This window comes from Streptomyces sp. NPDC091280 (assembly GCF_044768565.1).
In the GTDB taxonomy this organism is placed as follows: Bacteria; Actinomycetota; Actinomycetes; order Streptomycetales; family Streptomycetaceae; genus Streptomyces.
On record NZ_JBIVUZ010000001.1, the window covers coordinates 280,716 to 337,282 of the forward strand.

48 protein-coding genes (2 of these 48 cut by a window edge) are annotated in these 56,567 nt (G+C 71.5%); 17 read left to right on the forward strand and 31 right to left on the reverse strand.

What is annotated here, in order from left to right; translation table 11 throughout:
• The 5 genes from ACIQPR_RS01325 to ACIQPR_RS01345 form a co-directional block, all read right to left on the reverse strand.
• Nucleotides 1-144 carry the 5' portion of a hypothetical protein gene (locus tag ACIQPR_RS01325; RefSeq protein ID WP_403640134.1) on the reverse strand. 69 nt of this gene lie to the left of the window's left edge, so only the first 144 of its 213 coding nucleotides appear in the window; its start codon is at nucleotides 142-144; its stop codon lies off the left edge, out of view.
• 133 nt (nucleotides 145-277) lie between these two features.
• A complete protein-coding gene (locus ACIQPR_RS01330) occupies nucleotides 278-607 on the reverse strand; it encodes a hypothetical protein (protein WP_403640135.1) in 330 nt (109 codons plus the stop codon).
• Nucleotides 604-972 (reverse strand): WhiB family transcriptional regulator, encoded by a 369-nt coding sequence (locus ACIQPR_RS01335; protein WP_010984500.1) that lies wholly within the window; start codon nucleotides 970-972, stop codon nucleotides 604-606. The genes ACIQPR_RS01330 and ACIQPR_RS01335 overlap by 4 nt, the downstream gene beginning before the upstream one ends.
• Nucleotides 973-1,145: 173 nt before the next feature.
• Nucleotides 1,146-1,463, reverse strand: a complete 318-nt coding sequence (locus ACIQPR_RS01340; RefSeq protein WP_403640137.1) for a hypothetical protein — start codon at nucleotides 1,461-1,463, stop codon at nucleotides 1,146-1,148.
• Nucleotides 1,464-1,631: 168 nt separating this feature from the next.
• A complete protein-coding gene (locus tag ACIQPR_RS01345; protein ID WP_403640140.1) occupies nucleotides 1,632-3,887 on the reverse strand; it encodes an ATP-dependent DNA helicase UvrD2 in 2,256 nt (751 codons plus the stop codon).
• A gap of 128 nt (nucleotides 3,888-4,015) precedes the next feature.
• Between ACIQPR_RS01345 and ACIQPR_RS01350 the strand changes: the two genes are divergently transcribed.
• Nucleotides 4,016-4,258 carry a mycoredoxin gene (locus ACIQPR_RS01350; protein ID WP_019072117.1) on the forward strand — a complete coding sequence of 81 codons (243 nt, stop codon included), beginning with the start codon at nucleotides 4,016-4,018 and terminating at the stop codon, nucleotides 4,256-4,258.
• 115 nt (nucleotides 4,259-4,373) lie between these two features.
• Here ACIQPR_RS01350 and nudC read toward each other — a convergent pair whose 3' ends face one another.
• The 5 genes from nudC to ACIQPR_RS01375 all read right to left on the reverse strand — a co-directional run bounded on the left by nudC (nucleotide 4,374) and on the right by ACIQPR_RS01375 (nucleotide 14,626).
• Nucleotides 4,374-5,318 (reverse strand): NAD(+) diphosphatase, encoded by a 945-nt coding sequence (gene nudC / locus ACIQPR_RS01355; protein WP_403640144.1) that lies wholly within the window; start codon nucleotides 5,316-5,318, stop codon nucleotides 4,374-4,376.
• 154 nt (nucleotides 5,319-5,472) lie between these two features.
• Nucleotides 5,473-6,885, reverse strand: a complete 1,413-nt coding sequence (locus ACIQPR_RS01360; RefSeq protein WP_403640147.1) for a dipeptidase — start codon at nucleotides 6,883-6,885, stop codon at nucleotides 5,473-5,475.
• A 70-nt stretch (nucleotides 6,886-6,955) separates the two neighbouring features.
• The gene (locus ACIQPR_RS01365; RefSeq protein ID WP_403640150.1) at nucleotides 6,956-10,474 is read right to left on the reverse strand and encodes a UvrD-helicase domain-containing protein; all 3,519 of its coding nucleotides are present in this window, start codon (nucleotides 10,472-10,474) and stop codon (nucleotides 6,956-6,958) included.
• A 100-nt stretch (nucleotides 10,475-10,574) separates the two neighbouring features.
• The gene (locus ACIQPR_RS01370; protein ID WP_403640153.1) at nucleotides 10,575-13,982 is read right to left on the reverse strand and encodes an ATP-dependent helicase; all 3,408 of its coding nucleotides are present in this window, start codon (nucleotides 13,980-13,982) and stop codon (nucleotides 10,575-10,577) included.
• A 257-nt stretch (nucleotides 13,983-14,239) separates the two neighbouring features.
• Nucleotides 14,240-14,626, reverse strand: a complete 387-nt coding sequence (locus ACIQPR_RS01375) for an MGMT family protein (RefSeq protein WP_403640156.1) — start codon at nucleotides 14,624-14,626, stop codon at nucleotides 14,240-14,242.
• Nucleotides 14,627-14,812: 186 nt separating this feature from the next.
• Here ACIQPR_RS01375 and ACIQPR_RS01380 point away from each other — a divergent pair, with 186 nt between their 5' ends.
• The 3 genes from ACIQPR_RS01380 (at nucleotide 14,813) to ACIQPR_RS01390 (ending at nucleotide 20,932) form a co-directional block, all read left to right on the forward strand.
• A complete protein-coding gene (locus tag ACIQPR_RS01380; protein WP_403640159.1) occupies nucleotides 14,813-17,608 on the forward strand; it encodes a lysylphosphatidylglycerol synthase domain-containing protein in 2,796 nt (931 codons plus the stop codon).
• 96 nt (nucleotides 17,609-17,704) lie between these two features.
• Entirely contained in the window at nucleotides 17,705-19,249 is a 1,545-nt protein-coding gene (locus ACIQPR_RS01385) for an alpha/beta hydrolase (protein ID WP_403640162.1), read from the forward strand.
• A 138-nt stretch (nucleotides 19,250-19,387) separates the two neighbouring features.
• The gene (locus ACIQPR_RS01390) at nucleotides 19,388-20,932 is read left to right on the forward strand and encodes an alpha/beta hydrolase (RefSeq protein WP_403640165.1); all 1,545 of its coding nucleotides are present in this window, start codon (nucleotides 19,388-19,390) and stop codon (nucleotides 20,930-20,932) included.
• A gap of 86 nt (nucleotides 20,933-21,018) precedes the next feature.
• Here ACIQPR_RS01390 and moeZ read toward each other — a convergent pair whose 3' ends face one another.
• The 12 genes from moeZ to ACIQPR_RS01450 form a co-directional block, all read right to left on the reverse strand.
• Complete coding sequence (gene moeZ / locus ACIQPR_RS01395) at nucleotides 21,019-22,197, reverse strand: adenylyltransferase/sulfurtransferase MoeZ (RefSeq protein ID WP_019072108.1); 1,179 nt, start codon at nucleotides 22,195-22,197, stop codon at nucleotides 21,019-21,021.
• A gap of 63 nt (nucleotides 22,198-22,260) precedes the next feature.
• The gene (locus tag ACIQPR_RS01400) at nucleotides 22,261-23,010 is read right to left on the reverse strand and encodes a spherulation-specific family 4 protein (RefSeq protein WP_403640168.1); all 750 of its coding nucleotides are present in this window, start codon (nucleotides 23,008-23,010) and stop codon (nucleotides 22,261-22,263) included.
• A complete protein-coding gene (locus tag ACIQPR_RS01405) occupies nucleotides 22,998-23,957 on the reverse strand; it encodes an NAD-dependent epimerase/dehydratase family protein (protein WP_403640171.1) in 960 nt (319 codons plus the stop codon). Before ACIQPR_RS01405 ends, ACIQPR_RS01400 begins: the two co-directional genes overlap by 13 nt.
• A gap of 149 nt (nucleotides 23,958-24,106) precedes the next feature.
• On the reverse strand, nucleotides 24,107-25,552 hold the full coding sequence (locus ACIQPR_RS01410) for a hypothetical protein (RefSeq protein WP_403640174.1): 1,446 nt from the start codon (nucleotides 25,550-25,552) through the stop codon (nucleotides 24,107-24,109).
• The gene (locus ACIQPR_RS01415) at nucleotides 25,549-27,480 is read right to left on the reverse strand and encodes a DUF3492 domain-containing protein (protein WP_403640177.1); all 1,932 of its coding nucleotides are present in this window, start codon (nucleotides 27,478-27,480) and stop codon (nucleotides 25,549-25,551) included. The genes ACIQPR_RS01410 and ACIQPR_RS01415 overlap by 4 nt, the downstream gene beginning before the upstream one ends.
• A gap of 201 nt (nucleotides 27,481-27,681) precedes the next feature.
• Nucleotides 27,682-29,331, reverse strand: a complete 1,650-nt coding sequence (locus tag ACIQPR_RS01420) for a dipeptide ABC transporter ATP-binding protein (RefSeq protein ID WP_403640180.1) — start codon at nucleotides 29,329-29,331, stop codon at nucleotides 27,682-27,684.
• Nucleotides 29,328-30,326, reverse strand: coding sequence for an ABC transporter permease (locus ACIQPR_RS01425; protein ID WP_403640183.1), 999 nt, complete (start codon nucleotides 30,324-30,326; stop codon nucleotides 29,328-29,330). The genes ACIQPR_RS01420 and ACIQPR_RS01425 overlap by 4 nt, the downstream gene beginning before the upstream one ends.
• Nucleotides 30,323-31,438: an ABC transporter permease gene (locus ACIQPR_RS01430; RefSeq protein ID WP_403640186.1), complete on the reverse strand. Its 1,116-nt coding sequence runs from the start codon at nucleotides 31,436-31,438 to the stop codon at nucleotides 30,323-30,325. The genes ACIQPR_RS01425 and ACIQPR_RS01430 overlap by 4 nt, the downstream gene beginning before the upstream one ends.
• Nucleotides 31,439-31,442: 4 nt before the next feature.
• A complete protein-coding gene (locus ACIQPR_RS01435; RefSeq protein WP_403640189.1) occupies nucleotides 31,443-33,161 on the reverse strand; it encodes an ABC transporter substrate-binding protein in 1,719 nt (572 codons plus the stop codon).
• A 194-nt stretch (nucleotides 33,162-33,355) separates the two neighbouring features.
• Entirely contained in the window at nucleotides 33,356-33,448 is a 93-nt protein-coding gene (locus tag ACIQPR_RS01440) for an Ms4533A family Cys-rich leader peptide (protein WP_317886218.1), read from the reverse strand.
• A gap of 56 nt (nucleotides 33,449-33,504) precedes the next feature.
• The gene (locus ACIQPR_RS01445) at nucleotides 33,505-35,196 is read right to left on the reverse strand and encodes a DUF3152 domain-containing protein (RefSeq protein WP_403640192.1); all 1,692 of its coding nucleotides are present in this window, start codon (nucleotides 35,194-35,196) and stop codon (nucleotides 33,505-33,507) included.
• A gap of 9 nt (nucleotides 35,197-35,205) precedes the next feature.
• Entirely contained in the window at nucleotides 35,206-36,384 is a 1,179-nt protein-coding gene (locus ACIQPR_RS01450; RefSeq protein ID WP_403640195.1) for an alpha/beta hydrolase, read from the reverse strand.
• 210 nt (nucleotides 36,385-36,594) lie between these two features.
• Here ACIQPR_RS01450 and ACIQPR_RS01455 point away from each other — a divergent pair, with 210 nt between their 5' ends.
• From ACIQPR_RS01455 to ACIQPR_RS01470, 4 genes are all read left to right on the forward strand, one after another.
• A complete protein-coding gene (locus ACIQPR_RS01455; protein ID WP_403640198.1) occupies nucleotides 36,595-36,813 on the forward strand; it encodes a hypothetical protein in 219 nt (72 codons plus the stop codon).
• Nucleotides 36,814-37,038: 225 nt separating this feature from the next.
• A complete protein-coding gene (locus tag ACIQPR_RS01460) occupies nucleotides 37,039-37,683 on the forward strand; it encodes a TetR/AcrR family transcriptional regulator (RefSeq protein WP_403640201.1) in 645 nt (214 codons plus the stop codon).
• Between the two features lie 143 nt (nucleotides 37,684-37,826).
• Nucleotides 37,827-38,054 (forward strand): DUF3107 domain-containing protein, encoded by a 228-nt coding sequence (locus ACIQPR_RS01465; RefSeq protein ID WP_019072095.1) that lies wholly within the window; start codon nucleotides 37,827-37,829, stop codon nucleotides 38,052-38,054.
• A gap of 191 nt (nucleotides 38,055-38,245) precedes the next feature.
• Complete coding sequence (locus ACIQPR_RS01470) at nucleotides 38,246-38,515, forward strand: hypothetical protein (protein WP_403642812.1); 270 nt, start codon at nucleotides 38,246-38,248, stop codon at nucleotides 38,513-38,515.
• Nucleotides 38,516-38,584: 69 nt separating this feature from the next.
• Here the strand turns inward: ACIQPR_RS01470 and ACIQPR_RS01475 are convergent, their stop codons facing one another.
• Complete coding sequence (locus ACIQPR_RS01475) at nucleotides 38,585-39,322, reverse strand: ferritin-like fold-containing protein (protein WP_403640204.1); 738 nt, start codon at nucleotides 39,320-39,322, stop codon at nucleotides 38,585-38,587.
• A 480-nt stretch (nucleotides 39,323-39,802) separates the two neighbouring features.
• On the opposite strand from ACIQPR_RS01475, the gene ACIQPR_RS01480 reads away from it, so the two are divergent.
• Nucleotides 39,803-42,412, forward strand: coding sequence for a DEAD/DEAH box helicase (locus ACIQPR_RS01480; RefSeq protein WP_403640207.1), 2,610 nt, complete (start codon nucleotides 39,803-39,805; stop codon nucleotides 42,410-42,412).
• Nucleotides 42,413-42,595: 183 nt separating this feature from the next.
• Nucleotides 42,596-43,480 (forward strand): alpha/beta fold hydrolase, encoded by an 885-nt coding sequence (locus ACIQPR_RS01485; RefSeq protein ID WP_403640210.1) that lies wholly within the window; start codon nucleotides 42,596-42,598, stop codon nucleotides 43,478-43,480.
• Nucleotides 43,481-43,568: 88 nt separating this feature from the next.
• Here the strand turns inward: ACIQPR_RS01485 and ACIQPR_RS01490 are convergent, their stop codons facing one another.
• Nucleotides 43,569-44,462, reverse strand: coding sequence for an NYN domain-containing protein (locus tag ACIQPR_RS01490; RefSeq protein WP_403640213.1), 894 nt, complete (start codon nucleotides 44,460-44,462; stop codon nucleotides 43,569-43,571).
• A gap of 196 nt (nucleotides 44,463-44,658) precedes the next feature.
• Between ACIQPR_RS01490 and ACIQPR_RS01495 the strand changes: the two genes are divergently transcribed.
• Nucleotides 44,659-44,811, forward strand: a complete 153-nt coding sequence (locus ACIQPR_RS01495; RefSeq protein WP_403640216.1) for a hypothetical protein — start codon at nucleotides 44,659-44,661, stop codon at nucleotides 44,809-44,811.
• 87 nt (nucleotides 44,812-44,898) lie between these two features.
• Here ACIQPR_RS01495 and ACIQPR_RS01500 read toward each other — a convergent pair whose 3' ends face one another.
• The 3 genes from ACIQPR_RS01500 to ACIQPR_RS01510 form a co-directional block, all read right to left on the reverse strand.
• On the reverse strand, nucleotides 44,899-45,504 hold the full coding sequence (locus tag ACIQPR_RS01500; protein WP_403640218.1) for a MarC family protein: 606 nt from the start codon (nucleotides 45,502-45,504) through the stop codon (nucleotides 44,899-44,901).
• Nucleotides 45,505-45,620: 116 nt separating this feature from the next.
• Nucleotides 45,621-46,478 (reverse strand): PHP domain-containing protein, encoded by an 858-nt coding sequence (locus tag ACIQPR_RS01505; RefSeq protein ID WP_403640221.1) that lies wholly within the window; start codon nucleotides 46,476-46,478, stop codon nucleotides 45,621-45,623.
• A 157-nt stretch (nucleotides 46,479-46,635) separates the two neighbouring features.
• Nucleotides 46,636-47,277 carry a DUF6758 family protein gene (locus ACIQPR_RS01510; RefSeq protein ID WP_026179063.1) on the reverse strand — a complete coding sequence of 214 codons (642 nt, stop codon included), beginning with the start codon at nucleotides 47,275-47,277 and terminating at the stop codon, nucleotides 46,636-46,638.
• A 147-nt stretch (nucleotides 47,278-47,424) separates the two neighbouring features.
• On the opposite strand from ACIQPR_RS01510, the gene ACIQPR_RS01515 reads away from it, so the two are divergent.
• Nucleotides 47,425-48,681 carry an MFS transporter gene (locus tag ACIQPR_RS01515; protein WP_403640224.1) on the forward strand — a complete coding sequence of 419 codons (1,257 nt, stop codon included), beginning with the start codon at nucleotides 47,425-47,427 and terminating at the stop codon, nucleotides 48,679-48,681.
• A gap of 41 nt (nucleotides 48,682-48,722) precedes the next feature.
• Here the strand turns inward: ACIQPR_RS01515 and ACIQPR_RS01520 are convergent, their stop codons facing one another.
• Complete coding sequence (locus ACIQPR_RS01520; protein WP_403640227.1) at nucleotides 48,723-49,319, reverse strand: suppressor of fused domain protein; 597 nt, start codon at nucleotides 49,317-49,319, stop codon at nucleotides 48,723-48,725.
• 493 nt (nucleotides 49,320-49,812) lie between these two features.
• Here ACIQPR_RS01520 and ACIQPR_RS01525 point away from each other — a divergent pair, with 493 nt between their 5' ends.
• Complete coding sequence (locus ACIQPR_RS01525) at nucleotides 49,813-50,931, forward strand: magnesium and cobalt transport protein CorA (protein ID WP_403640230.1); 1,119 nt, start codon at nucleotides 49,813-49,815, stop codon at nucleotides 50,929-50,931.
• 23 nt (nucleotides 50,932-50,954) lie between these two features.
• Entirely contained in the window at nucleotides 50,955-51,470 is a 516-nt protein-coding gene (locus ACIQPR_RS01530) for a hypothetical protein (RefSeq protein WP_403640233.1), read from the forward strand.
• Nucleotides 51,471-51,476: 6 nt separating this feature from the next.
• On the opposite strand, the gene ACIQPR_RS01535 is transcribed toward ACIQPR_RS01530, so the two are convergent.
• Complete coding sequence (locus tag ACIQPR_RS01535; RefSeq protein WP_403640236.1) at nucleotides 51,477-52,208, reverse strand: hypothetical protein; 732 nt, start codon at nucleotides 52,206-52,208, stop codon at nucleotides 51,477-51,479.
• Between the two features lie 221 nt (nucleotides 52,209-52,429).
• Between ACIQPR_RS01535 and ACIQPR_RS01540 the strand changes: the two genes are divergently transcribed.
• The 3 genes from ACIQPR_RS01540 to ACIQPR_RS01550 are packed head-to-tail and all read left to right on the forward strand — an operon-like array spanning nucleotide 52,430 to nucleotide 55,481.
• Complete coding sequence (locus ACIQPR_RS01540) at nucleotides 52,430-53,731, forward strand: magnesium transporter MgtE N-terminal domain-containing protein (RefSeq protein ID WP_403640239.1); 1,302 nt, start codon at nucleotides 52,430-52,432, stop codon at nucleotides 53,729-53,731.
• On the forward strand, nucleotides 53,721-54,305 hold the full coding sequence (locus tag ACIQPR_RS01545) for a DUF1003 domain-containing protein (protein ID WP_403640242.1): 585 nt from the start codon (nucleotides 53,721-53,723) through the stop codon (nucleotides 54,303-54,305). The genes ACIQPR_RS01540 and ACIQPR_RS01545 overlap by 11 nt, the downstream gene beginning before the upstream one ends.
• 42 nt (nucleotides 54,306-54,347) lie before the next feature.
• Nucleotides 54,348-55,481, forward strand: coding sequence for an Mrp/NBP35 family ATP-binding protein (locus ACIQPR_RS01550; protein ID WP_403640245.1), 1,134 nt, complete (start codon nucleotides 54,348-54,350; stop codon nucleotides 55,479-55,481).
• Between the two features lie 81 nt (nucleotides 55,482-55,562).
• Here the strand turns inward: ACIQPR_RS01550 and ACIQPR_RS01555 are convergent, their stop codons facing one another.
• Together ACIQPR_RS01555 and ACIQPR_RS01560 are read right to left on the reverse strand one after the other, a co-directional pair.
• A complete protein-coding gene (locus ACIQPR_RS01555; RefSeq protein ID WP_403640248.1) occupies nucleotides 55,563-56,222 on the reverse strand; it encodes a hypothetical protein in 660 nt (219 codons plus the stop codon).
• Between the two features lie 222 nt (nucleotides 56,223-56,444).
• Nucleotides 56,445-56,567, reverse strand: the 3' end of a protein-coding gene (locus tag ACIQPR_RS01560; protein ID WP_403640251.1) for a sec-independent translocase. The gene runs 324 nt beyond the window's last position; 123 of the gene's 447 nt are visible here — the last part of the coding sequence; its start codon lies beyond the right edge, outside the window; its stop codon occupies nucleotides 56,445-56,447.

Below are 56,567 nucleotides of genomic sequence, written 5' to 3' on the forward strand. Positions count from 1 at the left end.
GTAGGTCCGGGTCCCGTTCTCCACCGAGCAGGTCCAGGTGGGTCGCGGGCCTTCGGACCGGGTGCCGCAGCGGGCGCACACGAGGGACCGGGGCTCCTCCGTGCTGGAGGCTCCGGTGTCACCGCCTCCGGGAGGACTCGTCACCCGGCGACGATATCGCCGCGGCCGGGCATCGGGGGCGGAACGCACCGCGGGGGCCGGTCCGTTCGGACGGACCGGCCCCCGCGGGAAGCATTCGCCTCCCGGACCGGGAGGCCACCGCTTCAGGTGTGATCGATTACTGCATGACGGCCATGGCGAGCGCACGGCGGGCGCGCAGCGAGGCACGCTCCGCCCTACGCTGCATCCGGCGAGCGGTCAGCAGGCGCGTGACCTGCCGTTCCCGCTCGGCCTCCTGCAGACGCTCGTGCATATGCGCACGGGCCAGGGCTTCTGGAATGAGTTGCATCTCTCGGGTCCTGTTCTGGCGCGACTCGGTCGCACCGGAGGTGGTGAAGTCTGGGATCGCGGAGCCCGCGGGCTCGCTGGGGGTGGACGGCTTCATCGGGGCCTGCTTCTTGGGGTCGTGCGTGAGGGGGCGGTCGATCGTTCCGAGGATGGTGTTCATGCCGTGACCGGGTTCTTGCGCGGACGGCCACGGGGCCGCTTGCGGGCCACGACGACACCCTGGACGAAGAGCTCGCCACCCCATACGCCCCAGGGCTCACGCCGCTCCTTGGCGCCGGCGAGGCAGGCCTCGATCAGCGGGCAGGTGCGGCAGAGGGACTTGGCGTACTCGACATCGGCCGGCGACTCGGCGAAGAAGACCTCCGGGTCGTAGGAACGGCAGGGGACGGGTACGCCGAGGTTCTCGATGGCGTCGTCGAGCGCGGTGAGCGCGGTGAGCGGGATCAAGGTGGAGTCCTCCGTGAGGCCGGGCGGGGGGATCGTTTCGGAAGGCGGTACGGACGGGGCGTGCGCTTCGAGTTGCACGGTTGTTCTTCCTCGTCTGGTCGGTCCGGCCCTGTTGGGCCGGGTGTCGGCTTGGTACCGGGTTCTTTTCTTGTCCCGAGGCCCCTTCGCTCCGTCGTCCCCGTTCGGGGAAAACAGAAGGGCCGCGGATCCCGGATGGGGTTCCGCGGCCCTGAAGGCGCCGGCCTGATCGATCAGGCTGGATCACTCCAGGGTTCTGGCCCACGGAAGGCCCACATCTGGTGGTGCTGCGTCGTCTTCTTCCGGCTTCCGGCACCGGGGGCAAAGGCATAGGCCTGCGCCTGTGCCCCTACTGCTTCCAGTGCCTTGGTCGGTCGCTCATTGCGCTCACGGACGGGAAGAACCGCGAGAGACAGGGCGGACGCCGGACGGGCGGCAGAAATGCCGGACAGACCGGTGCCCAGGTTCGAAACGCCGAGCATGCACAGGGAGACGACCGAGGGATCGGTCATTTTCACGGTGCTGACGGAGCTGGTGTCGATGCTGATCACTTCAATCGCCTCCTCTCGGCGTCTCGGGGGACCGGGGGTGAGCCCGATCCTTCGGATATGCAAGTACAGCACGGATTCAGGGCCTTCGAGAAGGCCTTCTGTCCCCGTGGCTAAGAACCTATGGGGATTGCTGGGGCATGCGCAAACTATTTTTCCGACGAGTTTCCTTCAGCCCCCCGCGGCACCCTCCACGGGCTCCTGACCGCCGCAGATGGCCAGGACATCGGCCCCGTAGCGGTTGAGCTTGCGCACTCCGACGCCGGGGATCCGCACGAGTTCGGCGTCGTCGTCGGGGACGGTCTCGGCGATGGCCATCAAGGTCTTGTCGGTGAAGACGCAGAAGGCCGGCTGGCCGCTGCGCCGCGCCTGGATCTCCCGCCACTCGCGCAGCCGCTCGTAGAGGCCCTCGTCCATGTCGGAGGGACAGTCCTCGCAGCGCATCAGTTTCATCTCGCCGGCGTCGGTGAGCGTGCGACCGCAGACCCGGCAGCGGGCCACGGTGCGTTGCGCCCGCCGGGGGACGGCCTGGGGGCCGGTGCCCGTGTAGCCGCGCTCGATGCCGCCGGAGGCGACCAGGCCGGGTCTGCCGACGCCACCGGTCGAACCGGGGCGCAGGCCGTCCAGGAAGCGGCTGGGGCGGCGGTTGGGGCGGCTGCCGGGTGAGCGGGCGAGGGCCCAGGAGACATGGAGCCGCTCTCTGGCGCGGGTGACCCCGACGTACAAAAGGCGGCGCTCCTCCTCGATCTGCTCGTCGGTCTTCGCGTAGGTGATCGGCATCATGCCCTCGGCGACGCCGACCAGGAAGACGGCATCCCACTCCAGACCCTTGGCGGAGTGCAGGGAGGCGAGGGTGACGCCCTGGACGGTCGGGGCGTGCTGGGCGTTGGCCCGCTCGTCGAGTTCGGCGACCAGGTCGGCGAGGGTGGCTCCGGGGCGGGCCGCGGCGAAGTCCTGGGCGAGGTTGACCAGGGCCGCCAGGGACTCCCAGCGCTCTCTGACGGCTCCGGAGCCGGCCGGTGGCTCGGTGGTCCAGCCCTCGCCGGAGAGGACGGCACGGACCTGGGAGGGCAGGTCGACGACGTCGTCGAGGAGGGAGTCGTTGCCGCCGAAGCGGGCCGCGCCGCGCAGGGCGACGCCTGCCTTGCGGACCTCGGGGCGGTCGAAGAACCGCTCGGCTCCGCGCAGTTGGTAGGGGACTCCGGCGTCGGCGAGGGCCTGTTCGTACGTCTCGGACTGGGAGTTCGTGCGGAACAGGATCGCGATCTCGCTGGCCGGCACGCCCGCCGCCATCAGGTCACGGATGCGGCGCGCGGCGCCTTCGGCCTCGGCGGGCTCGTCGGCGTAGTCGGCGTAGACGGGTTCGGGACCTGCGGCTCGCTGGGAGATCAGCTCCAGTCGGTGGTCGGCGGCCCGGCCACGGGCCTGGGAGAGCAGGCCGTTGGCGAGATGGACGACCTGGGGCGTGGAGCGGTAGTCGCGGACCAGCTTGACGACGGTGGCCCCGGGGTGGCGGGTGCGGAAGTCGAGGAGGTGGTCGGGGGTCGCCCCGGTGAAGGAGTAGATCGTCTGGCTGGCGTCGCCGACGACGCACAGGTTGTCGCGGTCACCGAGCCACAGCTCCAGGAGGCGCTGCTGGAGCGGGCTGACGTCCTGGTACTCGTCGACCACGAAGTGCTGGTACTGGGAGCGGACCTGTTCGGCGATGTCGTGTCGGTCCTGGAGCACGGCGACGGTCAGCAGCAGGACGTCCTCGAAGTCGATGACCGCGCGGTCGCGTTTGACGTCCTCGTAGGTGGCGTAGAGCTGGGCGATCTCGGCGGCGGCGCGGGGGGTGTCGCGGCCCGCCTTGGCCGCCGCGGCGGCGTAGTCGGAGGGGACGGTCTGGGTGACCTTGGACCACTCGATCTCGGCGGTGACGTCCCGCAGTTCGCCGCGGTCGAGCCGGATGCGGCAGGCCGCCGCCGCGTCGGCGACGAGCTGGATCTTGCGGTCGACGAGCCGGGGCATGCTGCCGCCGATCGCTTTCGGCCAGAAGTACTGGAGCTGTCGCAGGGCGGCCGAGTGGAACGTGCGGGCCTGTACTCCCGTAGCGCCGAGCTGGCGCAGCCGGCCGCGCATCTCGCCGGCGGCGCGGTTGGTGAAGGTGACGGCCAGCACGCTGGAGGACTGCAGGACCCCGGCGCGTACCCCGTAGGCGATGCGGTGGGTGATCGCCCGGGTCTTGCCCGTGCCGGCGCCCGCCAGCACGCACACCGGACCGCGCAGGGCGGTCGCCACCTCGCGCTGCTCGGGGTCGAGCCCTTCGAGCACCGCGTCGGCCGAGTCCGGCACCTGCGGGAAGAGGGGGGAGTGCGTTGCTGCTGTCACACGGCCATGCTGCCAGGTCGCCGGAGACGGGTGAGCCGGTTGTCCACAGGGAGGCACCCGCAGTCGTACTAATGCGGCAGGCGTCACCCCTCGTGGGACTCCCCCGGCGGGAATGGCCGGTGCGTCGCGTACGTTTCATCCACTGCGTGGACCTATTTCCCTGAGCTGTTGAGGAGCGCGAGAGAATGTCGGGCACCGTGACGATGTACAGCACCACCTGGTGCGGTTACTGCCGTCGGCTGAAGAGCCAGATGGACCGCGAGGGCATCGCGTACAACGAGGTCAACATCGAGCTGGACCCGGATTCCGCGGCCTTCGTCGAGAAGGCGAATGGCGGGAATCAGACGGTCCCGACCTTGCTCTTCGCGGACGGTTCGACGCTCACGAACCCTTCGCTGGCCCAGGTCAAGCAGAAGGTCGGCGCCTGACCGGCGGTCGGCGCGCGCGGCTCCGCGGAAGGCGGCTCCTGATACGTCAGGGGCCGCCTTCGCGCTGTCTGCTTGTTTCTCTTCGTGTCTCTCCGCCTGCTTCTTGCTGTCCGCCTCAGACGAAGGTGCGGGTCGGCAGCGGCTTGCCGTACCAGAGTTCGATCAGGCGGGCCGCGATCGAGATGCCGTAGGGCGGCAGCACCTCTTCGGACTCGAAGGCGGCGCGCAGTTCCTCGCGGGAGAACCAGCGGGCCTCGTGGATCTCGTCGCCGTCGACGTTGATCTCCGTCGAGGTGGCGCGGGCCATGAAGCCCAGCATGAGGCTGGACGGGAAGGGCCAGGGCTGGCTGGCGACGTACTCGACCGGGCCGACGGTGATGCCGGCCTCCTCGAAGACCTCGCGGCGCACCGACTGCTCGATGGACTCGCCGGGCTCCACGAAGCCGGCCAGTGTCGAGAAGCGGCCCTCGGGCCAGTGGACCTGGCGGCCGAGCAGGATGCGGTCCTCGTCGTCGGTGACCGCCATGATCACGGCGGGGTCGGTGCGCGGGTAGTGTTCCGCGCCGCAGGCCGGGCAGCGGCGGATGTGGCCGGCCGCGGCGATCACCGTGCGCTCGCCGCAGCGGGAGCAGAAGCGGTGCAGGCGCTGCCAGTTCTCCAGGGCGACCGCGTGCACCATCAGGCCCACGTCCCGGGGCGACAGCAGCAGGCCCGCCTCGCGCAGGCCCGCCGCCCGAGCGGACTGGTCGATACGGCCGGGCAGCGCGTCCTTCTGGAGCGCGAAGTAGCTGACGCCGTCGTCGTCGGTGCCCAGGAAGTAGCGGTGTGCCTCGGTGAGGGGGGCCTCGAAGGACGGGGTCATGACCAGTTCGGTGCTGCCCTCGGGCGTCTCGTCGATGAGGACCTGGCCGCCGGAGACCACGAAGCATCGGGTGGTGGGGTGGCTCCACGCCGCGGCGAGCCAGGCCTCGTCGAGCCGGTGGTGGGCGGCTCGGTCGATGCCGCTCGGGGCGGTGAGCGAGATGGGTCGGTCGGCTGTGTGGTCGGTCCAGGTGGTCACGGGTGCTTCCAACTCCCCCGGCAATGCGGATTGTTTCGGCGGGCGGTTCAGCGGGACGTACGGCAGGAGGCGACCGGGTCCGGCGGGGACGGGCGTGCGGGGCGGTTCTTCCAGTGTGCCTCGCGCGTGTCGCCGTTCCGGATCGCGCGGGTTCTCAGGGTGCGTGGCGCCAGGTGTCGGCGAGGTCTCCCCACAGGTGGGCGGTGGTTTCGACGCCCTTGAGGAGGAGGTCGAGTTCGACCTTCTCGTTCGGGGCGTGCCAGCCGTCCGAGGGGACGGAGATGCCCAGGAAGAGGACGGGTGCTCCGAGGACTTCCTGGAGGTCGGCGGCCGGTCCTGAGCCGCCCTCGCGGGTGAAGAGGACCGGTTTCTCGAAGGCCCGGGCCATCGCGCGGACGACGGACTGAAGGGCCGGGTGGTCCAGCGGGGTCAGGCACGGGCGCGTGGCGGCGCTGAACTCCATCTCCAGGCGGATGCCGTCGGGCACCTGCCGGACGGCCCACTCGCGGACGGCCTTCTCGATGTGGTCGGGGTCCTGGCCCGCGACCAGCCGGAAGGAGAGCTTCACCATGGCCGAGGACGGGATGATCGTCTTGCTGCCCGGGCCCTGGTAGCCGCCGCCGATGCCGTTGACCTCGGCGGTGGGGCGGGCCCAGACGCGCTCCAGGGTGGTGTGTCCGGCCTCGCCGTGGGTGGCGTGCGACTTGGCGGCGCGCAGCCACTCCCGCTCGTCGAAGGGCAGTTCGGCGAAGAGCTCGCGCTCCTGCTCGGTGAGTTCGACGATGCCGTCGTAGAAGCCGGGGACCGTCACGCGCGCGTGCTCGTCGTGCAGCGCGGCGACGAGGCGGGCGGCGGCGGTCGCCGGGTTGGGCACCGCGCCGCCGAAGGAGCCGGAGTGGATGTCCTGGTCGGGGCCGTGGAGCCGGATCTCGCACTCGGCGAGGCCGCGCATCCCGGTGCACACCGTGGGGGTGTCCTCGGACCACATGCCGGTGTCGGAGACGATCACGGCGTCGGCGGCGAGCCGGTCGGCACGCTCCTCGACGAGTGCCCGGAAGTGCGGGGAGCCGGACTCCTCCTCGCCCTCGACGAGCAGCTTCAGGTTGACGGCCGGTGTGGTGCGGCCGGTGGCGGCGAGGTGGGCGCGGACGCCGAGTGTGTGGAAGAACACCTGGCCCTTGTCGTCGGCCGCCCCGCGCGCGTGGAGGCGGTTTCCGCGGACGACGGGCTCGAAGGGCTCGCTGTCCCAGCCGTCCTCGCGGGCGGCGGGCTGTACGTCGTGATGGCCGTAGACGAGGACCGTGGATGCTTCGGGGTCGTCGGAGGGCCACTCGGCGAAGACGGCCGGTGCGCCGGAGGTCGGCCAGACCTCGGCGGTGGGGAAGCCGGTCTCCCGGAGTGCGGCGACGAGCCAGTCCGCGCTGCGCCGGACGTCGGGCGCGTGGTCGGGCCGCGCCGACACGGACGGGATGCGCAGCCACTCGGCGAGGTCGTCGAGGAAGGCTGCGCGGTGCTGCTCGATGTACGTGCGGACCGCGCTGACGGCACTGTCAACGGTGTGGCTCATGGTCACGAGCCTATCGGCCCGCACTGACATCCTCGGTGGGCGGTTCCTCACAGTTTGCTTGCGCGGTCGGCTACTCGTCTCGCGCGTCCGCTGATTCGTTCGGCTCCTCCAGCAGCAGGCGCTCCAGTGCGGCCCGGTCCGGGAGGCGCTGCGGCCGGACGACCTCGCCGCCGCGCACGTACAGGAACGCGGCCGTGACCGCTTCCAGGGGCACGCCCTGCCGCTCGGCCCAGGCGAGCCGGTAGATCGCGAGCTGGAGCGGGTCGGCGGTGCGGGTACGGCTGGTCTTCCAGTCGAGGATCTCGTACGTCGCCCCGTCGCCGTCGCCCTGCTTGTAGACGGCGTCGATACGGCCCCGTACGACGCGGCCGGCGATGGAGAGCTGGAAGGGGGTCTCGACGCGGTAGGGCGTGCGCCGGGCGTACTCGGTGCGTTCGAAGGCGTCCTTGAGTGCTTCGAGATCCTGTTCGTCGGCGATCTCCGCTTCGCTGCCGGGCAGTTCCTCCGGTTCCAGCATGGGCAGGGTCAGTTCTTCGAAGCGGGCTTCCACCCAGGCGTGGAACCGGGTGCCTCGACGTGCGGCGGGTTGTGGAGGGCGCGGCATGGGGCGTGCGAGTTCCCGCGCGAGCCCGTCCGGGTCGGCTGCCAGGTGCAGCAGCTGGGTGGCGGTCAGGGAAGCCGGCAGGGGGACGTCGGTGACGCCTCGGCGGGCCCGCAGCAGTTCGCCGGTGAGCGCGTCGAGGTCACGGTCCCAGGAGTCGACGGCTCGGGCTTCCTCGGGGGTGAGGCGGGTACCGGGCGGTTCCGTGGGGTGCGGGCGGGCCTCCTCCTGCGTGCTGACGTGTTCGGCGGGGTCCGGGGACGTCGCCTGGTGCGGGACGCTCGGGCGGTCCGTGGTCCAGGCGTCCCAGTCCGCGGGGTCGTCCTCCGGGAGGCCGTCTTCGGCGTCGAGCGGGGTGTCCTCGTGGAGGGGCTCGTCGTAGGGAGGCTCGTCGTCCTCCGGTGGCGGGGGCCAGTCCGGGTCGTCGTGCGTGCCCGGGTCGTGAGCGACCGCGGGGTGGCTCTCGTCGTGGGAGGCGAGGTGCTCCAGGTGGTCCATGACCAGCTTGGCGGCCCTGTGGCGGTGGGCCATCGCCGCGTCGTCCAGGGGCAGCGGCCAGGCCTGGTCGACGGTGGCCGTCTGCAAGGCGGGGTTCTCTGCGCCCTCTTCGGGCGCGTCCGCCCAGGCCTCGATCTCGCCGTACCCGGCCGCGGAGTGGTCGTGGAGGGCCTGGAGGAAGTCGGAGGGGCCGCGAGGCTTCTTCTGCGTGGGGCCCCACCAGTGGCCGGAACCGAGCAGCAGGGAGCGGGGGCGGGTGAAGGTGACGTAGCCGAGGCGGAGTTCCTCGGTGTGCTGGTGGTCCTTCATGGCCTCGTGGAAGGCCTTCATGCCCTTGGCGTCCCAGGAGACGACGTCGGGCAGGGTGGCGGTGTCGCCGCGCAGCGCGTGCGGGAGGACCTTGCCCTGGGCGGTCCACTTCTCGCGGCCCTGGCTGCTGGGGAAGGTCCCGGTGACCAGGCCGGGGACCGCTACGACGTCCCACTCCAGGCCCTTGGACTTGTGCGCGGTGAGGACCTTGACGGTGTTCTCGCCGCCGGGGAGGGCGTTGTCGAGGCCCTTCTCGTACTGGGCGGCGGTGCGCAGGAAGCCGAGGAAGGCGAGCAGCGTCGCCTCTCCGTCGCCCGCGGCGAAGGAGGCGGCGACGTCCAGGAAGTTCGACAGGGTCTCGCGGCGGCGGGCGGCCAACGCGTGCGGGGACGCCGCGAGTTCGACCTCCAGGCCGGTGACGGCCAGGACGCGGTGCAGGACGTCCATCAGGGGGTCGGACAGGGAGCGGCGCAGGTCGCGCAGTTCGGTGGCCAGCCGGGCGAAGCGCACGCGCGCGTCCGACGAGAACGGCAGCCCGTCGTCGTCCCCGGTGCCGTCGACACCGTAGAGGGGGGTCTCCAGGAACGTGTCGAGGGCGTCGGCCAGCGATATCACCTCGGAGGGGTCGACCCCCTCGACGGCCGCGGCGAGCCTGCGGTCCGGGTCGTCGTCGGCCCCCACGCGCGCGTGGGCGACGAGAAGTCGGGCGCGCCGTCCCAGGAGGGCGAGGTCGCGGGGGCCGATGCGCCACCGCGGGCCGGTCAGCAGCCGGACCAGGGAGGCGTTGGCGCCGGGGTCCTGGAGGACTTCGCAGACGGCGACGAGGTCGGCGACCTCGGGCAGGTGCAGCAGCCCGGAGAGTCCGACGACCTCGACCGGGATGTCGCGGGCGACCAGGGCCCCCTGGATCTCGGCGAAGTCGGTGGCCGTGCGGCACAGGACGGCGATCTCGCCGGGCGCCTTCCCGGTGCGTACGAGGTGGGCGATGGAGTCGGCGAGCCAGTCGAGTTCCTCGGCGTGGGTGGCCAGCAGCGCGCAGCGCACCATGCCGTCGCGCTCGGCGCCGGGGGCCGGGCGGAGGGCCTCCACGCCCGCGTGCATGGCGCGCAGGGGCTGCGCGAGGCCGTTGGCGAGGTCGAGGAGGCGGCCACCGCTGCGGCGGTTCTCGCTGAGCGCCTGGCGGGCGGCGGGGCGGCCGTCGGCGTGCGCGAAGTGCTCCGGGAAGTCGTCGAGGTTGGCGACGGACGCGCCGCGCCAGCCGTAGATCGCCTGGCAGGGGTCGCCGACCGCGGTCACCGGGTGGCCCGTACCGGCGCCGAACAAGCCCGCCAGGAGGATGCGTTGGGCCACCGAGGTGTCCTGGTACTCGTCGAGGAGTACGACCCGGAACTCGTCGCGCATGATCTCGCCGACCTCGGGGCGGGTGCGCGCCAGGGTCGCGGACAGGGCGATCTGGTCGCCGAAGTCGAGCAGGTCGCGCTCACGCTTGGCGGTCCGGTAGCGGCTCACGAGTTCGGTGAGTTCACGACGGGCGGCGGCTGCCTCGGGGACCTTGCGGAGCTCGGGGTTGCTGAGTCTGCGGCCCTCCAGGGCACGCAGCAGTTCGGCGTCGTACGAGCGCAACTCCTCGGGCCGTACGAGGTGTTCGGCCAGCTCGCCATCGAGCGTGAGGAGGTCGCTCACGAGGTCGGGGAAGGAGCGGGTGAGCGCCGGATAGGGCCCCGGGGCCTCGCGCAGCACCCGCGCGGCGAGCTGGAAGCGGGTGGCGTCGGCGAGCAGGCGGGCCGTCGGTTCGAGGCCGATGCGCAGGCCGTGGTCGGTCAGGAGGCGGCCCGCGAAGGCGTGGTAGGTCGAGATCACGGGCTCGCCCGGAGGGTTGTCCGGGTCGATGACGTCGGGGTCGGTGACGCCCGCCCTGACCAGTGCCTTGCGGACGCGCTCGGCGAGTTCGCCGGCGGCCTTGTTGGTGAAGGTCAGGCCGAGAACCTGCTCGGGGGCGACCTGCCCGGTGCCGACCAGCCACACCACGCGGGCCGCCATCACCGTCGTCTTGCCCGATCCGGCTCCGGCCACGATCACCTGCGGGGCGGGCGGCGCGATGATGCAGGCCGTCTGCTCCAGGGTGAAGGGGATGCCGAGGAGCTCCTTGAGCTGATCGGGATCGGTGATACGGGCGGGCATGTCGGAGAGGCTAGCGGCGGCCACTGACAGTCGAGGACCAATCACCCTCAGGGGAAGAAGAAGAGCAGGTCAGCACATGTGGTGCGATGTGTCACGCGCGCTACTCGACCACATGCCGTCCCTCGGGGCGCGCACTGCACGAGGCCCGGAACGCGCAGTGCGCGCAGTGCTGTCCGGCCTTGGGCGTGAACCGTTCGTCGAGGACCTTGCCCGCGGCCGTGGCCAGGAGTTCACCGGCCCACTCCCCCTCCAGCGGCTCCTGGGCCTGCACCTTGGGCAGGGTCTCGCCGCCGTCCCGTACGGCGGCGCCCTGGCGCAGCTGGACGAGTTCGGCGCCGCCCGGCTCGGGGCGCACTCCCTCGAAGGCCTCGTCCACAGCGCCTTCCTGGACGGCGAGCTGGTAGACGGCGAGCTGGGGGTGGCGCTCCACCTCGCGGGCGGTCGGTGTCTGCTTGCCGGTCTTGAAGTCGACCACGTAGGCGCGTCCCTCGCCGTCCGTCTCGACACGGTCCATGGAGCCTCGGATGCGCACTTCGTAGTCACCCGCTTCGAGGGTGACGTCGAAGTCGTGCTCGCTGGCGACCGGTGTGCGGCCGGCGCGGAGGCTGTTGGAGTCGACGTGCCACTTCAGGAAGCGTTCGAGCGCCACGCGCGCGTTGTCCTTCTCCTGCGCCGACTTCCAGGGCGCGTCGAAGGCGAGCGCGTTCCACACGGTGTCGAGGCGTTCCATGAGGACGGCCAGGTCGGCGGGGGTGCGTCCGGAGGCGACCTCGTCGGCGAGGACGTGCACCACGTTCCCGAAGCCCTGGGCGGCGGTCGAGGGCGCGTCGGCCTTCACCTCGCGGCCCAGGAACCATTGCAGGGCGCAGGTGTTGGCGAGTTGGTCGAGGGCGCTCCCGGAGAGCACGACCGGCTGGTCGCGGTCGCGCAGCGGCACCTTGCTCCGGGTCGGCTCGAACATGCCCCACCAGCGGTACGGATGCGCGGACGGGACCAGCGGGCGGCCGTCCTCGTCGGTGAGCGCGGCCAGCCGGGCCAGCCTCCGCGCGGCGGCCTCCCTCAGGGCGTCGGACACGCGCGGGTCGACGGTCGTGGCACGCAGTTCGGCGACCAGCGCGGCGACGGACAACGGGCGGCGCGGGCGGCCCGTGACGTCCTTGGGCTCCACTCCGAGTTCGGTCAGGAAGCGGGAGGGCTGGTCGCCGTCGTCGGCGGGGGCCTTCACCGCGGTGACGACGAGGCGTTCACGCGCGCGCGTGGCGGCGACGTAGAAGAGGCGGCGTTCCTCGGCGAGCAGGGCTCCCGGGGTGAGTGGTTCGGCGAGTCCGTCGCGGCCGATGCGGTCGGCCTCCAGGAGCGAGCCGCGGCGGCGCAGGTCCGGCCACAGGCCCTCCTGGACACCGGCCACGACGACCACGCGCCACTCAAGTCCCTTGGAGCGGTGCGCCGTCATCAGACGTACGGCGTCGGGGCGTACGGCACGCCCTGTGAGGGTGTCGGCGGCGATGTCCTCGGCGTCGATCTCCTCCAGGAAGTTGAGGGCGCCCCGGCCCCCGGTGCGCGCCTCCGCGCGGGCGGCGGTCGCGAACAGCGCGCAGACGGCGTCCAGGTCCCGGTCCGCGTTGCGCCCGGCCGCGCCGCCGCGCAGCGTGGCCCGCTCCAGGCGCCCCGGCCAGGGCGTGCCCTGCCAGAGGTCCCACAGCGCCTCCTCGGCCGTACCGCCGTCCGCCAGGCGCTCGCGTGCCGTGCGCAGCAGCGCGCCCAGGCGCTGGGCTCCCCGGGCGTATGTGGGGTCGTGCGCGACCAGTCGCTCCGGCTCGGCGAGCGCCCGCGTGAGCAGCTCGTCCGAGGGCGGCGGCACAGGGTTGCCTCCGGCCCGCTCCTCCTCGCGCAGCGCCCGGCCCAGACGGCGCAGGTCGGCGGCGTCCATGGCGGCGAGGGGCGAGGCGAGCAGGGTGAGGGCGGTCTCGGTGTCGAGCCAGGAGGTGTTCGGGACGGGCTCCGGCTCGGAAACGGTGTCTCCGGGAGCTTCCCCGGACGCGCCGGAGTCGTCCGCGCCGTCCGAGTCGTCGGTCTCGTCCGTGTCGTCGGCTGTGGCCGGGGCACCCGTGGAGGACTCCGCCGTCGCCACCGCCCGCAGAGCCGTCAGCAGCGGGGCCACGGCGGGTTCGTGGCGCAGGGGAAGGTCGTCACCGTCGATGTCCAGGGGGACGCCGGCGGCTGTGAGGGCGCGGCGGACCGTGGGGATCGTCCGGGAGCCGGCCCGCACCAGGACGGCCATGTCGCTCCAGGGGACGCCGTCCTCCAGGTGTGCCCTGCGGAGGATGTCGGCGATGTTGTCCAGCTCCGTGCCGGGGGTCGGGTACGTGTACACCTCGACGCGCCCTCCGTCGCGCACCGGGGACAGCTCCCGGTGGGCGCGCACCTTCTGGGCGGGCAGCCGGGTCAGGGGCATGCGCTGGGTCAGCAGACGGGTGGCGGTCAGCAGTACGGCGCCGGAGCGGCGGGAGGTCCGGAGCACCTCTACGGGGGCGGGGCTGCCGTCCGCGCGCGGGAAGGCACTCGGGAAGTCCAGGATGCCGTTCACGTCGGCGCCCCGGAACGTGTAGATCGACTGGTCCGGGTCGCCGAAGGCGACGAGGGTACGGCCACCGCCGGCGAGGGCGTGCAGCAGTCGTACCTGCGCCGGGTCGGTGTCCTGGTACTCGTCCACGAACACGGCGTCGTACTGGGCGGCGAGCCGTTCGGCGACCTCGGGACGGTGGGCGAGGAGCACCGCGCGGTGGACCAGTTCCGCGTAGTCGAGCACTCCTTGGAGGTCGAGTACGTCCAGGTATTCGGCGAGGAAGGCGGCGGCGGCCCGCCAGTCGGGACGGCCGATGCGGCGCGCGAAGTCGTCCAGGGCGCCCGGGCCCAGGCCCAGTTCACGGCTGCGGGCGAGGACCGCGCGGACCTCGTCGGCGAAGCCGCGGGTGGTCAGGCAGGCCCGCAGTTCGTCCGGCCAGCGCACATGGGCCAGGCCGAGCCGCTCCAGGTCGGGCTGGCCGGCGAGCAGTTCGCGTACGGCCACGTCCTGTTCGGGGCCGGACAGCAGCCGTAGCGGCTCGACGAACAGGTCGCTGTCCTGGTGGGCGCGGATCAGGGCGTAGCAGAACGAGTGGAAGGTGGTGGCCCGGGGCGCGCGGGCGGCGCCGATGCGCAGGGCCATACGGTCGCGCAGTTCCACGGCGGCCTTGCGGCTGAACGTCAGCACGAGGATCCGCGCGGGGTCACCTCCCCGGGCGACGCGGGCCGCGACGGACTCCACGAGCGTGGTGGTCTTGCCGGTGCCGGGACCTGCGAGGACGAGCAGCGGACCGGTCCCGTGGTCAACCACCGAGCGCTGTGGCGCGTCCAAGTGAGGGGGAGCCGACCGGGTCGGCGGGGTACGCACCAGTCGGTAAGCGCCACGGTTCCCCTGTCGCACCTGGGGGTGCGACAGGCGCCTGGTGGAGGAAGAGGAGCTCACGTGGTTCGCCGGTCCTGGTGGGTGTGCTGGTTGGCAGGCTGCCGCGCGTCGGGGTCGGTGGCAGCGGGGTGAGGGGGACGCGTGCAGCCGACGCTACGCCGACGGGTCGTACGGGAGCGGGACTTCCGCCTCTTCCCGCAGGGCTCTCACGACCCGTGTGTCCCTCGCCCCTCGAACGTACGGCATGCCACGGACGTGCCCTGTTTCCCCCGTACGGATCACAGACCGCACCCGGGCGGGTCCGATGGCGGAAGCTGTCAGGTGTGACCGTCCGCGCGTTCGCCGCCGTCCCACCGCGCCCGTTTCATGTCGACGCGCGGCAGGTGCCCCTCGGCGGCCCTGCTCGCCTCCTTCAGGGGGGTGCCCTCCTCCCGGTAGCGGGCGAGGGCCTCCAGTTCGTGGCCGGGGAGCAATGTGCCGTCCGCGCGGACGACCCTCCACCATTCGACGGCTCCCCCGTAGAGGGCCATCACCCGGCCGACCTGGCGCGGCCCGCCCTCCTCCAGCCATTCGGCGACATCGCCGTATGTCATGACGCGCCCGGGCGGAATGCGTTCGGTCACATCGAGGACCCGCTCCGCGTACTCGGGCAACGCGTCCGCGTGCTGCGGGCCGGTGTCGTCCGGAAGCCTGTGCTCGCTCATCCGCCCCATCCTGCCGCACACCACCGACAACGCGACGCGCTGGCGACTGTGCGTATCCCTCGCCCCGGAGCGGCGCTTGGGGCAGACTGTGCGCCCCCGCATTTGCACCCTGATGCCCCCGTGTGTCGGTGGGGCATGCCACCATCGTGCGGGCGGTGACTGGTGATACGAGATCAAGAAGAGACGATGAAGCAGCAGGGTGTGCACCCCGAAGACGCGGAGGGCACCTCTGACGCCGCGTCGCGCCCGGACACCGCCGAAGCGCCCGAACAGGACCCCTCGGAGAGTCCCGCCGGGACGCCCGCTCCCGACCCCGCGTCCGACGACCCCACGGCCGACCCTGTATCCGGCCCCACGACCGGCCTCGACGACTGCGACGACGACACGCACGCCGAGGAGGTCGAGGGCGACGAACCGCTGCTCCCCGCGCGCGTGCACCGTCCTTCCGATCTCATGCGGCTCCTGGTGGGCTTTCTCGCGGTCGTCATCCTGCTCGCGATCGCCGCGTTCGCGCACGGCACGACCTCGGGGCTCGAACAGGACATCAACAAGGGCACCGGCCAGGCGCCCGACCTGCTGATCAAGATCGCGGGGCTGGCGTCGAGCATCGCCATCCTGCTGGTGCCGGTCGCCTTCGCGATCGAACGGCTGATCAAGCGCGACGGACTGCGCATCGCGGACGGCGTGCTCGCGGCGGTCCTCGCCCATGGAGTGACACTCGCCACGGATCTGTGGGTCGCCAAGGCCGCCCCGGGCTCGATCCAGGAGGCGCTCACCCAGCCCTCCCCCGGTGACATCCACGCGCTCACCGACCCGGTGCACGGCTATCTGGCGCCCGTCATCGCCTACATGACGGCCGTAGGCATGTCCCGACGGCCGCGCTGGCGCTCCGTGCTGTGGATCGTGCTGCTGCTGGACGCCTTCTCGATGCTGGTCACCGGGTACACGACCCCGTTCTCGATCATCCTGACGGTGCTGATCGGCTGGACCGTGGCCTACGGGACGCTGTACGCGGTGGGCTCCCCGAACGTCCGTCCCACCGGCCAGACGCTGATGGCCGGTCTGCGGACGGTCGGCTTCCACCCCGTGGGCGCGGCCCGCGAGGAGGCCGTGGACACCGAGAACGGCGATCGCGGCCGACGCTATTTCGTCACCCTGGAGGACGGTCCGCCGCTGGACGTCACCGTGGTCGACCGGGAGCAGCAGGCCCAGGGGTTCTTCTACCGCGCGTGGCGCAATCTGACGCTGCGCGGCTTCGCGACCCGCAGCAGCCTCCAGTCGCTGCGCCAGGCACTGGAACAGGAGGCCCTGCTCGCCTACGCGGCGATCGCTGCCGGGGCCAACGCCCCGAAACTGATCGCGACCTCGGAACTCGGCCCCGACGCCGTCATGCTGGTCTACGAGCACACCGGTGGACGCACCCTGGACTCGCTCGCGGACGAGGAGATCACCGACGATCTGCTGCGGCTGACCTGGCACCAGGTGCAGGCATTGCAGTCGCGGCGCATCGCCCACCGCAGGCTCGCCGGTGACGCGATTCTGGTGGATCGTTCCGGCAAGGTGATCCTGACGGACCTGCGCGGCGGCGAGATCGCGGCCGGTGAACTGCTGCTGCGCATGGACGTCGCCCAGTTGGTGACGACGCTCGGGCTGCGGGTGGGGGCGGAGCGCGCGGTGGCGTCGGCGGTCGGTGTCCTGGGCCCGGACGCCGTGGCCGACTGCCTGCCGATGCTCCAGCCCATCGCGCTGTCGCGCTCCACGCGCGCGACACTTCGCCGGCTGTCCCGGGAGCGGGCCCAGCGGGAGCGCGAGGCGATCCTTGAGGCGTCCCGGCAGACCCGCCTGGCCCGCGCCGAGGAGACCTCGGAGAGCGGCTCCGCGCCCGTCCTCGAAAAGCCCGACAAGAAGACCGTACGGGCCGAGCAACGGGCCCAGAAGCGGGCCATCGACGAGGCATTGGACGAGGCGCGCGAGGAGGACCTGCTCACCCAGATCCGCCACCAGGTGCTGCTGATCAGGCCGCAGGCGCCGGTCGAACCGGCCCGCCTGGAGCGGGTGCGGCCTCGGACGCTGATCAGTTTCATCGCGGGCGCCATCGGCGCGTACTTCCTGCTGACGCAGCTCACGCACATCGAGTTCGGGCCGCTGGTCGCCAACGCCCAGTGGGGCTGGGTGGCCGCGGCCGTAATGTTCTCGGCGCTGAGCTACTTCGCGGCGGCGATGGCCCTCCTGGGGTTCGTGCCGGAGCGGGTGCCGTTCCTGCGGGCGGTGGCGGCGCAGGTCGCCGGGTCGTTCGTGAAGATCGTGGCCCCGGCCGCGGTCGGCGGTGTCGCCCTGAACACCCGCTTCTTGCAGCGTGCCGGGGTGCGGCCCGGGCTCGCGGTGGCCAGTGTCGGCGCGTCGCAGCTGTTCGGCCTGGGCTGCCACATCCTGATGCTGCTGTCGTTCGGCTATCTGACCGGCACGGAGAAGACGCCGTCGCTGTCACCCTCCAGGACGGTCATCGCCGGGCTGCTGACGGTGGCGGTCCTCGTGCTCGTGGTGACGTCGGTGCCGTTCCTGCGGAAGTTCCTCGTCACGCGCGTGCGGTCGCTGTTCGCGGGTGTCGTCCCGCGCATGCTCGACGTGCTGCAACGACCGCAGAAGCTGGTCACCGGCATCGGCGGCATGCTGCTGCTGACGGCCTGCTTCGTGATGTGCCTGGACGCGTCGATCCGGGCGTTCGGCGACCAGTCGACGTCGCTCAGCCTGGCCAGCGTCGCGGTCGTCTTCCTCGCGGGCAACGCGCTCGGTTCCGCGGCCCCCACGCCGGGCGGTGTGGGCGCGGTCGAGGCGAGCCTGACGCTCGGTCTGATCGCCGTGGGCCTGCCCAAGGAAGTCGCGGCTCCGGCGGTGCTGCTGTACCGGCTGCTGACGCTGTGGATCCCGGTGCTGCCGGGCTGGCTGTTCTTCAACCACCTGTCCCGCAAGGGCTCCCTGTAGGTCACGCGCACGGCCGGACGTGGGGCACGCGCGCGTGCGTACCTCGTACGGCCCGTGCCCCGAGCGCCCCGCCGGGTACGACCCCAGGATGGGACCATGCCGAACCCCTCCCGGCTGCGTGCCGCTGCCCTGACCGCCACCGTCGTCCTGCTGTCCGCCACCCTGGCGAGCTGCGGCGGCGACTCCAAGGACGAGGATCCGACGGCCCAGAAGCTGAGCTGGAAGGACTGCCCGGCCCCGTCCGAGTCGGAGGGCGGCGGCACCGCGCCGTCGCCGCTGCCGAACGGCGACAAGTGGCAGTGCGCCACCATGAAGACGCCGCTCGACTGGAGCAAGCCCAAGGGCGACACCATCGGGCTCGCGCTCGTCCGGGCGAAGGCCAGCGGTCCCGGGAACAAGCGGATCGGCTCGCTCGTCTTCAATTTCGGCGGCCCCGGCGGCTCGGGCGTCACCACACTGCCCGCGTTCGGCGAGGACTACGCGGCCCTGCGCACCCGCTACGACCTGGTGAGCTTCGACCCGCGCGGCGTCGGCCGCAGCGCGGGCGTCACATGCGAGAGCGACTCCCAGCTCGACCAGTACTTCCAGCAGGACGCGACACCGGACAACGCGGCCGAGCGGACGAAGCTCCTGGCCAACACCAAGCAGTTCAACGCGGCCTGCGAAAAGAACTCCAAGAAGATGCTCCCCCGGGTGCGCACCACCGACGCGGCCCGCGACATAGACCTGATGCGCCAGGTCCTCGGCGACGACAAGCTGCACTACTTCGGCATCTCCTACGGCACCGAACTCGGCGGTGTCTACGCCCACTTGTTCCCCGGACACGTGGGCCGTGCCGTGTTCGACGCGGTGGTCGACCCCACACAGAACGCCGAACAGGGCTCCCTGGGACAGGCCAAGGGCTTCCAACTCGCGCTCGACAACTTCGCCGACGACTGCACGTCGAAGACCACGGACTGCCCGGTCGGCGACACCGCGCAGGACGTCAAGGACCGCATCGCGAAGCTGCTCAAGAGTCTCGACAGCAAGCCGATCCCGGGCATCTTCCCCCGCCAGCTGACCCAGACCGCCGCGACCAACGGCATCGCCCAGGCGCTGTACTCCAAGGACTTCTGGGAGTACCTGACCGAAGGCCTCGAACAGGCCTACGCCGGTGACGGCAAGGTCCTGATGGCGCTGTCCGACTCGATGAACGGGCGCAGCGAGAACGGCGAGTACAGCAACATCACCGCGGCGAACATCGCCATCAACTGCGCCGACGAGAAGCCGCGGTACACCGCCGACTACGTGGAGCGGAAGCTGCCCGAGTTCCGGGCCGCGTCGCCCCTGTTCGGGGACTTCCTGGCCTGGGGCATGGTCAGCTGCACCGACTGGGCGGTGGCGGGCGCCGCCGACCATCCCGACGTGAGCGCGGCCGGTTCGGCGCCGATCCTCGTCGTGGGCAACACCGGTGACCCGGCCACGCCGTACGAAGGCGCGCGGAAGATGGTGGACGCGCTGGGCAAGGGCGTCGCGGTCGAGCTGACGTACAAGGGTCAGGGGCACGGGGCGTACGACAGCAAGAACAAGTGCGTGCAAAGCGCGGTGAACGGCTATCTGCTGAACGGGAAAGTACCGGCGGCCGGCACCGTCTGCTCCTGACCCAACCTCCCGAAATTCGAGCAAAAGCGCAGGTCAAACGGTTATCCACAGGCTGTCACGGGCTCGGCTCGGGCCGCCTACTATGGCCTGACCGCCATCCGCGGCGTGACGCGGACGGCCTGCGAGGGGGGAATGCACATGGCGCGATTCGTACGGTGGACGGCCCTGGTGGCCGCCGCCGCACTGCTGACGGCGGGTTGCAGCGGCGGCTCGTCGGACGACGGCAAGGACGGCGCGGGGGACGCCCAGTCGTCCGCGGCCGGCACGTCCGGTACGGCCGCGCTGCCCGCGTCGCTGACCGCGCAGAAGCTCGACTGGGGGCGCTGCAAGGCCACCGCCGACTCGGCCGCGCCCAGCAGCGACTGGCAGTGCGCGACGCTCAAGGCGCCGCTGGACTGGGCGAAGCCGGGCGGCTCCACCATCGGGCTGGCCCTGATCCGCTCGAAGGCGACCGGCGGCGACCGCATCGGCTCGCTCCTGTTCAACTTCGGCGGCCCCGGCGCCTCGGGCGTGGACTACATGCCGGCGTACTCCGCCACCGTGTCCGCGCTGCACGAGCACTACGACCTGGTGAGCTGGGACCCGCGCGGGGTCGCCGCCAGCGAGGGCGTCCGCTGCCGCAGCGACAAGGCGATCCAGGCCGCCGAGGACGTGGACGCCACCCCGGACACACCGGCCGAGGAGAAGGCGTATTTCCAGGACGCGGCCGACTTCGGCAAGGGCTGTGAGAAGGCCGCCGGAAAGCTGATGGCGCACGTGTCGACGACGGACACGGCCCGCGACATGGACCTGATGCGCGAAGTCCTCGGCGACTCGAAGATGCACTACTTCGGCATCTCCTACGGCACCGAACTCGGCGGTGTCTACGCCCACTTGTTCCCGAAGAAGGTGGGGCGGCTGATCCTGGACGCGGTCGTCGACCCGACCGCCGACTCGGTGGGCCACGCGCTGAACCAGACCCGGGGCTTCCAGCGCGCCCTGGACGACTACCTCAAGTCCACGGGACAGGACCCCGCGCAGGGCTCGAAGAAGATCGCGGCCCTGCTGAAGCGGATCGACGCCAAACCGCTGGCGACCTCGACGGGACGCGAGCTGACCGAGACGCTCGCCGTGACCGGCATCGTCCTTCCGCTGTACAGCAAGCAGAGCTGGCCCACGCTGACCAGCGCCCTGGACTCCGCGAAGGAGGGTGACGGCTCGGAGCTGCTGGCGCTCGCCGACGGCTACAACGACCGTGACAGCTCGGGGCACTACGGCACCACGACGCAATCACAACGGGTCATATCGTGCTTGGACGACAAGCAACGGCCGACGCCCGAGCAGACGCGGAAGCTGCTGCCCGAGTTCGAGAAGATCTCCCCGGTCTTCGGCGACTTCCTGGGCTGGGACACGGCCGGGTGGTGTCACGACTGGCCGGTGGCCGGGCAGTACGACACCCCGGAGGTCAGCGCGCCCGGCGCGGCGCCGATCCTGGTGGTCGGCAACACCGGGGACCCGGCGACGCCGTACGAGGGTGCCCGGAAGATGGTCGACGAGTTGGGCAAGGGCGTCGGTGTGGAGCTGACCTGGAAGGGCGAGGGCCATGGCGCGTACGGCAGTGGGAGCGACTGTGTCGACTCGACGGTGGACGCGTATCTGCTGAAGGGGACGGTGCCGCAGGACGGCAAGGTCTGCGCCTCCTAGCGTCCTCGTCCGCGTCCTCGTCCGCCCGGGCAGCGGAAAGGGGCCCGGCACTCGCGGTGCCGAGCCCCTCCCGGGAAGGCATGTGCCTAGTAGACGGGCTTGTCGGGCTCGATCTGGTTGACCCAGCCGATCACGCCGCCGCCGACGTGGACCGCGTCCGCGAAGCCCGCCGACTTCAGGACGGCGAGGACCTCCGCGCTGCGGACACCCGTCTTGCAGTGCAGGACGATCTTCTTGTCCTGCGGGAGGGTCTCCAGGGCGGTGCCCATGAGGAACTCGTTCTTGGGGATCAGCTTGGCGCCGGGGATCGAGACGATCTCGTACTCGTTGACCTCGCGGACATCGATGATCTCGATGTTCTCGCCGTCGTCGATCCACTCCTTGAGCTGCTTGGGAGTGATCGTCGAGCCGGCGGCGGCCTGCTGGGCCTCCTCGGAGACGACGCCGCAGAAGGCCTCGTAGTCGATGAGCTCGGTGACCGTCGGGTTCTCGCCGCAGACCGCGCAGTTGGGGTCCTTGCGGACCTTGACCTGGCGGTACTGCATCTCCAGGGCGTCGTAGATCATCAGCCGGCCGACGAGCGGGTCACCGACGCCGGTGAGGACCTTGATCGCCTCGGTGACCTGGATGGAGCCGATGGACGCGCACAGCACGCCCAGGACGCCGCCCTCGGCGCAGGAGGGGACCATGCCGGGGGGCGGGGGCTCCGGGTAGAGGCAGCGGTAGCAGGGGCCGTGCTCGGACCAGAAGACGGAGGCCTGGCCGTCGAAGCGGTAGATCGAGCCCCACACGTACGGCTTGTTCAGCAGGACGGCTGCGTCGTTGACCAGGTAGCGGGTCGCGAAGTTGTCCGTGCCGTCGACGATCAGGTCGTACTGGCTGAAGATGTCCATCACGTTCTCGGCCTCAAGCCGCTCTTCGTGCAGGACCACGTTCACGTAGGGGTTGATGCCCAGCACCGAGTCGCGCGCCGACTCCGCCTTCGAGCGGCCGATGTCGGCCTGGCTGTGGATGATCTGGCGCTGCAGGTTCGACTCGTCGACCTCGTCGAACTCCACGATGCCGAGCGTGCCCACGCCCGCCGCGGCCAGGTACATCAGCGCCGGCGAGCCCAGACCGCCGGCGCCCACACAGAGCACCTTGGCGTTCTTCAGCCGCTTCTGCCCGTCCATGCCCACGTCGGGGATGATCAGGTGGCGGGAGTACCTGCGGACCTCGTCTACGGTGAGCTCGGCAGCCGGCTCGACCAGGGGTGGCAGCGACACGGGGACTCCGTTGGTCGGTCAATCACTACAGTTGTTCTCCCTGTAACAGTGCCACGCCCTTCTTCATTCCGAGACACCTGTTCCGATCCGCGAGACGATCTCGTCCCAGTAGCCGGGCATCGTCTCCCAGGGGTCGGTGCGGCCCCCTCGATCGGTGCGGTCGGTGAAGTAGATGGTCGAGGCGCCCTGCCAGCGCGCGATGCGCAGCGCCTCGTCGAGATGGCCGCGCGGGACGCCGTGCACGAAGTGGCAGAAGCGTTCGGGCGGATGGTCGGCGGTCCACTCCGCGACCTGCGACCAGCGGTAGTCGCTCCACGGGCCGGAGAAGGTCACCAACTGGTCGGCGAAGTCGGCGTATCCGGGGTGCGGGTGGATGCCGTGGCCCAGGACGACATGGGCGCCGGCGCGGATCTCGCGGAGCGCGGTGACCGTGCGGCGGACCTCCGGGAGCGCGGTGCGTCCGGAGGGGCAGCGGTCCAGGAGGAAGCCGTCGGTCCGGTACCAGTCGAGGTAGCGGTGCGCCTCGGAAACCAGGTCGCCGAAGGCACGGGCGCCATAGGCGGCGTCCAGGTGGCCGAGCACGCGGATGCCCATGTTGCGCAGGCGGCCGGCCGCCTCGAGACAGTGCGGGTCGGGTCGTGTCCCCGGGCCGGAGGAGACGTTGAGGACGACCCAGTGCAAGGGAGTGCCGGGGCGGGTGAGTTCGCCCCACTCGGCCGGTGCGACCAGGGGGTGCGCGTAGCCGGGGACGCCGAAGCCCGTGCGGACATCGGTGCTCGCGGTGCCCGGGGTCGTCCTGGTCAGATGCGGCACGCCGCCTCCATCCAGATGTCGGCGAGGGACTCCTCCAGATTGATCCGGGGCCGCCAGCCGAGCCGGTCGCGCGCGGTGCGCACGTCCGCCTGCTGCCAGCTGCCGCAGCCGTCCGGGTACGGGTACGCGACCGGGGCCGCGTGGTCGGGGTCGGACCGGGGGTGCCCGATGGCGGACCGCAGCGGACCGGGCGGGCCGTCGAGTTCGTGCAGCGCTCCGCCGTATCCGGCGACGCGGGCGAGGACGGAGGCGGCGTCGCGCAGCCGGACCGCGCGGCCCGAGCCGATGTTGATGACGCCCTGCGCGGCGGAGAGCGAGGCGGCGTGCACGGCACGGGCCACGTCCCGTACGTCGACGAAGTCGCGCTGCGCGCCGAGACCGCCGAGCTTGAGCTCACCGTCGCCGGACTGCATGGCCCGGCGCATGGCCTCGGCGAGCCGGCCGAGCGGGGAGCCCGCAGGGGTCCCCGGTCCGGCGGGCGAGAAGACGCGCAGGACCACGGCGTCGAGGCCGGAGCCCAGGACCAGTTCGGTGGCGGCGAGTTTGCTGACCCCGTACGGGCCCCCGGGGCGGGGGACGGCGTCCTCGGCCGTGGAGGAACCGGGCTGGCTGGGCCCGTACTCCGCGCCGCAACCGATCTGCACGAGCCGGGCGCCGCAGCCGCTGCGGCGCAGCGCCTCGCAGACGGTGGCGACGGCGACGGTGTTGTGCCGGGTGAGTTCGCGGGCGCCGCCTCTGGTGGCACCGGCGCAGTTGACGACGACTCCGGGATGGACGGCGTCCAGGAAGCGGGTGAGTGCTCCGGGACTGCCGGACGCGAGGTCGAAGCGGACGTCGGCGTCGTCGCCGCGGCCGAGCGCGGTGAGCTGGACGGCCGGGTCGGCGAGCAGACGGTCGGCGACGAACCGGCCGAGATAGCCGTTGGCTCCGATCAGCAGGACCCTCATCGGACGGCTCCCGTGGCCGACTCTCCGGATCGGGAGGTGATCATCTGGCGTTCTCCTTCACAAGGTGATGCGGTTGCCTCCGGCGCGGCGGTGGGGCCGGGCGCCTGCGGCTGGGTGATGGGGCCGGTCGGTCCGAGGTCATGGCGGCGTCACCGCGGCTCGTCCGCCGGCGCGTGCGCGGAGGCTCTGGTCAGCGTGCGGGTGGTGTGGAGCAGAAGGATCAGGGCGGCTGCTCCGCAGGCCAGAGCGGGGACGCTGCCCGGGCCCCAGGAGCCCAGGAGGGTTTCGACGGGGGTGGCCAGCAAGCCGCAGTCGGGCAGTCGGCCGATGAGGTCCAGGGCCAGGGCCATGGCCTCCGTCGCGGCTGCCGTGCCCAGGGCGAGAGCCGGGGCGCGGGTGAAGCCGTGCACGAAGAGGAGACGGGCGAGCAGCAGGAGCGCGCCCAGGGTGATGCCCTGCGCGTATGCGGCGGGCTCGCCCAGGACCGCCCCGCAGACGGCGAGAAGCGCGGAGAGGGCACAAAGGAAGAGGGCGAACATGCCTAGGAGCAGCGGTTGCACGGAGTCCGCGAAGTCCTCCAGACCACGGCTGGTGGCGAGCTTGCGGCGGGCACGTTCGGCGAAGTGGTGGGCGCACCAGGCCGCCGGGACGCAGGCCAGAGTGAGGGCCAGCACGGGTGCGGTGGTCGTGGGCCAGGGTCCGCCGGCCGCGCCGGTCGGCAGGCTGTCGGGGCCGCCGCCGTCCGCGGCGCGGAGCAGACCGTCGCCGAGGAGGGCGTAGGCAAGCAGCCAGTACGTCCACAGGCGCGTGCCGGGCGGGGTGCGCCACGCCGGGGTGCCGGGCGGGGTGCTCAACGGGCCGCGCCGCAACGCCATGCGCACGCCGAACGCCACGGCGAGGACACCGCCGACCGCCACCGCCGACCGCACCCGACCGTCCGTGAGCCGCAGACCGGTCACGGCCGCGACACCGAGAACTCCAGGAAGAAGAGCGAGCAGAGCCCAGACGGCGCGGGGCGCGGGCGCGGTGACGACGGCCGCGCCGGAGTCCGGGGCGGCCGTGTCGGCGCGGGGCACGCGCGCGTACATCTCCTCGGCGAGCGAGAAGACGTCACGATGCCGGAAGCGGGTGGCGGTCCGGTCGGTGACACCGTGCGCCTCAAGGCCCGCGGCGATCTCCAACGGGTCGACGGCCCGCTCGCACAGTTCGCGATGCCGGTGCATCAACGCTTTTACGGGGTCGGCGGCGCCGCGCCTCGCTGGGGTGGGGGCCGAGGCAGCCGAGGCGGGGACGGGGGTGGGCTTGCGGCCGGTCGCCGGACCGGCGGCGGCCACGGCACGGACCTCCGGGGCGGCCGAGTCGCCCGACGTTCGCCCCGTCTCCGTAGGCGTCCCGGCATGCCTCTCCGTGCGCGCCTCGGTGTGCGTCCCCGCATCCGTCTCCGTGCGCGTCGCCATGGGATTCGCCCTGCGCGTCTCCGTGGGCGTCTCCGGCTGTGACTCCCCCTGCCCCGCGAGCCACTCCTCCGAGCGCGCGTCCCAGGCCTCCGCGCCGCCGGGTGTTCCGGGGCGGTCGAGTTCGCCGAGGCCGCTCATCGGGCGGCCTCCGTCGTCGGCAGCGGGTTCGTGGCGCGTACCGGTGCGCCCGCCGCCCAGCGCGGGCCGCCGCGCGCCACGACACGGGCTGCCGCGGGGGCGGTCGCCGGGCCTGCCGCGCAGCCCGTCGCCGGGGCGCCTGCCATGGGTCCTGTCGCCGTTCCGCCCGCCGTGGGGCCTGTCGCGCGCCCTGCCTCGGGACGTCCCGTCCAGCGGCCGGGGACGTGGGACTCCGCTGGGGCGGCGAACGGGAGGGGTTCGCCCGTGTCGTCGAGAACGACGCGGTGGACCGGGGAGTGCGAAACGACCTCCAGGTAAATGCCGTGAAATGCCGCGATGTTCTGCTCGACGGTGAACAGTTCGAGTGCGCGGGCGCGCGCGGCGGCGCCCAGGCGCCCGCGGCGCTCGGGGTCGCGCAGCAGGGTCACGCACGCCTCGGCGAGCGCCCGTGGATTGCGCGGGGGCACGACGAGTCCGGTGCCGCCGATGACCTCGACGACCGCGCCGACGTCCGTGGACACGGTCGCCCGGCCGCAGAACATGGCCTCGACCAGGCCGACGGGGAAGCCTTCGACCACGCTCGACAGGACGACGACCGCGCCGGTCGCGTACGCCTCGGGGAGCGTGGGGGCCTCCGGGCCGCCGATCTCCTCGAAGGACACCGGGTTGTCGCCGACCGCGTGCACGCCCTCGGCCTCGTCGGGGAAGAGCTGGGCGGCCAGCGCCCGGCAGTGGCCCAGGTAAGCGACACCCTCGGCACCGGCGGGCGCGCCGACGATCCGCAGCCGCGCCTTGGGCTCCTCCTTGCGGATCTCCGCGAAGGCGTGGAGCAGGGAGATCAGGTCCTTGGCGGGTTCGACCCGGCCGACCCACACCAGGGTGTCCGGGTCGGCGCGGTCGGGCGCCTCGCCCACCTCGGCGAAACGTGACGCCTCCATGCCGGGGTGGACCGTGCGCAGCTTCGTACGGTCGGCACCGCAGCGTTCCTGCCAGCGGCGGGTGTGGGTGTTGCCGGGGGTGATCAGCGCGGCCCGCCGGTACACCTCGGTGGCCAGCCGGCCGTGGAAGGCGGCGAACAGGGCCCGTACGGCGGGCGGGGCGTCCGCGGAGGCCAAGTAGTGCGTGCGCAGCTGCACGCCGTACTCGGTCACCAGCAGGGGTACGCCGGCGAAGTGGTGGGCCAGCAGTCCGGGCAGGGCGGCGGTGCCGCCGGCGGTGGCGTGGCAGAGGTCCACGGAGCCGAGGGCGTCGTCCTCGTACCAGTCGAGCGAGAGGGGGCGCAGGGCGCGTTCGATGTGCGCGGCGACAGTGAGGAGGTCGGGTACGCGGGCCTCGCGTGCGGTGCGGAGTGCGCCGCGCGCACGACAGGCGCGTTCGAGGGCGCGCACGGCGCTCTCGGCGCGCGGCGCGCCGCCGAGTCCGCCCTCGTCGCGGGCGAGTTCCGCGAGTCCGTACAACGCGTTGGCGAAACGGTCCGCCATAACGGCGGAAGCCTCTCCGGAGGGCGTGGAAGGCCCGGTGGAAGCAGTCTCCGAGGGCTCCGCGGGCCGCGTGGAACCGTCCGGGTCCGGCCCGGCGGGCTCGGGTGCGGAGGACGCAGACTCCGTGGGCGCGCTCGGTCCCTGCACCGGCGCGTCCCCGGCGCACAGCACGGCCGCCAGCTCCTCGTAGTGCTCGCGGAAGCGCCGGCGTGCGCGGCGGCCGAGCGCCGGTCCGTCGTCCTCGGTGCTCCACAACGGTGCGGTGCGCACCCGCTGGACCTGGGGCGGCAGTTCGAGCCAGCCCTCGTCCTCCTGGCGTTCGCTGCGGCTGAGCGCGTAGACGTCGAACTCGTGCTGTCCGAGCCCGCGCACGAGCCGGTCGCACCAGAGTCTGGCGTCACCGTTCACATACGGATAGCCACCCTCCGTAACCAGTCCTATGCGCACGACCACACCCCCGATCTCCCTTGTGGGGAGCCACCGTTGACCCGGCGGCTCACAGCGGGACGAACGTATGCGGACATGACGGTGGCGCGATGGACGGTTGTCCATCGCGCCACCAAAAGGGGTGAACGGTCGTAACTTTCCCGTGCGGTTGGCGTTCGCTCGCGCTAAGGGATCATCCGGAGAGGGATCGTTCTACGATCCTCATGTCGTCGCCAACTCTCGTCGGACCGCCCTCCGCCGCGCCGCCACCGCCGGATCGAGGGCAGGTACGGCGGCCAGCAGTTGCTTCGTGTACGGGTCCTGCGGGGAGTCGTAGACCTCGTCGGCGGGGCCTTGTTCAACGATCCTCCCGCGTCGCATCACCGCGACCCGGTCGCTGACCTGGCGCACCACGGCGAGGTCGTGGGCCACGAACACGAGCGCGAGGCCCAGTTCGCGCTGGAGTTCGCCGAGCAGGGCGACGACCTGGGCCTGTGTGGTGACGTCGAGCGCGGAGACGGGCTCGTCGCACACGATCACGCGCGGGTCGGCCGCGAGCGCCCGCGCGATGCCCACGCGCTGGCGCTGGCCACCGCTGAACTCGTGCGGGTAGCGGTCGTAGTGCGCCCCTTCGAGCCCCACGCGCTCCAGGAGTTCGCGTACACGCCCCCGGATGCGCCCCTCGTCCCGCTCGCCACGCGCGCGTAGCGGGTCGGCTATCGACTCCCCCACGCTGCGGCGGGGGTTGAGGGAGGAGACGGGGTCCTGGAAGACCATCTGGACGTCGGGGCGTACCCCGCCGCCGGGCCTGATCTCTCCGGTCGTCGGCTTCAGCAGTCCGACCAGCATCCGGCCCAATGTCGTCTTGCCGCTGCCGCTCTCGCCCACGATGCCGAGGGTCTCGCCCCGGTGGACGGTCAGCGACACGTCGTCCACGGCCGCGAACGCCCGCTTCCCGCGCCCGAATTCGCGCCGCAGGCCGGTCGCCTCCAGGACGACCTCCCGGGCCTCCGAGGACCCCTCTGAGGCCGCGCGCGGAGCGTCCACGCGCGGGACCGCGCCCAGCAGATCCCGGGTGTACGGCTCGGTCGGCGCCCCGAGGACGGTGCCCACCGGGCCGTGCTCGATAGCCCGTCCGTGCCGCATCACCAGGATCTCGTCGGCGCTCTCGGCGGCGACACCCACGTCGTGCGTGACGAGCAGCAGCCCGAGGCCGGTCTCCTCGCGCAGTGTGTGCAGCAGGTCGAGGATCTGCGCCTGGACGGTCACGTCGAGCGCGGTCGTGGGTTCGTCGGCGATCAACAGCTCGGGCTCGCACGCCAACGCCATCGCGATGAGGGCGCGTTGGCGCATGCCGCCGCTGAACTCGTGCGGGCGCGCACGGGACCGCCGTACCGCGTCGGGAATGCCGACCCGGTCCAGTACCTCGACGGCACGCGCGCGTGCCGCCCGGCGTGACGCGCGCGTGTGCACCCGGTACACCTCGGCGATCTGGTCGCCGATCGCGTAGTACGGGTCCAGGGACGACAGCGGGTCCTGGAAGACCATCGCCGCCGTGCCGCCGCGCAACCGCCCCAGTTCCGCGTCGGACGCCTCCTGTACGTCGATGCCGGCCACCCGGACCGAGCCGCCGACGTCGGCTCCCGTGCCGCGGTGCAGCCCCAGCAGGGCCGAGGCGACCGTGGACTTGCCCGAGCCGGACTCGCCGACCAGGGCCAGCGCGGCGCCCTTCTCCAGCCGGAAGGAGAGGCCGTCGACGGCCCGTAGCGACCCGAACCCGACGGTCAGGTCGGCGACGTCCACCAGGGCGTCCACAGAGCCGTTCTCGGCGCCGTTCCCGGAGCCCTTGGCCGAGTCAGCCACCGCGTTCATGCGAGCACCACCCGTCGGTCGGCCACCGCGTACAGCACGTCCGCGACGGCGTTGGCGATGACCACGAAGAAGCCGATGACCAGGACCATGCCGACGACCACAGGGAGGTCGACGACATTGACGGCGTGGACGAGTTCCTGTCCGATGCCGGGCAGTCCGAAGAGCGTCTCGGTGAGCACCGCGCCGCCGACCGCCGAGCCGACGTTGTTGGCGTTGAGCGCGATGATCGGCGCGAACGCCCCGCGCAGCGCGTGCCGCCCGATGATGGACCGTTCCCCGACGCCGTAGGCGCGGAAGGTGCGGATGTGGTCCTCGGCGAGGGTCTCCAGCATCGACGCCCTGGTGAGCCGGGCGAACGTGGCGGCCTCGATGAGGGCCAGCGAGAGCCAGGGCAGCAGCAGGTTCCAGGCCCACTGTTCGGGGTCGTCGGTGAGGCTCACGTACTGCGGGAAGGGCAGCAGTTGGAGCTGCCCGCAGACGACGATCATCAGCACCAGGCCGATCACGAACACCGGGGTGGCGACGCCCGCGAGGGTGACGCCGGTCAGCAGGCGCTCGGTGAACCGGCCGCGCCGCCAGGCGGACAGGACGCCGGTGCCGACGCCGAGGATCAGCCACAGCACCATCGCGCCGAACACCAGCGACAGGCTGACCGGAAGCTTCGCCAGGATCAGCTGGGTGACCTGCTGGTCGCCCTGGTACGACAGCCCCAGGCAGGGCGCCGAGCAGTGCTCCACGGAGGTGCCCGTGGAGTAGTCCTGGCCGACGAGGATGCCCTGGAGGAAGTGCCAGTAGCGGAGGTACAGCGGGTCGTCGAGCCGCAACTGCTGCGCCACCTGGTGCACTTGCTCCGGGGAGCAGCGCGGGCCGCAGGTGATCTGGGCGACGTTCCCGGGGGTGACGAAGAAGACCACGTAGACGATCACCGAGATGGCGAGCAGAGTGATCACGGTGCCGATGCCCCGGCGCAGGACGAATCCTCCGAAGCCGCTCATGATGTGGCCTCCTTGGAAATCGCGCTCTTCGTAGTCGCGCCCTTGCCGCTCACGTCCTTGCCGCTCGCGCCCTTGGGACCGGCGTCGCCCTTCGTACCGGCGTCGCCCTTGGTGCCCGCGTCCGCCTTCGCCTCGCCCTTGCGGCCGGTGCCGACGCGCAGGCGGGAGGCCGCGCGCGGGTCGAGGGCCGTGCGGATGCCGTCGCCGAGGACGGTCAGCGCCAGGACGGTGACGAAGAGGGCGCCGGCGGGCAGCAGGAGGTACTGCGGGGCCGCCTGGTACCAGACGTCGGCGGCGGTGAGCATCTGTCCCCAGGAGGGCGTCGGAGGCTTCACGCCGACGCCGAGGAAGGACAGCGCGGCCTCGACGGTGATGTTCATCGGGACGAGGAGCGCGGCGTAGGTGATGACCGGCGCGGCGAGTCCCGGGAGCAGTTCGCGGCGGGCGATGCGCCAGGTGCCCCAGCCGCTGAGCCGGGCGGCGGAGACGTAGTCGAGTTCCTTCAGGGTGAGTGTCTGGGCGCGGACGATCTTCGCGACGTTGCCCCAGGCGATCAGGCCGATGACGAGGGCGACCAGGAGGGGGCGCGGGAAGCTGCTGGGCACGATGGCCAGCAGTGCCAACGACATGATCATCAGCGGCATCGCGATGATGATCTCCGTCAACCTGCTCAACAGTTGATCAACCCATCGACTGCCCAGCGCCGCGGCGACTCCGACCACGACACCGATGGCGACCTGGACGACGGTCGCCCCGAGTGCGACACCGAGCGAGACCCGGGCGCCGTAGACGAGGCGGGCGAAGAGGTCGCGGCCGGTCTGCGGCTCGACGCCGAGCCAGTGGTCGCCGGTGATGCCCCCGAGGGAGCCGGTCGGGACGCCTCCGCGCGCGGAGTCGATGAGCGACGGGTGGTAGGTGAACGGGTCCTGGCCCTCGATCGCGGTGAGCAACGGCGCGGCGAGCGCGACCAGGACGAGCAGGGCGACGACGGCCGCCGCGAAGAGGGCGGCGCGCTGCGCGCGCAGCCGCCGCCAGAACTGACGGGCCCCCGAGGCCGCCGGGACGGTGACATCCGTCCCGGCGGCCTGGGAGGCGGCAAGTGCCTCACTCATGGGGTTACTTGACCGCGACCTGGGAGATGTCCAGGACGCCGGTCCAGTCGCTGATCACGACGTTCTTGATGTCCTTGCCGACCAGCCGCTTGTAGACGGGGTGGAACAGCGGCACGGTCAGGGCCTGTGCGCCGATCTTCTTGTCCAGTGCGCCCCACCGCTTGGCGGCCTCGTCAAGATTCGTCAACTTGTTGATCGCGTCAATCTCGGCATTGACCGACTTGTCATTGAGCAGGCCGGTGTTGAAGTTCGCGCCGTCCTTGACGATCTGGCGGCCGTCGAAGATCGGGGCGAGGAAGGGGCCGCCGGAGGGCCAGTCGGCACCCCAGTGGGCGAGGAAGAAGCCCGGCTCGGTCTTGACGCTGTGGATCTTGTCCTTGTAGTCGTTGATCTCCAGGCCCTGGAGCTTGACGGTGATGCCGGCCTTCTTGAGCGCGTCCTGGATGGCGGTCGCGATCTCCGGGCTGGTCTCGAAGTCCTTGTCGTTGGAGTGCGTCAGGGTGACGGTGATCCCCTTCGGGTAACCGGCCTCCTTCAGCAGCTCCTTGGCCTTCGCCGCGTTGCCGGAGGCGCCCGCCGGGAAGAGGTCGTAGGGGTCGTACCCGAAGGACTTCTGGTTGGGCAGGAAGGTGGTCGCGGCCTCGGCCAGCGAGGAACCGCCCGCCGCGTTGACCACCGACGAGCGGTCGATGGCGTACGAGATCGCCTGGCGCACCTTGACGTTGTCGAACGGCTTGACCGTCGGGTTGAACGCGATGTAGTTCGTGTAGCCGAAGTGCCCGGTGCCGACGCGCGCCGCGAGTTCCTTGTCGCCGGTCACCTTGGCGAGTTCGGCGGGACCGAGGTTGGTGTCGGTCGTGACGGCGGTGGCGTCCGCGCCCTGGGACGACGACAACCGCTGGTTGATCACGGACGAGTCGAGACCGGACTTGACGTCGATCCGGTCCGGGTAGGCCTTGCGCTCGGCGTCGGTCGCCGCGGACCAGTACGTGTTGCGCTCCAGGACGAGCGTCTCACCGTCGTTCTGGTTGCTGACGACCTTGTACGGCCCCGAGGAGATCGGGTGCTGCTCGTACTTGGTCCCCGTGTCCTTCGCTTCCGGGACGGGCGTGAACTGCGTCTGCGTGGCGAGGTAGGGGAACTCGCCCTCGGGCTTGTTCAGGTGGAAGACGATGGTCCGGCTGTCCGGGGTCTCGATCGCGGAGAGCCCCTTCTTGTCCTTGTAGGGCCCCTGGTAGTCGGCCGCGCCGACCAGCCAGTCCCGCAAGTAGGGCGCGCCGCCGGAGAGTTCGGGGGCGAAGGAGCGCTCGATGCCGTACTTGATGTCGGCCGAGGTGATCGCGGTGCCGTCCTCGTACTTGAGGCCCGTCTTCAGGGTGTACGTCCAGACGGTCGCGTCCTTGTTGGGACGCCCGGTGTCGGTGGCGAGGTCCGGGACGACCTTGGCACCGGCCGCGCCGTTCTCACGGTTGCGAGTGGTAAGGGTGCGGAAGACGAGCGAGGGCACGTTGCCGCCGCCGGAGGTGTACAGGCGCGCCGGGTCGAAGTCCTCCTGGGGGTTGGAGTTCAGGACCGTGAGCGTGCCCCCCTTGTGCGGCGTGGAGTCGCCACTGGAGCCCTTGGCATCGTTGTCCTTCGGCCCGCAGGCGGCGGCGCCCGCCGCCACGGCCAGGCTGACGGATGCCACGGCCACGCGCCGGGCTATGACGGACGGTTGACGCATCGGAATGACGACCTCTCGGGGGGGATGTTCGGGAATTCTCATGGGGTTTCCCGAATAGTGAGACGGATGGACGAGGGGTGAGACGGAAATGAACAGGCGTCTGCCCCGGCGTCAGGTCGTCGGAAATGCCCTGCCATGGTCAACGGGCAAGGGCGGAGTGGTGCGGGTCGCGACACGAACGCCAGGGGCGGTGTTCAGCGACAGAGGATGTCGGCCACGCAGAGCGGGGTCACGCCGATGAGCGCCAGCTCGATGGCGGCGCGATTCGCGACATGACTAGACCACATGCCCAAAAATATGAAGGATGCTGCGGCTCGTGTCAATGTGACATAAGCGTCGCCGGTCAACTGCCCGGATACGGCCAGGGGTTGGGCAGACAGTGGATCCCGTCGTGGTCGAGGAACTTGGTCTGCTGCTGCATGACCGGGGCCAGCTCGCCGTTCTTGTCGCAGGTCACATGCCCGTAGCCGAGACGATGACCGACCTCATGATTGATCAACATCTCTCTGTACGCGTACATCTTGTCCCCATATGTTGACGACCCCTGCGCCCATCGATACGCATTGATCAACACACGTTCGGTGGCCGCCGAGTCGCACGACACGTTGTCCTCGGTGGTGTCGAGCCCGGACTTGGCGCACCACTTGGCGGTGGTACCGGGGCTCGCGAGGGTGATCACGAAGTCCGGTTTGCCGGAGTAGATGCGCTCGAAGGTACGGCCCCCGTTGTGGGCCCAGCTCCGGTTGTCGTTGAGGGTCTTCTGCACGGCCTCCGCGAAGAGCGCGCCGTCAAGACCGAGTCCCTGCTCCACGTCCACGCGGTACGTGTACTTGCGCCCCTTGCCCGGCGCCTTGGCGACACCGGGCACCGCGTCGAACTTGTCCGGCCCCTTGAGCGTGGCACTGAGCGGGTACTTCTTGTCCATCTTCTGGGCATACGTCAGCGTCGTCACCTGCGGACTCGCGGACGCGCTGGGCTCCCCGGAGGCAGCACCGGCACCCCGTACGTCCCGGGCCTGGTCGGTGGCCGCCTCCGACCGCACCCCGCCCTTGTCACCGTCCCCGGCGACCTGCCCGGCGACGACGACGGCCAGCACGGTGGTGACGGCCGCGGCGGCGATGCCGGTGTAGGTACGTCCCTTGCCGCCCCGCGCCGGCCCGAAGCCGGCCCCGGGCCGATCCCGGCCGCCGGGCGGCGCGCCCGCGCTGTCGACGTCGACGTCGCCCCCGGTACCGCTTTCGGTGTCGGTGCGGGCGTCTGTGCCGGTGTCGTATCCGGGCGGCCAGTCGGTGACGGAGGCATACGGGTCGGAGCGGTGCGTGGTGACACCTGCCCGGGGCGTGAAGACGTCATCCCCGTCGAAGGCGTCGACGTAGTCCTGCCGGGGCCCACGACCGCGCCGCCCACCCGGCCGAGTCCCGTCCTGGGGCGCCTGCCGCTGCCGCGGAATCGGAAGCCCGGGGCCGGTCCCCGGGGGTACGGGCGCACCGGCGGCCGGGCCGCGGGGCACACCGGCGGCCGGGCCTTGCCGCCCACCGAAGAACCCGGGCGCACCTCCCTGCCCCCTCAACTCGCCCCAGCCACCGCCGGCTTCAGCCTGCTCGGGGTGCCCGCCACGGGCCTGCGGTACACCGCGCGCGGGAGTGCCGTCGGAGAAGCGCGGCATGCCATGGGCAGGGGTTCCATCGGGAGAGCGAGGACCAGGGAGCCTCGGAAAACCATGGGCGGGAGTGCCGTCCGGAAGCCTCGGGAAACCGTGGGCCGGTGTCCCGTCCGCGAGCCGCGGCACGCCACGGCCCAGATCCCCGGCGCCGAAACGCGGGACGCCCGGCCGATCCGTCCCCGGCTGGGGCCCCCGACCCGGCCGAGGCCCTTGAGCCGCCCGAGCACCCGCACCGGTACTGCTGCTGCCTGCGTCGCCACCGGTACCCGTACCGGCGTCGACGCCACCCCTCGTACCTATGCCTCCGCCCGAGGAGTCACCCTTGGAGGAATCACCCTTGGTGGTGGATTTACGGCGACTATGGCGTCCCACGTCGCCTCCTCAACTCCCCGCGTTCGTATCGTCGGCGTCGCCGCCCTCGCCCACCGTACTCACCGAACCGCCGTCACGAACCCCTCGTGCGCCACCCCGGCTCGCTCGACCGCCTCGGCCGCCCTTGCCGCCGCGACTCACCGCACCCGCGCCAACGCCCCGACCGGTAGCCGTGTCCGCATCCGCATCGGTCTCCGCCGCGCCGGTCTGCGTCGACGCGCCCGGCTCCCCCAACTCCCCCGTATCCGCGAGCAGTTCACGGAACGCCCCGGCCACGACCTCCGGGTACTCCATCATCGCGACGTGCCCCGCGTCCGGCAGGGACAGCAGCCGGGAGTCGCGGAAGGCGCGGGCCGCCCGGCGGGCCATGCGGTAGCTGACGAGTTGGTCCCGGCGGCCGTAGATGAGCAGGGTCGGGGCGAGGACGCGTTCGGCCTGGCGCCACAGGCCGTGTTGGCCGCCGAGCGTGTACGCGTTCACGACGCCCCGGGAGGTGCGGGTCATCACGTCCCAGAAGTACGGGAGTTGGAGCCGCCGCTCCAGTTCCTCGACCGCGTGGTGGAACTCCTCGGGGGCCACCCGGCCGGGATCGCCGTAGCAGAGGCCCAGGACGCCGCGGACGCGCTGTTCGGCCGTCCAATCCCTGCTGACGCGGGTGAACAGCGAGGCGACTCCCGGTACCGCGAGCAGCCCGGTCGGGACCGCCGTGCGCTGGATGCGGAGTTCCGGCAGGGCCGGGGAGACCAGGGTGAGCGTGCGGACGAGGTCCGGGCGGACCGCTGCCACCCGGGTCGTGACCGCGCCGCCCAGGGAGTTGCCGAAGAGGTGCACCGGACCGCGCCCGGCGGCGTCGAGGTAACGGATGACCGCGCGCGCGTGCCCCGTGACGGAGTAGTCGCTGTCGTCCGGTGGCGGGGAGTCGCCGAAGCCCGGCAGGTCCAGGGCCTCGCAGTCGACCACGCCGTCGAGCTCGACCATGAGCCGCGACCAGTTCTGCGAGGAACCGCCGAGCCCGTGGACGTAGAGCGCGGGTGGGAGTCCTTCGCGGGCCGGGGGCCTCGAACGCACCGTGAGGGTGATGCCCGGCAGCCGGACCGACCTGAGCCGCTCGCCGTCGCCCACTCTGACGGGGGCCACTTCCGGGAGCACGGCGGGGACCGACACCGAGGGCAGCTCTGTCGAAGACATGCGGCAATGTTACGAGACCATCACGCTCTGGTTCATGTGTTCGCCGTCACAGAAAGCGAACGGGCCGCGTCGGACCGAGGACGGGCGGGCGACCGGCGGGACAACCCTCCCCGTCGGCTCACCGCATGGCGTCCGGATCGGGTGTCTCCTAGGCTCGTAGACGGGGCACCCGCATACGACCGCGTGCTGGTACCAGGAAGGGAGCCCGCCATGGCCGTCGATCCCACCGATCCCGAGACCTTCGAGGACGAGAGCGGCGCCGCCGAACTCGGTGCCGAAGCCCCGGAGGACGACGTCGCCGAGCAGCTGGCCGAGGTGACGGCGGACCGTGAGGAACCGCCGGCCGACGTGGACCCGGACTCCGCGAACGAGGCCGACGTCATCGAACAGGCCCGGGTCGTCTCCGTCGACGAGGACGACTACCGCTGACCGCCGTCGGTGACCGCCCCACGGTCACCACCGCTCCCGCCTCGCCCCGGAGCGCACGCGGGACCGCACCCCCCTGCCCGCTCCATCCCGCTTCGAAACACTTTGCGCGACTTCCGTCACCGTCCGGTCCGTGAAATTCTGCGCTCGCAGCGCGCACACGAGGGTTACCGAAAAGTACGATGGCCGCGCGGCGCTCACCGCACGAGGACGACATTGGGAGGCGGCGTGACAGCCATCGAGCAGACAGAGGCGGCGCGCCCGCGGGGCACCCGCCTGCCCCGCCGAGCCCGACGGAACCAGCTGCTGGGCGCCGCCCAGGAGGTGTTCGTCGCGCAGGGCTACCACTCGGCGGCGATGGACGACATCGCCGAGCGGGCCGGCGTCAGCAAGCCGGTGCTCTACCAGCACTTCCCCGGCAAGCTCGACCTCTACCTGGCCCTCCTCGACCAGCACTGCGAGTCGCTGATCCAGGCGGTGCAGACCGCGCTCGCGTCGACGTCCGACAACAAGCAGCGCGTCCGGGCCACCATGGACGCGTACTTCGCCTACGTCGAGGACGACGGCGGCGCCTTCCGGCTGGTCTTCGAGTCGGACCTGACGAACGAGCCCGCCGTGCGCGAGCGCGTCGACAAGGTGACGAACGAGTGCGCCGTGGCGATCTGCGACGTCATCGCCGAGGACACCGGCCTCTCGCGGGCCGAGTCGATGCTCCTGGCCTCCGGTCTCGGCGGCCTCGCCCAGGTCGTCGCCCGCTCCTGGCTGCACAGCGACCGCAGTGTCCCGCGCGACCAGGCGGTCCAGTTGCTGGCCTCGCTGGCCTGGCGCGGCATCGCAGGTTTCCCGCTGCACGGGATCGAACAGCACCACTGACCCCCGGGCTCCCCTCTTTGTTCCCGTCCGTTGTTCGCTCCTGGCGTTCCGGCGCGGAACATCTACGTCCTCCCGCCGGGCTAGTGTGTGCTGCGTACGGCGCGGAAGATCGCGCACTTTGCTGACCGTCGGAGGGACATAGCGTGGAGGTCAAGATCGGCGTGCTGCACACGCCTCGCGAGATCGTTCTGGAGACCGGTCAGAGCGCCGAAGAGGTCGAGCAGGCCGTGGCCGAGGCACTGACCGGGAAGGCTCCGCTGCTGAGCCTCGTGGACGAGCACGGCCGCAAGGTCCTCGTCCCCGCCGACCGGCTCGCCTATGTCGAGCTCGGTGAGGCGGCCCCGCGCAAGGTGGGCTTCGGCGCGCTGTAGTCGCGAGCGGACAGCCGGGGGCCCGGCGGCCGGAAGGCCGCCGGGCCCCTCGCGTTTCCGTCGCGTCCGTCACAGCGCGTCCATCACAGATGGAGCACAAGTCGCCCACAGGGGAGGATTGCATTCCGCAGGTCACGGGTATGACCGGCTGTGACAGCAGTACACAGGCCGGCCGTGGGAGGGACCCCGTGATGATCCTGGAAGCGCTCGGCTCCGCCGTGCTGGGTCTGCTGCTCGCCTGGGCGGCCGTCCACCGGCTCGCGGACCGTCTTCCGGCCCGCACCCTGGTCCTCTCCACCGGTGTCGCCGGGGCTCTCTTCGGCGACTTCGTCACCCACAGCGCGCTCGGCCCGGGCAGTGGCCTGCCGAGCCTGCTCGGCGCCGCGGTCGTCTCGGCCGCCTCGCTCTCGCTGCTCCTTCGACCGTCGAGACGACTCCGGGGACGGTCGGCCCCCGCCTAGCCGTGGCTAGGCGGCAAGTCTCCGGGCAAGCGACGCGGCCAAGGGGCGGGCCCCGGGCAACCGACGCAGCTAGGCGGCGAGTCCCAGGGCCGCCATCCGCTTGGTGTGCGCCTCGGTGATGCGGGAGAACATCCGGCCCACCTCCGCGAGGTCGAAGCCGTCCGCCACGCCGCCCACGAGCATCGTCGACAGCGCGTCCCGGTCGGCGACCACCCGCTGCGACTGCGACAGCGCCTCACCCATCAACCGCCGTGCCCACAGGGCGAGTCGGCCCCCCACGCGCGGGTCCGCGTCGATCGCCGCGCGGACCTTCTCCACGGCGAAGCTCGCGTGCCCGGTGTCGTCGAGGACGCCCAGCACCAGCGAGCGGGAGTCCTTGTCGAGGCGGGCGGCGACCTCGCGGTAGAAGTCGCTGGCGATCGAGTCGCCGACGTACGCCTTGACGAGTCCTTCCAGCCAGTCCGAGGGCGCCGTCTGCTTGTGGAAGCCGTCCAGCGCCGCGACGAACGGCTGCATCGCCTCGGTCGGCTCGGCGCCGATCTCGGTGAGCCGGTCCCTGAGCCGCTCGAAGTGGTGGAACTCGGCCGACGCCATCTTCGCCAGCTCCGCCTTGTCCGCGAGCGTCGGCGCCAGCTTCGCGTCCTCCGCGAGCCGCTCGAACGCCGCCAGCTCGCCGTACGCGAGCGCGCCGAGCAGGTCCACGACTGCGTTGCGGTACTGCGGGTCGGCGGCGGCCGTGGCCCAGTCCTGGGCGGCGACTCCGGTGGGTTCGGCAGGTGCGTCGGAGGCATTGTCAGCGGTCGTCATGAAGCGCACAATAGCCCGCTCACCGCACGGCGGAAGGCCCTGGTCAATCACTGTGACGACGACTACGTGACCAAATCGGCCAACGCATGTGCGTGATTCCGGGGTATGGTGGTAATGCGCCCGCCGAATATTCGCCGGGCCGCACGAATGAGGATGCCCGGTCGCTGGCCCGATCGGCTCCGACCCGACAGCCCTCCCCACCCGTACGGCAGTCCGCGTACGAAGTTCGGAGGGGGACCCTCAGCGGTTCGAGCGCTAGAGCGTCGGCAGTGGTCCCGTGCAGTACGGCTTGCCCTCACGGGTTGTCCGTAAGGCAGCCGACGTCCCCGGCACGGTCCTGACACGACCCCCGCGCTCGCCTCGCACCGCGCACACAGAAGAGGCAGCACCCTGACTACTTTCCGAGAGCTCGGAATCCTTCCCGAGACCGCTGAGGCCCTTGAGGCCGTCGGTATCGTCTCCCCCTTCCCGATCCAGGAGATGACGCTCCCCGTCGCCCTTTCCGGCACGGACGTCATCGGCCAGGCCAAGACCGGCACCGGCAAGACGCTGGGCTTCGGCCTCCCGCTCCTGGAGCGCGTCACCGTCCCCGCCGACGTCGAGGCCGGCCGCGCCAGGCCCGAGCAGCTGACCGACGCACCGCAGGCGCTCGTCGTGGTGCCCACCCGCGAGCTGTGCACGCAGGTCACCAACGACCTGCTGACCGCCGGCAAGGTGCGCAACGTACGCGTCCTCGCCATCTACGGCGGCCGGGCCTACGAGCCGCAGGTCGAGGCGCTCCGCAAGGGCGTCGACGTCGTCGTCGGCACCCCGGGCCGGCTGCTCGACCTCGCCGGTCAGAAGAAGCTCGACCTGAGGCACATCAAGTCGCTCGTCCTCGACGAGGCCGACGAGATGCTCGACCTGGGCTTCCTGCCCGACGTCGAGAAGATCATCAACTTCCTGCCGACCCGCCGCCAGACCATGCTGTTCTCGGCGACCATGCCGGGCGCGGTCATCGGTCTCGCGCGCCGCTACATGTCGCAGCCCACGCACATCCGCGCCACCGCGCCGGACGACGAGGGCAAGACGGTCGCGAACACCACGCAGTTCGTCTACCGCGCGCACAACATGGACAAGCCCGAGCTCGTCGCCCGCATGTTGCAGGCCGAGGGCCGGGGCCTGGTCATGGTCTTCTGCCGCACCAAGCGCACCGCGGCCGACCTCGCCGACCAGCTCCAGCAGCGCGGCTTCGCCTCCGGCGCGGTCCACGGCGACCTCGGCCAGGGCGCCCGCGAGCAGGCGCTGCGCGCGTTCCGCAACGGCAAGGTCGACGTGCTCGTCTGCACGGACGTCGCCGCGCGCGGTATCGACGTCGAGGGCGTCACGCACGTCATCAACTACCAGTCCCCCGAGGACGAGAAGACCTACCTGCACCGCATCGGCCGTACGGGCCGGGCGGGCGCCAAGGGCATCGCGGTCACCCTCGTCGACTGGGACGACATCCCGCGCTGGCAGCTCATCAACAAGGCGCTGGACCTCACGTTCAACGACCCGCCGGAGACGTACTCCACCTCGCCGCACTTCTTCGAGGAACTGAACATCCCCGCCGGCACCAAGGGTGTCCTGCCCCGCTCGGAGCGCACGCGCGCCGGGCTGGCGGCGGAGGAGGTCGAGGACCTCGGCGAGACCGGCGGTCGCGGCGGCCCGCGTGGCCGTGGCGGTCGGGACGGCGGCAGGGGCGGTCGTGACAGCGGCCGTGGCGGACGCGACGGCGGCCGTGACAACCGCGACGCGTCCCGTTCCGGTGCCGGTCCCGTCGACGCCGAGCGCCCGGCACGCACTCCGCGCCGCCGCCGTCGTACGCGCAACGGCGCCCCGATGGAAGGGACTTCGGCCGCTACGGCCGTCACGCCCACGCCGGAGGAGACCGCGCTGACCGCCTCCGAGGAGACGGCCACCCGCACTCCGCGGCGCCGTCGCCGCACCCGGGGCGGAGCGGCCGGAGAGCAGCTGCCGGCCACGGCGGTCACCTCCGCAGCCGCACCCGAGGCGGCGGAGAACGCGGTCGCCACGGCCGAGGGCCCGGCCCTGGACACCCCCGCGCCGACGCGTCGCCGCCGTACCCGCAAGTCGGCGGAGCCGACGGTCGAGACGGTGACTCCAGTGGTCGAACCCGTCGCCGCCGAAGCACCGGTTGCCGAGGCGCCGGTCGACGCGGAGACGAAGCCGCGTCGCACCCGGACCCGCAAGGCCGTGGCGGAGACCGTCGCCGTGGCCGCTCCGGAGGCCGCCGCAGTGGCCGCCGTCGACACCGCCGAGGCCGTCGAGGCCAAGCCGCGTCGCACCCGGACCCGGAAGACCGCGGCCCCGGCCGAGGTCGTCGCCGTCGACACGGCCGAGGGCACGGAGGCCAAGCCGCGCCGCCGTACGACCCGTAAGACGGCCGCGGCCCCGGTCGCCGCAGAGACGACGGAGCCGACGGAGACGGCCGCCGAGGCTCCGGTCGTGGAGGCGGTCAAGCCGCGCCGGACCCGGAAGACCGCGGCTGCCGCCGAGGCCGCCGTCGACACGGCCGAGGGCGTCGAGGCCAAGCCGCGCACGACCCGGACCCGCAAGGTCGCCGCCGCTCCGGTGGCCGCCGAGGCGCCGGAGGCCGCGGAGACCAAGCCGCGCGCCACCCGGACCCGGAAGACCGCGGTCGCCGCCAAGGCCGCCGAGGCCGTCCTGGACACGGTGGAGGCGGTCGAGGCGAAGCCGCGTCGGACCCGCAAGACGGCCGCCGCGGTGGCGGTCGAGGCGTCGGAGGCCGTCGAGGTCAAGCCGCGTCGGACGCGCAAGGCGGCTGCCGCTCCGGTGGCCACCGAGGCGCCGGAGGTCACGGAGACCAAGCCGCGCACCACCCGGACCCGGAAGACCGCGGCTGCGACCGTGGTCGCCGAGACCGTGGCCGAGGGCGCCGAGGTCGTAGAGGCCAAGCCGCGCCGTCGCACCGCGACCCGCAAGGCCGTCGCCGACATCCCCGCCCAGGTCACCGAGGAGCCCGAGGCCAAGCCGAGGGTGCGCCGTCCCCGCAAGAGCGCGGCGGCGGCGGAGGTCAGCGAGAGCTGATCGGCCCCCGAGGGCATGACACCGAACAGCGGCCCGGTCCACTTCAAGTGGGCCGGGCCGTTCGGCGTTCCCCCTCCGCCCCCCTCGGCCCCCTCCGCGGGACCACCCTCCCCCACCCCCCGTTAACCCGGATTACACCCTCCCGTCCCCACCCCGCTCCGGTTCGCCGGATAACCTCAGGCCATGAGTAGGCCCCCCACCTTCACCCCGCCCCCCGGCGCTCGCGCGTACCGGCTGTCGACCGCTCGCGGCGAGTTCGCCGTCGTGGACGCTTCCGTGGCCGCCGGTGTCGAGCCGAAGGGGGTCGCTCTGCTGCTGCCGGGATTCACCGGGAGCAAGGAGGACTTCAACCCCTTGCACGTGTCGCTCGGCGCGCGCGGGTATCGGACCGTCGCCGTGGACGGGCGGGGACAGTACGAGACGGCCGGGCCCGAGGAAGATGAATCCCCTTACGCCCAGGGCGAGTTGGCGCGGGACGTGCTCGCGCTGGCCGAGGCCGTGGGCGCGCCGGTGCATCTGCTCGGGCACTCCCTCGGTGGCCAGATCGCGCGGGCGGCCGTGCTGCTGGACCACACGCCGTTCGTGTCGCTGACGCTCATGGCGTCGGGGCCCGCGCAGATCTCCGTGTCCCAGCAGGAGCGGGTGAAGCTGTTGCGGGACGCGCTCGCCGTGATGTCGATGGCGGAGGTGTGGGAGGCGGTCCAGGAGATGGAGGCGCCCGAGGAGACCGAGACCGGCGGCGCGCTGGACGAGGGCCTCGACGACCGGGACGATCTGCGGCGCCGCTGGCTGGGCACGAAACCGGCCCAACTCATCGCCACGGGACGCCAGTTGTGCGACGAGCCGGACCGGGTCGCCGAACTGGCCGCCGTCCCGCTGCCGTTCCACGTGCTGTCGGGTTCGCGCGACGACACCTGGCCGGTGCCGCTCCTCGACGACATGGCCGTACGGCTGAAGGCGCGGCGGACGGTGATCGCGCGGGCCGAGCACTCGCCGAACACGGACCAGCCGGCCGCGACGGCCCAGGCGGTCGCCGACTTCTGGGACACGACGGCCCGCTCCCGCTAGGACCGGGACCCGGCAGCAGCGGAACCGGACAGCTCGGCAGCCCGACCGCAGCCAGACAAAGTGGTGGCCCGGCAGGAGCGGGAACGGGTCAGTACTGCGTCTGCAAGTGCTCCCAGAAACCGTCCCGCAGCGCCCGCCGCAGATCGGACTGCCCGCGCAGGGAGTACTGGAGCAGTCCCTCCGCCTCCACCAGCAGGTCCTGGTCGACCGACCCGGGCAGGTAGGGATGTCCGGGCAGCAGTTCCACCAGCGCCTCCCGTCCCCGCGCGGCGAGCCACTTCGCGGCGATCTGCGCGCCCACGAAGCGGACGTCGTCGCGGGTGGGCCGGTTGGCGGCGGCATCGTAGACGACGGCCGTGCGCCGGGAGACGTACGGCTTGAAGAAGTCGAGGTCGAAGGTGCGCTGGCTGTCGACCTCCCAGAGGAGCGGCTCGGCCTGGTTGCGGCCCTCGGGGGCCTCGATGCCCCACAAGTGGACGCGGGCGCCGTACCCTTGGGCCGCCTCGACCGCCGAGACCAGGTCCTCGTCGCCGCCGATGAGGGCCGCGTCGCTGATCGCGCGGTGCCGGGCGAGGGACTCCAGGTCGGAGCGGATGAGTGAATCGACGCCCTTCTGCTGGTTGTTGGCGTTGAGATTGCCCAACCGGACCTTGACGTCCGGGAGTTCGGCGATGGCCTGCTGCTCGACGGTGTGGATGCGACGGCGGGCGCCGTCGTACCAGTAGACGCGCAGCAGCCGACTGTCCGCGAAGATCGTGCGGGCCTTGTCGATGAGCGCCTCGATGAGGCCTTCGGTGTCGAGGTCGAAGGTGCGCCGGTCCTCGGTCCCGGAGACGAGCCGGCCCGCGGCTGCATACAAGTACCCGGCGTCGACGAAGATCGCATGCGTCGAGGGCGTCTTCGCCACTTCGGCGAGCATGCGCTGCAACAGCTCGTTCGTGCGGTCGATGCGGGCGCTGAGGGCCGCGAGGTCGTCGTTCATCGCCTCCATTGTCCTGGCGGTCACGCTGCGAACACAACCGGTCCCGGTCAGTCCCGTACCGATCTCTCACCGGTCAGTAATTAGGCGTTCGAAAAATTTCCTTAGCGTAGGGAATGTTTGTAACACGCACCCCGTTGACTACCTACGTAACCGAGTAGTTCTCCTCAGGAGGATGACCAGACGAAGGGAGAAGCCGATGCGCTTCGAAATCATGCGTCTTGACGAGGTCGACGGCACCACCGTGGACACCACCGTCGTGGACGCCGCCTCCGTCAACCGGATCGTGCAACAGGCCGCCGCCATAGGACAGCGCCTGTGGATCCGCCCCGCCGACACCAAGACCTCGTAACACCGACGACATCCACGCGGAGCACCACCAGACTTCGGAACCCCCGTACGGCACCGCTGCCGTACGGGGGTTCCGCGTTCACGTGCCTCAGCTCGCTCGGACGACCTGGGTGATCCCGTTGATGATCTGCTGCACGGCGATGGCCGACAGCATCATCCCCGCGAGCCGGGTCACCAGGACCACCCCGCCGTCCTTGATGACCCGGATGATCAGCAGCGAGTACCGCATCACCACCCACAGCACGGCGTGGATGGCGAGGATCGCCGTCCACACCGACACCTGGGTGGCCACGCTGTCGGCCTTCTGCACGGCGAGGATGACGGACACGATCGCGCCCGGCCCGGCGAGCAGCGGCATGCCCAGCGGGACCAGCGCGACGTTGACGTCCTTGGTCTGCTTCGGCTCGTCGGTCTTGCCGGTGAGCAGGTCGAGGGCGATCAGCAGGAGCAGCAGCCCGCCCGCGATCATCAGCGCGGGGACGGAGACATGCAGATAGTCGAGGATCTGGTGCCCGAGCAGCCCGAAGACGGTGATGACCCCGCCGGCGACACAGACGGCCTGGAAGGCCATCCGCCGCTGCACCTTGGCCGGGCGTCCGGCGGTCAGCGCGAGGAAGATCGGGGTGATCCCGGGGGGATCCATGATGACGAAAAGGGTCAGGAAGAGAGAGCCGAAGACGGCGACGTCGAACATGGGTGAGCCACAAGCCTTGCAGAGGAGAGGAGACAGCGAACGAGAGAACGGGTCAGCGCGGAGCGCGCCGACGGACAGGCGGGCGGACGGGCGGACGGGCGGGCGGACGGGCGAGGTCAGGCTCCGCCGGTCCCCGGTACCGGGAACGCCCCGGTGGCGCGCCGCGTGATCTCGCCGTAGACCTCGGGATCGGTCGTGTACTCGCCGAGCCGCACGGACTTGCGGCTGCCGTGGTAGTCGCTGGAGCCGGTGGTGAGCAGCCCGAGTTCCTTCGCGAGGCCGCGCAGCCGCTCCCGCGTCTCGGCGTCGTGGTCCATGTGGTCGACCTCGATCCCGTCGAGCCCGGCCGCGGCCATCTCGGCGATGGCGGACTCGGGGACGGTACGCCCGCGCTTGGCGGCCCCCGGGTGCGCGAACACGGTCACGCCCCCCGCGGCCTTGACCAGCCGGATCGCCTCGAACGGATCCGTCTCGTGCTTCGCCACATGGGCCCGGCCGCCGTCGCCCAGCCAGTCCGCGGTGAAGGCATCGTTCACGGTCGGTACGACACCCAGCTCGACCAGCGCGGTGGCGACATGCGGCCGTCCGACCGAGCCCTCACCGGCGATCCGCGCGACCTGCTCCCAGGTCACCGGCACGCCCAGCTCCCGCAGCCGCTCCACCATGGCCCGCGCCCGGGGCACCCGGTCGTCCCGCACCAGCTCCCGTTCGGCGAGCAGCGCGGGTTCCTCGGGGTCGAAGAGGTAGGCCAGCATGTGCATCGAGATCCCGTCGATACGACATGACATCTCGGCCCCGGTGACCAGCGTGAGCCCCAAGGGCAGCGCCTCGATCGCCTCGCCGTATCCGCGGCTGGTGTCGTGATCGGTCAGCGCGACCACGCCCAGCCCGGCAGCGGCGGCGTTCCGCACCAGCTCGGCGGGCGAGTCCGTGCCGTCGGACGCCGTGGAGTGGGTGTGCAGATCGATACGCACGCGCGGACTCCAGACGGCGACGGTTCAAAACGGGACCACTCAAGGGTAACGGCAACCCCGGAGGCCTCCACGACACCCCGAACCGAAGCCACCGACACCGCGGACCGAACCCGTCGGCGCCCCCAACCGAAGCCGCCGACACCCCCAACCGCCCCCGCTACGGCTCCAGCAGCCGCGGCGACAGGGCGCCGCAGGGCACCAGATCCACTTCCGCCCCCGCGTCCCGCAGATCCGTGAGCACCAACTCGTCGTACATCAGCAACCCCGACTGCTCGGGCCAGACAACCGCCCAGAGCCACAGCCCCAGCGCCTCGCCGGCGAAGACGGCCCGGTCGTCCGGGGCCGTGGCCACATGCCACAACGGCGTGGGCCGCCCGGCCGCGAGCAGCTTCGCCTGGGGCGGTTTCTCGACACTCATGTACGGCCCGGGGTCCGGCCCGTCGATCCCGGCGTAGCGCGCCCCGAGCCCGACCCCGAGTTCCTCCGCGACGAGGATCAGCTCGCCCATCCCGCCGAGCGGCCCGGGGCCCGAGCACGCCACCGCCGTCGCACGGCCTCCGCTGCGGTCGTCGCCCGCGCACGCCACGCCCGTGAACAGCCAGCCGACCGGCAGGGGCCACGGCATCCACACGGGTACCTGCGTGCGATGCACGACGACACTGAGGGCCTCGACGCTGGGCGGGATCACGGGCTGCACCGGATGCACCGTGCCGTGCACGTCGCACTGCCAGGAATCGGCGAAGAGTCCGGGAGCCCTGACCCGGCCACCACACTTCGGGCAACTGGGTTCGCCCCTCATAGGGCCCCACGGTCCTACCCTCGCACCCGCACGTCAAGGACGATCACCCGTCCGGCAGGGCCACTCACGGAACGAAACTAGATGCATCTTGCATTTATTACCTTGTCTAACTTACTATGTGCATACACCAACTACTTGGGAGGAAGCATGAACGGGACGGACGGCACCGACGACCCCTTCGACACCGGAGCCGGCTCCGGCGCCGGCAGCCTGCTGCGACAGCCGAAGGCCGTATGGGCGACGGCCGGCGCCTCCGTCGTCGCCTTCATGGGCATCGGACTCGTCGACCCGATCCTGCCGTCGATCGCCAAGGGCCTGGACGCCACCGCGAGCCAGGTCTCCCTGCTCTTCACCTCGTACTTCCTGATCACCGCCGTCGCGATGCTGGTCACCGGCTTCGTCTCCAGCCGGATCGGCGGCAAGAAGACCCTGCTGCTCGGCCTCGCCCTCGTCGTGGTCTTCGCCGGACTCGCCGGCACCTCGGGCTCGGTCGGCGAACTCGTCGGCTTCCGGGCCGGCTGGGGCCTGGGCAACGCGCTGTTCGTCTCGACCGCCCTCGCGGTGATCGTCGGCGCGGCGGCCGGCGGCAGCGCCGCCGCGATCCTGCTCTACGAGTCCGCCCTCGGCCTCGGCATGGCCTGCGGCCCGCTGGTCGGCGCCCTGCTGGGCAACCAGAGCTGGCGCTACCCCTTCTTCGGCACCGCGGTCCTGATGGCGATCGGCTTCCTGTGCATCACGGCGTTCCTGAAGGAACAGCCGAAGCCCGCCCGCAAGACCTCGCTGCTCGACCCGCTCAAGGCGCTCGGCCACGGCGGTCTGGCCTCCGCCGCCGTCTCGTCCTTCTTCTACAACTACACGTTCTTCACCGTGCTGGCCTTCACCCCGTTCGTGCTGAACATGACCCCCTACAAGTCGGGTGCCGTGTTCTTCGCCTGGGGTGTGCTGCTCGCCGTCTTCTCGGTGTTCGTCGCCCCGCGCCTCCAGTCCCGGTTCGGCTCCCTGAAGGTGCTCGGCGGCTCCCTGGTGCTGCTCGCCGCCGACGTGCTGGTCCTCGGCTACGGCAGCCACACCACCGCCGTCGTCTGCACGATCCTGTCCGGCGCGTTCATCGGCGTGAACAACACCGTCTACACCGAGCTGGCCCTCGGCGTCTCGGACGCGCCGCGCCCGGTGGCGAGCGCGGGCTACAACTTCGTCCGCTGGTTCGCCGCCGCCGCCGCGCCGTTCTTCGCGCCGAAGATCGAGGGCTGGAGCGACATCCACATCCCGTTCGTGGTCGCCGCGGTCACCGCGGTGCTGGGCGCGCTGGTGGTCGTCGTACGGCGGAACGCGCTCACGCACGAGGCGCAGACCCTGGAGCCGAAGCACGCGGTCGAGGACAGTGTCGCGGTGTTCGCCAACTAGCCGATTCCCGACTGGCGTTGGTGACCTTGCTCACTTCGGCGTCAGTCGAGCGGGACGGACCTCCGGGCGGGATCCCGTAGGTCCGTCCCGTTCGTCAGCCAGCGCTCCTGGAGGGCCTGGGCGCCGTGGACGCGTTTCCAGGCGGCCTCGTTCGGGGTCATCGGGAGCAGCGGCAGGAAACGGACCGGATCGAGGGGCGCGCCGAGGTCGAGGTCCTCGACCAGGCCGCCCGGTTCGGCGACCAGGACCGAAGTGAAGGGGGCGCCCGGCCACAGCGGCTCCCCCACGTCGAGCGAGGCGCCCGGAGCCACGACCACGCCCTCGACCTGCGGGGACGCGGCGAGCACGGCGAGCGGGCGGAGCACCTTGTCGGTGTCGGCGAGGCCGCCGCGCACGGACAGGACCAGCTCGGCGCGGGGGCCCGCGACCGGGTCGGCGAGCATCGCGGCGGGGTCGCTCATGGGCTGTGCGGACATGCCGAGCGTGGCGTAGCGGACGATGCCGCCCTCCGGTCCGGCGTCCTGGAAACGCAGTACCTCGACGCGGTCCGTGCCCAGGAAGGTGACCGCCGCGCGCGCGTCCGGTTCGCCCAGCGCGGTGCGCAACCGTGCCTCGACCAGAGCAAGAACATCAACCATGCGGGGAGCATAGAACTCGTCAGTACCGGGCAAAGCAGCGCCTTGACACTTCGGCCTGCTGATACTCTGGGCCGGTCGTTCGGGCAGCGCGCAGACGCGTCGCGATCAAGTCCCGACGCCGTTGAGACTCCCCCACGGGGGACCGGCCGGAGGAGGTGGGGCTGCAATGGACCGAAGTCGACCTGGCAGTACCACCCGCTCTTCCGGCCGCTGATGTCGTCGCTCTGGCTCTAGCCCCTCCAGCCGGCTGCCGCCTCTCGCACTTCTTCACCGTCGCGGAAGAGCACTTCGTTTCCTTTTCCTGATCTGCCTGATCTGTTCGATCTGTCTGTTCCGAAGTCAGTGCCTGTATCAGTAGCGAAACTCGCCACCGCGACGGTGCGGTGCTCCCCGCTTTGTGGACGTGCCAAACATCCCTGCACAGGACGTCCCCATTCCGGGCAGTTCCAACCGTCGTTGGCGCCTCTCGCTGCTCGTCGCGAAGGAGCCCGCCATGTCGATGATCCGCGACCTGCGTGCCGTCGTCCGCCCGTCCCGCCCCTCCCTGCGCAAGGACGGCGGCGCCTACGACACCACGCGTGACCCCGGCACCCCGTCGGCCGTCGTCGACTGTGCCGTCTACCGTGACGGAGCCCGCGTCGACACCGGGAAGCCGCTGACCCCGCACGAGGCGATGCGCCAGGTGCGCCGCGACGGCGGCTTCGTGTGGATCGGGCTGCACGAGCCGACCGAGGCCGAATTCGCTGTGATCGCCCGGGAGTTCGGGCTCCACCCGCTCGCCGTCGAGGACGCCGTGCAGGCCCACCAGCGCCCGAAGCTGGAGCGCTACGACGACTCGCTCTTCACCGTCTTCAAGACCATCCACTACGTCGAGCACGACCAACTCACCGCCAACAGCGAGGTGGTGGAGACCGGCGAGGTCATGTGCTTCACCGGCCGGGACTTCTTCATCACCGTCCGGCACGGCGGCCAGGGCTCGTTGCGGGCCCTGCGCCACCGCCTCCAGGACGACCCCGAGCTGCTCGCGCGCGGCCCCTCGGCGGTGCTGCACGCGATCGCCGACCATGTCGTGGATGGCTATGTCGCCGTCGCGGACGCGGTGCAGGACGACATCGACGAGGTCGAGACCGAGGTGTTCACGCCGAGCCGCAAGGGCGGGGTCTCGCGCGGTGTCGACTCGGCGCGGATCTACCAACTCAAGCGCGAGGTACTGGAGTTCAAGCGCGCGGTGTCGCCGCTGCTGCGTCCCATGCAGCTGCTGAGCGAGCGGCCGATGCGGCTGATCGACCCCGACATCCAGAAGTACTTCCGCGATGTCGCCGACCACCTCGCCCGGGTGCAGGAGCAGGTCGTCGCCTTCGACGAGCTGCTGAACTCGATCCTCCAGGCCAACCTCGCGCAGGCGTCCGTCGCACAGAACGAGGACATGCGGAAGATCACCGCGTGGGCCGCGATCATCGCCGTACCGACGATGGTGACGGGCGTGTACGGCATGAACTTCGAGCACATGCCCGAACTGCACGCGCGGTACGGGTATCCGGCGGTGCTCGCCTTCACGGTGACGGTCTGTCTGGCGATCCACCGCACGCTGAAGCGCAACGGCTGGCTGTGAGCGGCCTGGATAGGCTGAGCGCCATGACTAGCAGCGAGCTGCTCGACCAGGCCCTCGTCGAGGAGGCCACGAAGAAGTCCGGCCTTGTCTGGGTGGGCGGTCCGGGGGTCCCGGCCCGCGCCCTGTGGCACGTCTGGCACGCCGGCGCGGCCTGTCTGGTCGGCGACGGTCCGGGCGAGCAGCCGCTGCCGGGACTGGTCGACGGCGGCAGCGCCGAGGTCACCGTCCGCAGCAAGGACAAGGGCGGCCGGCTGGTCGTGTGGACGGCCCGGGTGGTGGAGCTGGCGCCGGGCTCCGAGGCCTGGACGGCCGCCGTCGGCGAGCTGAAGGGCAAGCGGCTCAACGCGCCCGACGGCGAGGCGATGACGGAGCGGTGGGCGCGCGAGTGCCGGGTGCTGCGGCTCGAACCGACCGGCGCCACGGCCGAGTTGACGCAGGAGTCACTGGCCCGGCCACCGCTGCCGTCGCCCGCGACAACGCGCCGACCGGCCCCGGCCGGGCTGCCACGCCTGCTCCTGAAGAAACGCAGACAGCGGTAAGTACCGCTAAGAGGACGGCAGTTGCTTGCCATAGTCGACGGTGTCGTCGTCCGCCGGTTCCGTCACGGTGAAGCTCTTGCCCCAGTCCGAGAAGGTCAGCGTGCCCGCGCCGCCCGCCCGGACCAGCCGGAGCGGATACGGCTCGCCCTCGAGAGAGACGTCGAGGGTGCCGCCGGAGCCGTCGTCGCCGGTGATACGGATCGTACGGACGCCGTTCTGGTCGTGGTGCCCGTCCGTCGCGAGCGACCCGTGCAGGGTCAGCAGACTGGAGAGGAGGACGTCCTTGTCCGTGAAACCACTGAACTTCTTGTACGAGGGGTCGCCCTGCGGCACCTTCACGTACTTGCCGTGGAGCGAACTGCCGGCGGCCGAGTCCCCGTTGCCGTTCCAGAAGTCGGCGTCGGCCTTCAGGTACAGCTGCTCGCCGACCCGCAGCAGCCCGAACGTCGACCCCTGGGAGGTGACCGAGCCGCTGCCGCCGTCGGACTTCAGCCGCATGTCGAGCCGGTACGTCCGCCCGCTGGTGACGACGGTCCCCGCCAGCCGGACCGCGTCGGCGGCGCCCGCCGCCGTCACCGACTTCGACTGGATCTTGTCGGCGGCCAGCTTGCCGACGCCGTTGGTCCCCGCGTCCGGGTCCTCGCCGCAGCCCGTGAGTCCGGTGCCCGTCACGACCAGGGCGCAGACCGCGCCGAGCAGTGCCGCGCGACGGTTTCGGACCCGGGGAATCGCAGTCACAGGTGGGGGGCCTCTCGTGCGCAGGGGGGCGATGGCGTACGGCAGCGTACCGGGGTCGCCGGGCGGTGGCGGAGCGGGTCCGTCCGGACCGCCCACCTGCGCGGATCGCAATCGGACGGGCTAGCCTGAAGCCCGTCCGAGCGGGCAAATAGGAAGATCCGGAAACTCGGAACATCCGGAGATCAGGAAAAGAAACCAGGAAAAGAAAGGGAGGTGCGGCCATGGCAGGGGGCGCCCCCCGGGTCTTCGTATCGCACCTCTCCGGTGTCGCCGTCTTCGATCCGAACGGCGACCAGGTGGGCCGCGTCCGCGATCTCGTCGTCATGCTCCGCGTCGGTCAACGGCCCCCGCGGCTGCTCGGCCTGGTCGTCGAACTGTCCACCCGGCGCCGCATCTTCCTCCCCATGACCCGGGTCACCGGCATCGAGTCCGGACAGGTCGTCACCACCGGGGTGCTCAACGTCCGCCGCTTCGAGCAACGCCCCACCGAGCGGCTGGTGTTCGGCGAACTCCTCGACCGGCGGGTCACCCTCGTGGAGACCGACGAGGAGGTCACCGTCCTCGATCTGTCGGTGCAGCAGCTGCCGGCCCGCCGGGACTGGGAGATCGACCGGATCTTCGTCCGCAAGGCCAGGACCGGCGGGGCCTTCAGAAGGGCCAGGGGCGAGACGCTGACCGTGGAGTGGTCCGCCGTCACCGGTTTCTCCCTGGAGGAGCAGGGACAGGGCGCGGAGAGCCTCCTGGCCACCTTCGAGCAGCTGCGCCCCGCCGACCTCGCCAACGTCCTGCACCACCTCTCCCCCAAGCGCCGGGCCGAGGTCGCCGCCGCCCTCGACGACGACCGCCTCGCCGACGTCCTCGAAGAGCTCCCGGAGGACGACCAGATCGAGATCCTCGGCAAGCTGAAGGAGGAGCGCGCGGCGGACGTCCTGGAGGCGATGGACCCGGACGACGCGGCCGACCTCCTCGGCGAACTCCCGGAGGCGGACCAGGAGCGGCTGCTGAACCTGATGGAGCCCTCCGAAGCGGCCGACGTGCGCCGTCTGATGTCGTACGAGGAGCGCACCGCGGGCGGCATGATGACGACCGAGCCGATCATCCTGCGGCCGGACGCGACCGTCGCCGACGCACTGGCCCGGGTCCGCAACGCCGACCTCTCCCCCGCCCTCGCCGCCCAGGTCTACGTGTGCCGCCCGCCCGACGACACCCCGACCGGCAAGTACCTCGGCACGGTCCACTTCCAGCGGCTGCTGCGCGACCCGCCGTACACCCTGGTCAGCGCGATCATCGACGGCGATCTGCGCCCCCTGGACCCGGACGCCTCGTTGCAGCTCGTCGCCGGGTTCTTCGCGACGTACGACATGGTCGCGGCGCCCGTGGTCGACGAGACCGGGTCGCTGCTGGGCGCGGTGACCGTGGACGACGTGCTGGACCACATGCTGCCGCAGGACTGGCGGGAGACGGAATTCCATCTGGACGAGGACGAGAGCGAGAGCGAGGAGGTGGCGGCTCATGACTCCTGAGCGCGAGACCACGCGTGAGCGGACCCCGGCGGGCGCGACCGCCACCCCCCGGTCGCGGAACCGGCTCGACCAGCCGCGCCCGCCCCGGCGCCGGCTGCTGCCCGAGTACGACCCGGAGGCCTTCGGACGGCTGTCGGAGCGGATCGCCCGCTTCCTGGGCACCGGGCGGTTCATCGTCTGGATGACGATCGTCATCATCGCGTGGGTGCTGTGGAACATCTTCGCCCCGCGCGATGTCCGCTTCGACAACTACCCGTTCATCTTCCTCACCCTGATGCTGTCCCTCCAGGCCTCCTACGCGGCCCCGCTGATCCTCCTCGCGCAGAACCGGCAGGACGACCGCGACCGGGTCAACCTCGAACAGGACCGCAAGCAGAACGAGCGGTCGATCGCCGACACCGAGTACCTCACCCGCGAGATCGCCGCCCTGCGCATCGGTCTCGGCGAGGTGGCGACCCGGGACTGGATCCGCTCCGAGCTGCAGGACCTCGTCAAGGAGCTGGACGTACGGCACGACGGGCATGTCGTATTCCCGGCAGAACGCCCTGCCGTGCGTGACACAGACGACCGCTGAGGGGCTGGCCGAAGGCACCGGTGGGCGCCGTACCATCGACACATGGCTACGGAAGACGCGGTGCGCGAAGCGCTGTCGACGGTGAACGACCCCGAGATCAACCGACCCATCACCGAACTGGGGATGGTCAAGTCGGTGGCGATCGGCGCGGACGGAGCGGTCGCGGTCACCGTGTACCTGACGGTCTCCGGCTGCCCCATGCGCGAGACGATCACCCAGCGCGTGACGGAGGCGGTCTCCCGCGTCGAGGGCGTCACCGGCGTCGACGTCACCCTCGATGTGATGAGCGACGAGCAGCGCAAGGAGCTGGCCACCGCGCTGCGCGGCGGCACCGCCGAGCGCGAGGTCCCCTTCGCCAAGCCCGGCTCCCTCACCCGCGTCTACGCGGTCGCCTCCGGCAAGGGCGGGGTCGGCAAGTCCTCGGTGACGGTCAACCTCGCGGCGGCGATGGCGGCCGACGGCCTCAAGGTCGGGGTCGTCGACGCCGACATCTACGGCCACTCCGTGCCGCGCATGCTGGGCGCCGACGGCAGTCCCACCCAGGTCGAGAACATGATCATGCCGCCGTCCTCGCACGGCGTGAAGGTCATCTCCATCGGCATGTTCACCCCGGGCAACGCCCCTGTGGTGTGGCGCGGCCCGATGCTCCACCGGGCGCTCCAGCAGTTCCTGGCGGACGTCTACTGGGGCGACCTGGACGTCCTCCTCCTCGACCTGCCGCCGGGCACGGGCGACATCGCGATCTCGGTCGCGCAGCTCGTCCCGAACGCCGAGATCCTCGTCGTGACGACCCCTCAGCAGGCCGCCGCCGAGGTCGCCGAGCGGGCCGGCTCCATCGCCGTGCAGACCCACCAGAAGATCGTCGGCGTCGTCGAGAACATGGCGGGCCTGCCCTGCCCGCACTGCGGCGAGATGGTCGACGTCTTCGGCACGGGCGGCGGCCAGTCGGTCGCGGACGGCCTGACCCGCACGACCGGCGCCTCGGTCCCCGTCCTCGGCTCCATCCCGATCGACGTCCGCCTCCGCGAGGGCGGCGACGAGGGCAAGCCGGTCGTCCTGAGCGACCCGGACTCCCCGGCGGGCTCCGCACTGCGCGCCATCGCGGGCAAGCTGGGCGGCCGCCAGCGCGGCCTGTCGGGCCTGTCACTCGGGATCACACCCAAGAACAAGTTCTGAGAAGCTCTGAGAACTTCTGAGGATCCTCCTACGACGATGGGGGCGCCGTCCGGACGGACGGCGCCCCCATCGTCGTAGCGGCTACTGGGCGTAGGACGCGATGTCCTTGATCATGGCGAAGCCCAGCCCGTACGCGCTCATGCCCCGGCCGTACGCACCCACGTGGACGCCCTCCTGGGTCGACCCGGCGAGCACCCAGCCGAACTCGGACTCGCGGTAGTGGAAGGGCGTCGGGACGCCGTCCACCGGCAGGGACAGGGTGGACCAGGCGTCGCCGGCGAGGTCGTCGGCCAGCACCCACGCCGTCTCCGTCTGCTGCTCCAGCCAGTCGTCGCGCAGGGTGTGGTCCATCTGGCCGGGCCAGGTGAAGGACAGCAGTCCGACACCGGCGAGCCAGGCCGCCGAGGACACCGAGGTGGCCTCCAGCAGGCCCGTGCCGTCCGCGGTGCGCCGCGCGGGGTTGCCCGCGACGGTGACGACCACCGCGAACTTCTCCTTGTCCTCCGTGCCTTCGTGGCGGACGGAGGGCTCGTCGCCGTGCCCGATCGAACCGTGCTCGACGGCACCGTCCGCCGCCATGCCCACCTGCATCAGCCAGCGCGGCCCCGTGAAGGCCTCGTCGAGGCCGTACCACGGGAAGGGCGCCAGCAGGTAGCCGTCGACCGTGCGCCGGGCGGAGGGGACCTGCTGTCCGCCCTCCGCGGCCGGCGCCTGCACGCCCACCCGACTCGTCGTCTCCATGCCGGACGCCTCCTCGCTCTCGTCGGACCGGGGCGGCCCGCCCCCCTTCGGGCGACTCGCCCGGTCCGCACATCAACTCGGCAGCATAGCCACCTCGTGCGAGGCAGCCCGGAAAGCGCCCGGCGCGTGAGGCGTGCGAAGGCCGTGTTCAGGCCGTACGAGGGCGTGGCGCGGGTATGAAACGCGTCACGTGAGAGGCGTTCCGGGGGCCGCGCGGGAGGGTCAGGTGGCGTCCGCGTCGAAGGGCGGGCGCTCGTCCGTCCCGGGGTCCTCGGGCTTCTTGGTCATGTCGATACGACCACCTGAAGACGACGCGGAGGACGCGGAGGACGGGGAACTCGGAGT

What these genes read in the sequence shown, in the direction of transcription:
- ACIQPR_RS01330 (WP_403640135.1), bottom strand. Translation starts at nt 607, where the DNA reads ATGAACACCATCCTCGGAACGATCGACCGCCCCCTCACGCACGACCCC.
- ACIQPR_RS01350 (WP_019072117.1), top strand. Translation starts at nt 4,016, where the DNA reads ATGTCGGGCACCGTGACGATGTACAGCACCACCTGGTGCGGTTACTGC.
- ACIQPR_RS01360 (WP_403640147.1), bottom strand. Translation starts at nt 6,885, where the DNA reads ATGAGCCACACCGTTGACAGTGCCGTCAGCGCGGTCCGCACGTACATC.
- ACIQPR_RS01365 (WP_403640150.1), bottom strand. Translation starts at nt 10,474, where the DNA reads ATGCCCGCCCGTATCACCGATCCCGATCAGCTCAAGGAGCTCCTCGGC.
- ACIQPR_RS01375 (WP_403640156.1), bottom strand. Translation starts at nt 14,626, where the DNA reads ATGAGCGAGCACAGGCTTCCGGACGACACCGGCCCGCAGCACGCGGAC.
- ACIQPR_RS01380 (WP_403640159.1), top strand. Translation starts at nt 14,813, where the DNA reads ATGAAGCAGCAGGGTGTGCACCCCGAAGACGCGGAGGGCACCTCTGAC.
- ACIQPR_RS01385 (WP_403640162.1), top strand. Translation starts at nt 17,705, where the DNA reads ATGCCGAACCCCTCCCGGCTGCGTGCCGCTGCCCTGACCGCCACCGTC.
- ACIQPR_RS01390 (WP_403640165.1), top strand. Translation starts at nt 19,388, where the DNA reads ATGGCGCGATTCGTACGGTGGACGGCCCTGGTGGCCGCCGCCGCACTG.
- ACIQPR_RS01405 (WP_403640171.1), bottom strand. Translation starts at nt 23,957, where the DNA reads ATGAGGGTCCTGCTGATCGGAGCCAACGGCTATCTCGGCCGGTTCGTC.
- ACIQPR_RS01410 (WP_403640174.1), bottom strand. Translation starts at nt 25,552, where the DNA reads ATGAGCGGCCTCGGCGAACTCGACCGCCCCGGAACACCCGGCGGCGCG.
- ACIQPR_RS01420 (WP_403640180.1), bottom strand. Translation starts at nt 29,331, where the DNA reads ATGAACGCGGTGGCTGACTCGGCCAAGGGCTCCGGGAACGGCGCCGAG.
- ACIQPR_RS01425 (WP_403640183.1), bottom strand. Translation starts at nt 30,326, where the DNA reads ATGAGCGGCTTCGGAGGATTCGTCCTGCGCCGGGGCATCGGCACCGTG.
- ACIQPR_RS01430 (WP_403640186.1), bottom strand. Translation starts at nt 31,438, where the DNA reads ATGAGTGAGGCACTTGCCGCCTCCCAGGCCGCCGGGACGGATGTCACC.
- ACIQPR_RS01435 (WP_403640189.1), bottom strand. Translation starts at nt 33,161, where the DNA reads ATGCGTCAACCGTCCGTCATAGCCCGGCGCGTGGCCGTGGCATCCGTC.
- ACIQPR_RS01440 (WP_317886218.1), bottom strand. Translation starts at nt 33,448, where the DNA reads ATGTGGTCTAGTCATGTCGCGAATCGCGCCGCCATCGAGCTGGCGCTC.
- ACIQPR_RS01450 (WP_403640195.1), bottom strand. Translation starts at nt 36,384, where the DNA reads ATGTCTTCGACAGAGCTGCCCTCGGTGTCGGTCCCCGCCGTGCTCCCG.
- ACIQPR_RS01455 (WP_403640198.1), top strand. Translation starts at nt 36,595, where the DNA reads ATGGCCGTCGATCCCACCGATCCCGAGACCTTCGAGGACGAGAGCGGC.
- ACIQPR_RS01470 (WP_403642812.1), top strand. Translation starts at nt 38,246, where the DNA reads ATGATCCTGGAAGCGCTCGGCTCCGCCGTGCTGGGTCTGCTGCTCGCC.
- ACIQPR_RS01475 (WP_403640204.1), bottom strand. Translation starts at nt 39,322, where the DNA reads ATGACGACCGCTGACAATGCCTCCGACGCACCTGCCGAACCCACCGGA.
- ACIQPR_RS01480 (WP_403640207.1), top strand. Translation starts at nt 39,803, where the DNA reads ATGACGCTCCCCGTCGCCCTTTCCGGCACGGACGTCATCGGCCAGGCC.
- ACIQPR_RS01485 (WP_403640210.1), top strand. Translation starts at nt 42,596, where the DNA reads ATGAGTAGGCCCCCCACCTTCACCCCGCCCCCCGGCGCTCGCGCGTAC.
- ACIQPR_RS01490 (WP_403640213.1), bottom strand. Translation starts at nt 44,462, where the DNA reads ATGAACGACGACCTCGCGGCCCTCAGCGCCCGCATCGACCGCACGAAC.
- ACIQPR_RS01495 (WP_403640216.1), top strand. Translation starts at nt 44,659, where the DNA reads ATGCGCTTCGAAATCATGCGTCTTGACGAGGTCGACGGCACCACCGTG.
- ACIQPR_RS01500 (WP_403640218.1), bottom strand. Translation starts at nt 45,504, where the DNA reads ATGTTCGACGTCGCCGTCTTCGGCTCTCTCTTCCTGACCCTTTTCGTC.
- ACIQPR_RS01510 (WP_026179063.1), bottom strand. Translation starts at nt 47,277, where the DNA reads ATGAGGGGCGAACCCAGTTGCCCGAAGTGTGGTGGCCGGGTCAGGGCT.
- ACIQPR_RS01515 (WP_403640224.1), top strand. Translation starts at nt 47,425, where the DNA reads ATGAACGGGACGGACGGCACCGACGACCCCTTCGACACCGGAGCCGGC.
- ACIQPR_RS01520 (WP_403640227.1), bottom strand. Translation starts at nt 49,319, where the DNA reads ATGGTTGATGTTCTTGCTCTGGTCGAGGCACGGTTGCGCACCGCGCTG.
- ACIQPR_RS01525 (WP_403640230.1), top strand. Translation starts at nt 49,813, where the DNA reads ATGTCGATGATCCGCGACCTGCGTGCCGTCGTCCGCCCGTCCCGCCCC.
- ACIQPR_RS01530 (WP_403640233.1), top strand. Translation starts at nt 50,955, where the DNA reads ATGACTAGCAGCGAGCTGCTCGACCAGGCCCTCGTCGAGGAGGCCACG.
- ACIQPR_RS01540 (WP_403640239.1), top strand. Translation starts at nt 52,430, where the DNA reads ATGGCAGGGGGCGCCCCCCGGGTCTTCGTATCGCACCTCTCCGGTGTC.
- ACIQPR_RS01545 (WP_403640242.1), top strand. Translation starts at nt 53,721, where the DNA reads ATGACTCCTGAGCGCGAGACCACGCGTGAGCGGACCCCGGCGGGCGCG.
- ACIQPR_RS01550 (WP_403640245.1), top strand. Translation starts at nt 54,348, where the DNA reads ATGGCTACGGAAGACGCGGTGCGCGAAGCGCTGTCGACGGTGAACGAC.
- ACIQPR_RS01555 (WP_403640248.1), bottom strand. Translation starts at nt 56,222, where the DNA reads ATGGAGACGACGAGTCGGGTGGGCGTGCAGGCGCCGGCCGCGGAGGGC.